A 55,668-nucleotide genomic window follows, 5' to 3' on the forward strand; every position below is an offset into this window, starting at 1 on the left:
AAAGCCTTGCAATGCATCGCCATCGCATAAGAGCAAAACAGTTTGTGTGCGCAGCAAATCCTGCATCGCTGCAAGGCTGTAAGTTGTTTGCACATGACGCGCGATGACGGGATAAATGCCTTTGTAAGCATAGGCTTCGAGAAAAACCTGGGTCGCCAGAACGCTCAGGCAAAAGGCGTCATCCGGCGCAGCGGGACGGATCTGAAAGGTCTTCATTGGCTTGGCCTTGTAATAAAAATTGCTGCATGGGGTGGCGGCTAAAGCCGGCCTCTGCGCAAGCCAGGCCGCCCAGGTCATCTCTTTGCAAGAGGCTGATGCGTGCGCTGTGTAGCGGGTAGTGTGCGCGCAAAAGCGTCAACAGGCGCGCCGCTGCCGCTTGCTGCGGGTCGTCTTGCAAGATGCTGAGCAAGAGCAGCTCTTGCCCCTGGCAGCGGAATACAATCTGGGCATGCTCCAGGCGCCAGGCCTGTAAGCCCTCTTGTTGCGGGCGCAGGCAGGCGGGCAGGGTTTGCAAAGGAATTCCGTCAAGACGGCGTTCCACTTGTTCCAGCCAGGCAAATGCCTCAGGCAGGGATGGGGACAGAATTTCAGGCGGCAGCCCGGCAGAAATCCCGCCAAGCGCTGGCGCATGCCAACCAGACAGGATGTGGCTTTGCCGCATGCCATGTTTTTGATACAGCGCCAGTGCGCGTTGATTCGCGCAGACCACTTCCAGCTCAATTGCTTGGCCCGCTTGTCTGGCGCGCGCTTGCCAATCTTGCAGCAGCGCCGCTGCCGCGCCATTTCCACGCGCAGCCGGCAGCGCGCCCATCATCGCCAAGCGCCAGCTGGCGCGCTGCTGACGCGGCGCGACCAGGGCAAAGGCGCAGGGCGCGCCGTTTTGCAAGGCAATGCGTGAATGTGCAAGATTAATCGCCTGGCGTGCGATAAAGCTTGGCCAATTCACATTCGCTAGCTGCAGTGGAATCAAGTAATCATCAAACGCGGCACACGCCAGCGCATGCAATTCGGCAGCGGGAATGCGGTCTGCAGCGAGCAGTTGGAATGACGTAAGGGACATATCAACCGGCTCCTTAGCGAAACGTGATAATCACAAAAGCCCCTGATTCAGCCACGAATGCCGGCTGTGCCAAGCGCAGCGCCAACCCGGCGTCCGGTTGCAAAATGCCGGATGCAGAATGAAGTTATTTTCCCTTATTCATAGGAGCTTGACAGCTGGAATCGGGGGCTTGCTGAATTGCTATCGCTTGTACCATGCTTTCTGCTGGATGCTGGGAAAAGTATAAATAGTTCATTAAATCTTTATCGACAAAGCCAATGCTTTCCGGTGGAATGTTGGCATTGTAGTCCGCAATCATGGCGCGGGCTTTTGCCAAATTGCTTGGGCTGGGTTGGCCCCATTTGGCGCAGTAAGCTTCTGCTTTTGCAATATTCTGTTGCAAGGTATAGCTTGCATCAAACAGCCTGACCAAAGTGTCATGCAATAAGCAGTTAACTATGTCCAGTGGAAAATCGGGCATGTCGCCGTCGCGCGGGTCGGCCAAAACCAAGGCTCCCAGTTCATCCGGATATTCAAGCAATTCATCATTTTCGATGCGAATCAGCATAGGGTGATCCTTATTTGTTTAGCCAATTCATGCTCAAGAAGGTGTAGTTGTCCGTATGTCTTGAGCTCCTTTTCAGTGTATACCCAGGCAACTCCACCTGAGACATCCATTTGCGACATGAAGCGGAACTTATCTTGAATCGCTAAATGAATATCATGCGCCCGGTTGCGATATACCCTGATTTTGGCTTTACGTGCAACCGGGCTGCGGGCATCCAGATCATCGGTCAACAGGTAAAATCCCAATACGGCGATTTGTGGCAAATCGGGCCTCAGCATCTGTACCGCTTTTTGTGCGATGGCAAATGAGATCCGAACCGCATATGCGGGTTTGGCGATAGCAGAGTCCATGCTGCCACTGGCGTCGGTGAACTTTAAACCAACAACATATCCATCAATACCTGCAACTTTGTTGTAGCTGAGCATGACCATATAAGGTGTTTCATCCACCACAATGGCCTCTTGTTTTGTGCGAACTTCATTGAGTAAGTGGTGTCCAGCCATGATTCAGTCCCTTAATCAAAGCATATTGTGATGAGACTGTTGCGCCGTTTCGGTGGAAGAACTGCTTGGGTTGAGTGCAACGCCAACAGAGCGCCAACATCGGTGGCGCAAGCAAGGCGCCAGAGTAATCTTAATCACGTGAAACATTCTCACGAAACAGCCATACGCAACATGGCATGCAGCAGCACATTCGCCCCAGCTTCCAAATGCGCGGCTTGCGCATCTTCGATTTCATTGTGGCTGATGCCATCTTTGCAGGGCACAAAAATCATGCCGGCGGGCGCTACGCGTGCGGCGTAAATTGCATCGTGTCCCGCGCCGGAAACCACATCCATGGTGCTGTAGCCGAGTTGCGCAGTGGCTTGCCGCACCGCATCCACACATTCCGGGTGGAAGGGGCAGGGCGGATAATACGACACGCGCTCCAGACTGATTGATAAACCGCTGTCCGCAGCGGTGGCGGCGACAAAGGAGGTGATTTCCTGATGCATCTTGTCCAGCAATTCTTCATTCACATTGCGCAAATCAATCGAGAATTTGACTTGTCCCGGAATCACATTGCGGCTGTTGGGAAACACTTGCACGTAGCCCACCGTGCCGCGCCCGTAAGGCGGATAGCGGTTCGCTATCGCCACCGTTTCCTGCATGATGCGGGTGGCGATTTGCAGTGCATCGCGGCGCAAATGCATGGGCGTCGGCCCGGCATGCGCCTCCATGCCCTGCACCACACAGTCATACCAGGAGAGACCCATCACCGCCGGCACCACGCCAATCACCTTATCGGCGTCTTCCAGCACCGGGCCTTGTTCGATATGCGCCTCAAAATAGGCGCGCATCGGGTGCTGTCCCGGAATTTCGTCGCCCAGATAGCCGATGCGGCGCAATTCATCCTCCACCCGCAAACCGGCCACATCTTTGGCGTCATAAGCATGCTGCAGCGAAAACGCGCCGCAAAACACGCCGGAACCCATCATCACCGGCACAAAGCGCGAACCCTCTTCATTGGTCCAGAACGCGACTTCAATCGGCGCTTCAGTCTCAATCCCATGCTGGTTCAAGGTGCGCACCACTTCCAGCGCCGCCAGCACCCCATAATTGCCGTCAAACTTGCCGCCGGTAGGCTGCGTGTCGATATGGCTGCCGGCCACCACCGGCGGCAGATCCGGATTGCGGCCGGGACGGCGCATAAAGACATTGCCGATCTGGTCGATGCTGATCTGCAAACCTTCCGCACGGCCCCAGGCCAGCACCAAGTCGCGTCCCTGTTTATCCAAATCGCTCAAAGCCAGGCGCTTCACGCCGCCTTTTTCAGTGGCGCCAATCTGCGCCAGATCCATCAGCGCTTGCCACAGGCGGGCGCCGTCAATTTTCAAGTTGGCGATATCCATGCATCTCTCCTTCAGCGTGGCACAGCCTGCGGCGCATGCAGCGCAGCATGGCGCGCCAGCGCCTGATGTTGTGCGCCGAAAGCCGGGCGCGTGGTGTAGCGGCCCTGGCCGGCTTCGACTTGCAATTGGCCCAGCTTGAAGGCGTGCCGGCCGCCGGCGAAGGTGTGTTGCGCCACGCCGCGCACGGTGCGTCCCTCAAACACATTAAAGCCGCCCTTGGCGAATTGGGTTTTGGTGGAAATGGTGCGCGTGGCTTGCGCGTCCCACAACACAATATCGGCATCGGCGCCGGGTGCGATCACGCCCTTGCGCGGGTAGAGATTGAAGATTTGCGCGCAATTGCTGGAGGTGATGCGCACAAACTCATTCGGCGTTAAGCGGCCTGTGTTGACGCCGGCGTCCCAAATCACCGCCATGCGGTCTTCGATGCCGCCGCAGCCATTCGGAATCTTGCTGAAATCGAGTTTGCCGGCGGCTTTTTGTTCCGCGCAGAAAGTGCAATGGTCGGTTGCGGTGGTGTGCAGATGGCCGGCTTGCAAGCCCTGCCACAGCGCGCTTTGATGTTCCTTGCTGCGGAATGGCGGACTCATCACATGGCCGGCGGCAAAATCAAAATCCGGGTTGCGGTACACACTGTCATCCACAATCAAATGCCCGGCCAGCACTTCGCCAAACACACGCTGTCCATTGCCGCGTGCGCGCGCAATCGCTTCCAGCGCTTCCTTGCAGGAAACGTGCACGATGTACAGCGGTGTATTCAGCACATTCGCAATCGCGATTGCGCGATTGGCGGCTTCCGCCTCGACAATCGGCGGACGTGACAGCGGATGCGCTTCCGGCCCGGTGATGCCTTGCTTGAGCAAGGCTTGCTGCAGGCTAAACACCAATTCGCCGTTTTCCGCATGCACCGTGGGCAGCGCGCCCAATTCGAGCGCACGCGTGAAGCTTTGCACCAGCACCTCATCGTCAGCCATGATGGCGTTTTTATACGCCATGAAATGCTTGAAGCTGTTCACCCCGTGTTGTGTCACCAGCTCGGCCATTTCAGCGCGCACCTGCTCACTCCACCAAGTGATGGCGACATGAAAGCCATAATCCGCCACCGATTTTTCGGCCCAGCCGCGCCAGGTGTGAAATGCTTCCAACAGGCTTTGCTGCGGATTCGGAATCACGAAATCAATAATGCTGGTGGTGCCGCCGCTCAAGCCGGCGGCGGTGCCGCTGAAAAAATCATCCGCCGTCACCGTGCCCATGAAAGGCAGTTGCATATGGGTGTGCGGGTCGATCCCGCCCGGCATCGCCAGCAGGCCGGCGGCCTCGATCACTTCACAGCCGGCTGGCGCATCCAGCTTGGCGCCGACAGCGGCGATTTTGTCGCCCACAATCAAAATCTCGGCATCCTGGCTGCAATCCGCATTCACCACCTGCGCGCCGCGTATCAAATACGACATATTGTCCCCCTTTATGCGGTGCGGCGCGGATTGCGCGGGTCTTGCTGCCAATTCATATACGGCTTGCCATTGTCTTGCGCCACCATAGTGATACAGCCGGTGACAGGACAAGTGATTTCACACAAATTACAGCCCACGCATTCCGCCTCAATCACCTGATAGCGGCGCTGATCATTCGCCAGTTTGATGACTTCAATCGACTGGTGCGACGTGTCTTCGCAGGCGATATAGCAGCGCCCGCATTGAATGCATTTATCCTGATCGATATGCGCAATCACTTGCGAATTCATATCCAGGTTTTTCCAATCGGTTTGGGCGGCAATCGCCTTGCCCTGGAAATCGGCAATCCGCGCGTAGCCATGCTGATCCATGAAATGCGCCAGGCCGGAAGTCATTTCATCAATGATGCGGAAGCCGTACAGCATGGCGGCGGTGCACACTTGCACACTGCCGGCGCCGAGCGCGATGAATTCCGCCGCGTCGCGCCAGCTGCCAATCCCGCCAATGCCGGACACCGGCAAGCCGCGCGTGGCCGGATCGCGCGTGATTTCCGCCAGCATATTCAGCGCAATCGGCTTCACCGCCGGGCCACAATAGCCGCCGTGCGTGCTTTGCTGGCCAACGATGGGGCGCGCAATCATGCGTTCCAGATCCACCGAGGTAATCGAATTAATCGTATTGATCAGCGACACTGCATCCGCACCGCCTGCCAGCGCAGCGCGCGCCGGCAGGCGGATATCGGTGATGTTGGGCGTCAGCTTCACAATCACCGGCAATTTGCTGTGCTGCTTGCACCAGCGCGTCACCATTTCCACATATTCCGGCACCTGTCCCACTGCCGAACCCATGCCGCGTTCAGACATACCATGCGGGCAGCCGAAATTGAGTTCGATGCCATCCGCCCCGGTTTGCTCCACCAGCGGCAAAATCGCAGCCCAGTTTTCTTCCACACAAGGCAGCATCAGCGACACAATGACGGCGCGATCCGGCCAGCGTTTTTTGACTTCGGTGATTTCCTGCAAATTGATTTGCAAACTGCGGTCAGTGATCAGCTCGATATTATTGAAACCCAGCACTTCGCGGTTTTTGCCATGCAGCGCGGAATAACGTGAAGAGACATTCACCGCCGGCGGATCTTCGCCCAGGGTTTTCCACACCACGCCGCCCCAGCCGGCGGCGAAAGCGCGCTCCACGTTATACGCTTTGTCAGTGGGCGGCGCCGAGGCCAGCCAAAACGGGTTGGGGCTGCGGATGCCGCAGAATTCTATGCTCAGATCGGCCATGTGATCGCCTCCTTGCTACGCAAATCCGAATCAATGGCGCGCGCGGCCAGCTTGCCGTCTTGCACCGCCTGTACTGTCAAGTCCTGTCCCGCAGTGCAATCGCCGCCGGCGTATACGCGCGGCAGGCTGCTGCGAAAATGCGCATCCACCGCCAGCTTGCCGCCGGCCAGACGCGCGCCGAGCTGTTGCGCGCCGGCGTCGAGTTGCTGCCCGACCGCTTTGAAGACGGCATCCGCATCCAGGGTGAAACTGCTGCCGGTATCCACCAGCTTGCCGTTTTCTTCCTTGGTGCGCGCAAACAGCATGCCGATGCACTTGCCATCTTGCAGCATGAGCGCTTCCGGGCGCGCCCAGGTGATGATCTGCACCTGATGCTGTTTCGCGATTTCCTGTTCATGCCAGGTCGCGCTCATCTGCGCCGCGCCGCGCCGATACACAATGCTGACCTGCTGCGCGCCCAGGCGCTTGAGTTGCACCGCGATATCAATCGCGGTATTGCCGGCCCCGATCACCAGCGCCTGTTTCGGCAAGGGCAGGCTGGATAAATCGCTGCTCTGGCGCAATTCGGCAATGTAATCAATCGCCGCCAACACCCCGCCGGCTTGCTCATCTTCCAAGCCCAGATTGCGGCTGTCGCCCAGACCTATGCCTAAAAACACGGCGTCATAATCGCGCTGCAAATCCGCCAGCTGCATATCGCGTCCCAATTCTTTGCCGCATTCCAGATCAATGCCGCCGATGCTCAAGACGAATTCGACTTCCCTGGCGGCGAAATCGCCCGGCACTTTGTATTTGGCGATGCCGTATTCATTCAAGCCGCCGGGTTTGGCGTGGCGCTCAAAAATGCGCACGCTGTGTCCCAGTCGCGCCAGCTCATGGGCGCAGGCGAGGCCAGCCGGGCCGGCCCCGACCACCGCCACTTTTTTGCCGCTGTCCGGCGCGCGCGTGAAGGGCGAAGCCGGCAGCGCAGCGGCATCCAGCGCATGGCGTTGCAATAAGCCGATTTTGATCGGCTCTTTTTCCTCGCCATGATTGCGCACGCACATGTCTTCACACAGCACTTCCGTGGGACAGACGCGGGCGCAACTGCCGCCCAGGATGTTTTGCTGCAAAATGGTGCGCGCCGCGCCATCCGCATTGCCATGCGCCAATTGGCGGATAAAACCGGGCACATCAATCCCGGTCGGGCAAATACGGGTACAGGGCGCGTCATAACAATACAGACAGCGTTCAGCTTCAAGCAGCGCCTGGCGCTTGGACAGCGGCGGGGTCAAATCGCCGAACTGTTGCGCGAGCTGCTGCCCGTCCTGACCGCTGGCGGCGGCGCTGGGCAGGTGTTGCAAGGGTGTGCTCATCCGGGTCTCCACGGGAAATAGGCCAGACCAGGACTTCGCTGGCGACACCCGCAAAGGGGCTGGGCTGGCAGGGGGATTGTGATGACAAAAGCGTTTGCGCAGCAATTTGCTGCACTGCGGAAAACGTTTGCGCAATCGTTTGCTGTTGATTCAGTGTAGCGGAAAAAAAGCGCCGGTTGCATTTTTGCGCCAATAGTGGCTACGCTTTTTTGATATAAGGCTGTTGAAGATGCAACAGTGCAGGCCGGTGCGGCGCGGGCTTGGGGTGGCGCTGCCGCTGCAGCCCCGGGCGGCGTTTTTTAGCGCGTGCTCCGCCCCAGCATCATGCGCAACACCGGGGCGGCTTCCAGATGCTGGTTTTGGATATGCGCATACAGGCTTTGCGCGGCGCGGCAGACCGCCTGCTTATCGGCGGGCAGATGCGGATTGCTCAGCATCTGAAATTGTTGCGGATGCGCATTCGCCCAGGGGCCGATAACGGCAAAGCGCAGAGCCTGCATGCGCTGATTGCTGAGCGCGGCTTGCGCTTGTTTGGCGGCATCGCGCAGGATTTGCGCCACGATGACGCTATTGCGTTCCGCCAGTGCGGACGGCAGCGGCGGCAAAGGCGCTTGCGCGGGCAGCGGGAAGAGGTAACGATGGCAACTGTCGTCATTGCGTTGCAGCAGAACGCGCAGTTCGTCCTGCAATAATTCCGTGTACGCCAAAATCGCCTTATCGCTGGTGACATGCAGCGCGCGCGCCAGCGCCTGCTGCATAGGGGCCGCCAGCACCGCTTCTTTTTGCGCCTCGCTGGCGTTGTGTGAGCTTCCCCTGAAATTTAGTCTGCCACAGGTGACGTAAAATAACGTTACTTGAGAAAGACAGGAAATGAAAAAAATACCGAAACAAGCATACACGACCGAGTTCAAAGAACTGGCGGTCAAACGCGTCCAAGATGGTGAATCGGTGGCGGTCGTGGTTAGGGAGCTGGGGCTGGGCGACCAGACGCTGCGAAATTGGATCAAGGCGGCAGCAGAAGGAAAACTCAAAGGCGCTGGCGGCAAAGTGGTGACGCCGGAAGCGATGGAACTTTCCAGACTGCGCGCAGAAAACGTCCGGTTGAAGCGGGAGAATGAAATCATAAAAAAAGCAGCGGCGTACTTCGCGAAGGATGTCCTGTGAAGTACGCCTGGATGGATGGACAAATCAAGAGCTATGCGCTGACAGAAATGTGCGCCGTTCTCGACGTCAGCATCAGCGGCTATCGGGCGTGGAAGCGTGGCGGCACGCCTGAGCGTAAGCGCTTGAAGGATGCACAAATGCTTGCAGTGATACGCGCCATTCATGCCGAACTCAAAGGGGCTTACGGCAGCCCGCGCATCGTGCGAGAACTGCGCAAACGAGGCTTCAGCGCTGGCAAAGAACGCGTCGAACGTCTCATGCGAAACAATGGTATCCGTGCCCGCCATAAGCGGCGCTACAAGGTCACCACGGATTCCAGGCATAGTTTGCCGGTTGCTGCCAACCTGTTGGCTCGCAATTTCACTCCGGCAGCCCCTAACCAGGTCTGGACGTCGGACATCACCTATTTGTGGACTGACGAAGGCTGGCTGTATCTGGCGATTGTGCTGGATCTGTTCAATCGGGAGGTGATCGGCTGGTCGCTCAAGCCGCGCATGACCAGCGACATTGTGACTGACGCTTTGACGATGGCGTGGTTTCGCCGTCGACCGGACGCGGGCGTTATGCATCATTCTGATCGCGGCAGCCAATACGCCAGCCAAGCCTTTCAGGACAAACTCAAGGAATACGGCATGACGTGCTCGATGAGTCGCAAAGGAAACTGCTGGGACAACGCACCGACCGAGAGCTGGTTTAACAGTTTCAAGAATGAGCGATACCATGGCGTGCGTTATGCCAGCCATGCTGAAATGAAGGCTGCCAGCTTTGAATATATTGAAGTCTTTTATAATCGAACCCGTCAGCATTCAACTCTGGGCTATCAATCGCCGTTTCAGTATCTTGACCGCTGGCAGCGTGAGCAAAATCAGGAAAAGCTGGCTGCATAAAATTCATCTGATGGCAGACGAAATATCGAGGGAACGTCATATACTCCTATGCCCGTTTGTACAGCCACCTTGCTGGCAATTACTTGTTCTACTACGGTATATAAATCAACACTATTTTGTTCGGTGCGTATTGAGATCACCAAGCTATAACGAGCCGGACTGTTATATTTTTCCAGCGCTGCTCTGCTGCGCCACCACCCCTTGGCGGGATATACTGCAATAAAACCACGATTGGCCAACTCGGCAGCAGTACCTGTCCACTCATCCTGATGGAGTGAGCCACGATAGCGTTGCCTATCCCCCAATAACCATCCAGGATCATTTGTGTCTATCACATTTTCGCCCTCCGCCCGGTTGGCAGCTGCATTGATCCGGGCAACAAGGTCTTTTGTCGTTTCTGTTGGTCGTTGAACCTCAAATCGCAATCGGTGTGATGGGTAATGAAATTTTGATGAGCTGCCACGCGCAGATGGATTTGGCTCAATAAAATACGACAGCGTTATCCGCAGTTGCACAATTTCTGCTCCCAATTCCATCAGTGCTTCTTTAGGCCAAGGCAGTGAATGCAAATTCATGTCCCGATCCGATGTGGGTTTTCCGTGGTCCTTTTTGTAAGGGTGGACAGTATCTTCTACCAGCAATGTAAGAGAATTCCCTGCGCTGTACAGCGCTCGCCCAATATCTGGCACGCCCCATCCGCAGTGGCGGATTAATCTGGCCCGATCAGCTTTATTGCTCCCTGGGTACATGTTACGCATGGCGGATGTCCAGTCGGCTGAATGCGTAATCAAAGCTCGTACGGTTTCCGGGCGCAGTTTCGGGTAGGCATACATGATTTGAGCTGCGAGACGTGCGCATAATGCACTCGCTGCACTGGTGGCATTCGTGGTTGTAAATAATCTTTTCGTTGGTGCATTATTCGTTGTCAGCAAACTTAAGCTTGCCTCTCCCCCTGCGGGAAAACCATCTGACGCAAGTGAGACATTTCCGCCTTCCATTACAACATCCGGTTTTAATGGCCATGCAGACTCCCATGCTGCAGAGGTGGTCGTAAATGGACTTAATTCGCCATATCCCGCAATCGCTGCCTGGTCATTTTCTCCTGTATCAATTTTTTCCGTGTATGCTCCAACCGTTATGGCATTCCATGCCTGTCCAGGATCATGAATTAAATTGGTGGTAAGGCTGCTCGGGTATTGCTTCCATGCATTGCCATCCACGATGTTGCCACCTGCCTGGATGAATAGCCTGGGGAATATTCCCTCTCCATCCACATCGGCGGCTAGTCGATCCACCATGGCAGACCATGACGAAGGTTGTCCCAAATCCCGGTAGTCGCTGGCTGTTATGGCGCTGCTGAAAACTCGCGGCGCATCTGGAGCGCTAATTTCTGGTTGACTGACTGCATCACCAAACAATGCAGCGTGGCTGTGCTCATCACCCTCATTTCCCCCACTACCAGTGATGACCTTAACCGATTCCAAGCGATGATCTACGACAATCGGTGTGTTGCTTGATAAGACTTCTGTCAGATCACCATAAAGCGCCACACCTGCCAATCCGGTGCCGTGGTTTGCGCGGTCATCTTTGCCAAATGCTGGATTGACAGTATATAAATCTTCGCTTCCAATGCATCTCACTAACAAGGGATGTCCACGGTTTACGCCGGAATCCAGCAGGCAAATGCGTGGTGCATCGCTTCGTTTGTTTACTTGTAAACGTCGAAGTGCATCATTCACCCAGTCAACTTGCTCAGGTGGACTTAGTCCATCAAAAAACTCTGCAGTCTCCTTGGCGCGACGCAGTTCTGCAACGCAATTTAATGCGGACACGGATTGCTGGAGTTGGGCTTGAGAGCCATACATCCAGACCACTGTGCGTTCGGGGAAATTGGCCTGCCGTGCCCCAACCTTGCACCCAACACACTCAATCAATTTGCGAAAATCGGCCAATACTGCAGCACGGTCATTGCGCACGGGTAGCCACACCTCCCACCAGAACGGTTGATTCTTATCAGCAGGTAATTGTGCAATATCATCCGTCCACAATGCGTTCAAAGTTGCAATGCCGATTGCCGCAATGGTATTGACCAGCGCTTTATGATCACGTCCGTTCCCATTGATATCTTTGTATTCATTTAGATATTTATTGAGTATTTTTTCAAAATGATCAAGCTTGCCATCTGGCACGAACACATTGGCGTGAGTTGTTTTGCCGACATGTCGAATGCTGAGTAATTCAATTTTTTGCTTTTCATTACTCAAACTTTCAAAAGCCAAAGCAACATCTGGGAATCCAGAAAATTCAATTTGCAAACCAATTCCACTTTGTAAATGTAGTTGCTGTTGCGCTTGTGCTGCATGCATCGCAGCAAGCTGCAAGGTACTGAGTTGTGCCTTTAAAGCTGCTCCGTGCTTTTGTCGGTCCCGTTCTGGCAAAGCGGCTCCTGCGCCACCGCCTTGTGGCGTCTTAAAAGGCATGGGGGCGGCCTTCTCGGCCAAAATGATATGTGGACGCTTATTGTGTTTCTGCATAAGGTGACATGCGCTTGTTTTCAGCGAGCTTTTTATTGATCATTCGCCGTTCTTCCAATGCTGTCGCCAATACTTCCACCTGGACTTTTGCCTGCTCGTGCATGACGGCATCTTTAATCGCATCATTGCAGGCGCGGCAGATTTCGGCGTGACTCAGGTCCTTTGCCTTGGCGGCAATCGATTTCCTGCTAAAAGGTTTTGGAACAAACGTGCCAAGCCGTGCCAAAATCAATTCGCTGGCCTGCTCTTCGGTTGGCAAATGGTATTCAATCACATCATCAAAACGCCGGAACAGGGCGTAATCGAGAATTTCAGGATGATTGGTGGCTGCAATGATCAGACTGTTGGAATGATCTTGCTCAATCATTTGCAAAAAACTGTTGAGTACGCGACGAATTTCCCCCACATCGTTTGCCATGCCGCGTTGCGAGCCAATCGCATCGAATTCATCAAAAAAATATACTCCGCGGATATCCGAAATTGCATCAAATACCTGTCGTAACTTGGCGGCGGTTTCTCCCATGAATTTGGTAATCAGCGAATCGAGTCGTACCACAAACAAGGGGATGCCCAATTCGCCTGCCAATGCTGAGGCTGTCATAGTCTTGCCACTTCCCGGAGGGCCGACCAATAACAACTTGCGACGGGGCGAAAGGCCGTATTCCTTGATGCGTGCCAATAGTTGCTGTTCTTTCAGTAAACGTAACAGTTGCCCTTCTGCCGTTGCATCCAGCACCATTTCTTTCAAACGGTTGGAGGGGGTGGTGACACTGAGTAAGTTGGCTAATTCTCCCCTTGGTTTGGCAATCGGGACCAGCTTTCCACTTGGTTCTTGTACAAGGCGGGTCTTGGCTGAATCAATAATTTCACGCAACTCCATTGCCAATTTACCATGACCAAGCTTGGCTTCATGAGCAGCCACTTGCATTGCGACCGAGTAAAACTGTTCGTCATCGCGACTTGCGTGCGATTTGAAAAGCGCTTTTAATTGGTCGGAACTGGCCACTTTGTTTCCTATTTATGATTGTACTTTTGGTTTTGTTGATGAGTGCCGGTAAGCTCTGCACTATGTGCATGCAATTCGCTTACCACGGACACACTAGAGATTATAGGGGCTAAACACCGTCCATGCAGCGTCAGAACAAGTTAGTCTGAACTGCTATCTGAAGAAAGGCAGTACATGGAATGCTTAAGCCGCCTTGCAAAAAAATTGAAATTTGGGGAGAGTAAAAACATGGCTACCATCTTGTCAAACAACACACTGTTGCATGCGATTCAATGCGTTGGCGCACTTGAGCGGTTTTTGACCGAGTTTGTACGGACTGATGCGAGCATTGAAGAAAAAGGCGAACTCGGGGAGTTGATCGCGGATTTTGATAGCGTGATTGATAACTTAAGCACGGTCTATGAAGAGCGTCGCCAGGAAAATCCCAATCTGCCCGACACCGATGCATTGTTGGAGGCATTTTCACAATATACGCTGAAGAGAAAAGCTGGCTAGGGCCAAGCGTTTCCTTCTGCTATTCAAAGGCGGCAAATCTTATCCCCCCTGCTGCCTTGTGCATAAAAACCACGCCACCCCTCCCGCCTGTGCTAGCCTGTCTATTCCGGGCCATGCGCAATAGCCGCCCCATTTCCCAGCGCTGACACATGAACCACACACCTGATTCCGCATTGGCCAATGTCTTGGACCGACCCAAACCCCGTTCCAAACGCGAGCTGTTTTTCGCTTTTTCGCGGGTGGCGGTGCAGGGCTTTGGCGGGGTGTTGGCGGTGGTGCAGCGGGAGGTGGTGGAGCGCAAGAAATGGCTCACGCCGCAAGAATTTATGGAAGAGTGGGCGGTGGCGCAAATTATGCCGGGGCCTTATGTGGTCAATCTGGCCTTTATCATTGGGCACCGCTATCACGGCCTGGGCGGCGCGCTGGCGGCGGCGGCGGGGATGTTTTGTTTGCCGCTCTTGATTTTGATTGCGCTGGCCAGTGTGTATGCGCATTTTGCCGCCTTCCCGCAGTTGGCCGGGGCGATTCGCGGCATGGGCGCGGCCAGCGCTGCCCTGATTATCGCCACCGGCTTGCGCTTGCTGCCCGCGCTTAAAAATCATCCTTTGGGCCTCAAGCAGGCGCTGCTCTGTTGCGGCGTGACGATTGTGGCGATGACGGTGTTTCATCTGCATATTGCGCTGGTCTTGTTCGGCTGGGGCGCGCTGGTTTGCTATGCCGTGTACAGGCGGCTGTGATGAGTGCGGATCATTTGCTCAATTTCAGCAGCGCCGAATGGCTGCAATTGTTTTGGCACTTCTTCCAACTTTCTTTGCTTTCAATTGGCGGCGCCATCACCATGGTGGCGCAGATGTATCATTTTCTGGTGTTGCAGCAGCATTGGCTGAGCGCGCAGCAGTTCAGCGCCTCAATCGCCATCGGTCAGGCTTCGCCGGGGCCGAATATTCTATTTGTCGCCCTGTTGGGCTGGCATGTCGGTTATAACGCCGGCAATGGCGCCACCGCCTTGCTCGGGCTGCTGTTGGCGTTGGGCGGGATTTTAATTCCCTGCATGACGCTCTGCTATTTTGCCGCTAGTTGGGGACATGCCAACCGCGAGCTGAAAAGCGTGCGCGCTTTCAAGCTTGGCATGTCGCCCATTTCACTGGGATTGATTTTGGCGGCGGGTTGGACCCTGGTCGCAAATAACAGCCACTCCTGGGGCGACTGGCCTTTGTGGCTGTTGACTGCGGTGTGCGCGCTGCTGGCCTGGCGCACCGATTTGCATGTGCTGTGGTTGCTCGCTATCGGCGCGCTGCTGGGCTGGTTTGGTTGGGTGTAAGCCTTGACGATAGCGCATTGCAAATTTCCGCACTGGCGGCAGAAATCATCCATGCTTCATTTAATATGTATGCTTTAAAATCTGCAGGGACGCCTGCCTTATAAAAGGAAAGAAAACATGATCATTGACGTTCCCAGCCCGATTGATTTGCGCAAGCTGGACGATGCGCGCGAGTGGGAAAGTAAGGCGATGGTGGTACGTCCCTGGCGTACCGAGTTTTTCGCTGAATTTCACAAGCAACTGGCGCGCATTTCCGCGCAACGCATTTTGGAGCTTGGCTCCGGCCCTGGTTTTCTGTGCGCCGCCTTGCTGGAAGCGAATCCCGCCTATGAATACAGCGCGCTGGATTTTTCCGCCGCGATGCATACGCTGGCGCGCAATCGTCTGGGCGCGCGTGCGGAACAGGTGCGTTTTATTGAGCGCAGTTTCAAGGAACCGGATTGGGCGCAAGGGCTGGGCGAATTTGACGCCGTGATCACCAATCAGGCGGTGCACGAATTGCGGCACAAGGCTTACGCCACCGGGCTGCATCGCCAGGTGCGGGCGGTTTTAAAACCCGGCGCGGCCTATCTGGTATGTGACCATTATGTGGGTGAAGACGGCATGAAGAATGATCAGCTGTATATGACCATTGAAGAACAGCGCAATGCTTTGCTGGAGGCCGGCTTTACCAGCGTTGCTGCGGTGCTGGTCAAGGGCGGGCTGGCGCTGCATTGCGCGTCTTGAGATTGCGTTAAGGCGCTTCCACCAAGCCCGATTGGTGCGCCTGCTGGTCGGCGTGATAGCTGGAACGCACCATGGCGCCGACCGCAGCATGCTCAAAGCCCATTTTGTAGGCTTCATCTTCAAACATGCGGAAGGTGTCCGGGTGCACATAGCGCCGCACCGGCAAATGGCTGTCAGACGGGGCCAGGTATTGGCCGATGGTCAGCATATCCACATTGTGGGCGCGCAAATCGCGCATCACGTCCAGGATTTCCTCATCCGTTTCGCCTAAGCCCACCATCAAGCCGGATTTGGTGATGGCGTTCGGGTAGCGCTGTTTGAAGTCGCGCAGCAATTGCAGCGAGTGCGCGTAATCGGCCCCGGGGCGCGCTTCTTTGTACAGGCGCGGCACGGTTTCCAGATTGTGGTTCATCACGTCCGGCAGGCCGTCGGCGAAAATGTCGAGCGCTTTGTCGAGGCGGCCACGGAAATCAGGCACCAGCACTTCGATTTTGGTGGCGGGCGACATGTCGCGGGTTTGATTGATGCAGGAAACAAAGTGGCCGGCGCCGCCGTCGCGCAAGTCGTCGCGGTCAACTGAGGTGATCACCACATAGCTGAGCTTGAGCGCGGCGATGGTTTTGGCCAGATTGTGCGGTTCCTGCTCATCCAGCGGATCGGGGCGGCCATGGCCAACGTCGCAAAACGGGCAGCGGCGCGTGCATTTATCGCCCATGATCATGAAGGTGGCGGTGCCTTTGCCAAAGCATTCGCCGATATTCGGGCAGCTGGCTTCTTCGCATACCGTGACCAGTTTATTGGCGCGCAAAATCTCTTTGATTTCATAAAAGCGCGAGGAAGAAGCGGCGGCTTTAACGCGAATCCATTCCGGTTTTTTCAGTTTTTCCGCCGGCACGATTTTGATCGGGATGCGGGAAGTTTTGCTGGCGCCTTTTTGCTTGGCGCTGGGATCGTAGGCGGCGGGTGTGCTGCTGTTGCTGGAGTCAGAACTCATGACGGGTGGCCTTTACAGAAAACGGGCGGGTATTGCTGGCAAGCCGCTATCTTACAGCAGGCGCAACAATTCTTCAGCCAGGGCGCGCCGCACCGCCGGCATGTCGGCTTGGATGCCGCAGCTTTGCATATCGGTGGTGACGAGTCCGGCATAGCCGCAGGGGTTGATCTGGAAAAAGGGTTGCAAATCCATCGCCACATTCAACGATACGCCGTGATAAGTGCAGCCGGAACCTTTGATTTTCAGACCGAGGGCGGCGATTTTGGCGCCGGCGGGCGCGCTGCCATGCGCGGCGCTCAGGTAAATGCCGGGCGCGCCGGCTTTGCGTTCGCCGGCGATGCCGTATCGCTGCAAAAGATTGATCACGGCCTGTTCGATGTGCTGCACCAGGCTGCGCGCAAACAGTTTGCCGCTGCGGTGTTGGCGGCGCAGATCCAGCAGCAAATACACCACCGCCTGGCCCGGGCCGTGATAGGTGATTTCGCCGCCGCGATCGGTTTGCACCAGCGGAATCTTGCTGTCTGCGGCGAGCAGGTGGGCGTGGTCTGCGCCCAGGCCCAGGGTGTACACCGGCGCATGCTCGACCAGCCAGATTTCATCTTGCGTCTCAGGCGTGCGCGCGGCGGTGAAGGCTTGCATGGCGGCGTAGCAGGCGGCGTAATCTTGTACGCCGAGTTCGCGCAGCAGGATGGCGTGCCCGGCTTTGCTGTTTACAGCGTCCACTTGGCGTCCGGGTGGCTGGTGACGGCCAGATAAATCGCGTCCAGTTGCGCGCGGTCGGTGGCGTGCACGGTTAAGGTCAGGCTTTGGTATGTGCCTTTGGAAGACAGGCGGATGGCGATCTTATCTTGCGTGAATTGCGGATCGTGTTGTTGCACCCGCTGCAGGATGTCAGTGACAAATTCAGGGCGGTTCGGGCCCATGACTTTCAGCGGAAAATCACAGGGAAATTCAATCAGGCTTTCTTCTTGCTGGCTCATACGGCTTCCATCGTGCATTGCGCGCAGCCCATGCTGCGCGCTGGATGCATATTATACGGCCAGCTTACGCACCCGGTCTCCCCCCCGGGTGGATGCGCAAGACTTGGCGCCGCTTATTTGGCGTTGGGGCCGATATGTTTATCGAGGAATTTTTCTGCCCGGCTCCAGAAGTCCACATTGGTGTCGAGGAAATACCAGCCGTGCCCTTCGTCTTTGTATTCCAGCCATTCGACTTGCGGGTTGTGTTCTTTCACGCTGTGATAGAACTTTGTGCCGTGTACGATGGGGACGCGGAGATCCAGGCCGCCATACGCCAGGATCAGCGGTTTTTTCAGCTTTTGCGCATGGTGCAGCGGCGATACTGCTTTCAAGCGCCCGGCATCTTTTTCCAGGTCGCCAATGTATTCCGGGGCGTAATATTTGCTGCCTTCCTCGTTGATATCACTCCAGCTGATGTTGAACATTAAATTGATATCGGATACGCCAACCCAACTGATGCCGCATTGGAATAAATCCGGATCGCGGATCAAGCCCCACAGCACGGCATAGCCGCCATAACTGGCGCCGGCAATGCAAATCCGTTTCGGGTCGGCATAGCCCTGGCTGACGGCCCATTTGACCGCATCCACCAGGTCGTCTTGCATCTTGTAGCCCCATTCTTTTTTCCCCGACTCGTAGAGTTTGGCGCCATAACCGGCGCTGCCGCGAAACTCCGGCTCCAACACTGCATAGCCGCGCGAGGCCAGGAACTGGGAAGTTGCTTCCCATCGCCAATGCACGCCGCGCACAAAGGGGCCGCCGTGCACCATTAAGACCATGGGCAGATTTTTCTTACCGTTGCGCGGCAAGGTCAGATAGCCCGGAATCTCCAGGCCATCGCGCGCTTTGTAACGGATGAAGTCTTTTTGCGCCATTTGCGCTGGATCAATTTGCGGCATGGTTTTGGCGACCGGACTTAAGTTGCCGCTGGCGATTTCATATAACCAGACTGAGCCGGGATCAGTGTCAGAAGAGGATTGCACCAGGACGCGCGGGCTGTCGTGCGGAATTTGCAGGCGATTGGCTTTGCCTGGCAATAACTGGTCAACTTTATCTTGTATGGCGCGCATTTTTTCATCGAACCAGACCGTGCCGGGCGCATCGGTTTCAAGGTGTGCGCCAAGCAGGCGGCCATTTTTATCAAACACCAGGCGGCCATTGAAGTCAAAGCCATCCACATCAATCAGCGGGGTCTTTTCCAGGGCGTTTTTTTGTAAATTAAAACGATACAGTGCTTTGTTGCCGTTTTGCTTGGGCGCTTTCACATACAGTGCGCCATCGGCGCCAAGCTGGAGTGGCGTGAAGTCTGCTTTCATGCTGTCCCAGGATGCGAGCTTGCGCCATGCGCTGTCCTCGCCCTCCCGGTAGTAGGCGCTTTGCTGGCCGTCGTCATAGGTGATGGCGATGCGTGGTTGGCCTGCGTTATCCAGCACCCAGTCGGTGGTTTGTCCCGGTTTTTGCACGGGTGTGGCTTTGCCATCGACCGTATTTAAACGCACCAGATTGTAGGTCGAGCGTTTGATGCTTTTTTCATTCCTGACTTGGGTGACGTAAATGTCATCCGTGCCTGCCTGGGGAATGGCAGAGAAAAAATCATGGTCCACATCAAGTGTGCGGGATGCGATCTTGCGCTCCATTATGCCGCGCCAACGACGATAAATTAATTGTCGCTCATTTGTACCGTCCCGGTCCACGGCATATAAGCCGCCGCCCTGGTAGATGGTTTCAGATTTTTCGTTTTGCTCTGTTACCGAATACACCAGGCGTTTGTTATTCACCCAGCGTGGACGAAACACTTGGGCATCATTGAAGTGCGCCACGATTTTGGCTTGCATATTATTCAAATCAATCACCGCCAGCATGCGTTTGCCGGTTTTGTCCGGGGCTAAGGCGGCTAAAAATTGCCCGTCCGGTGAAAGCTGGATTTCTGAATAACGCGGATAAGCGAAGAAATCTTCGATTTTCTGCAAACCTGCTCCAGGTGTGGAGGGTTTGTCAGCCGGGTTTTGCGCTTGCGCAGCGCTCAAGGCCAGCAGGCTGGCGCACAGTAACAGGGCAATTTTTTTCATAGCATGAAGAGTTGGGCGCCGGCGGAGGGGCAGGCCGCCGGCTGATCTGTGTTTATGGCTTGACTGCCTTTGCCCCTATGTGTTGATCCAAAAACTTCTCGGCGCGGGTCCAGAAGTCAATATTGTTTTGCAAGAAGCGTCAGCCGTGACCTTCGTTTTTGTACACGATCCATTCTACATTCGGATTGTGGTCTTTGAGCGCATTGTAAAAACGGGTGCCGTGCACGATCGGCACGCGCACGTCTTGCGCGCCATAGGCTAATATCAGCGGCAGCTTGAGTTTGTGCGCATGCGCCAGCGGTGAGGTGGCTTTGAATTGCTCGGCGTCTTTTTTCGGATCGCCGATGCGCAGCGGCATCCAGTGTTTTTCGGTTTCTTCCATCGAGTCGCTCCAGGACACGCTGAACAGCAAATCAAGGTCGGATACGCCTACCCAGCTGATGCCGCATTTGTATAAATCGGCGTCGCGGATCAAGCCCCACAAGGCGGCATAGCCGCCATGGCTGGCGCCGGCGACACACTCCCGTTTCGGATCAACATAGCCCTTGGCGACGGCCCATTTCACGCCGTCCACCAGATCGTCTTGCATGCTCAAGTCCCATTGCTTCCAGCCGGCCCGCTCCAGTTTTTTGCCGTAGCCTGTGCTGCCACGGAATTCCGGTTCCAGCACGGCATAGCCGCGCGAGGCCAGGAATTGCACTTCGGGGCGCCAGAACCAGCCGCCGCCGCGCACATTCGGGCCGCCGTGCACCATCAGCACCAGGGGCAGATTTTTCGCTTCTTTGCCGCGCGGCAAGGTCAGCCAGGCGGGAATTTCCAGGCCGTCGCGAGCCGGGTATTTAATGAAATCTTTGTTCGACATCAGCGCCGGGTCAATGTCCGGCTTGACCCGGCCCAGCAAAACCAGTTTGTCATTTTCCGGCTGGTATAAATAAAACATGCCTGGATTGACATCTGAATATGCGCGCACCAAGACATGTTTGGCGCCTTCGCGCAGATTGATGCGGTTGATGGTGGCGGGCAGCAGTTTGTCGATTTTCTTTTGCAGTTCCTGCGCTGCCTTATCCAGCCAGACTGTGCCGGCAGCGTCGGATTCGTAGTGAATCCCGAGCAGCTTGCCTTGTTTGTTTTGCACCAGGTTGCCGGAGAAGTCAAAGCCGTCCAGCGTGAGGAGCGGGGTTGGATCCAATTGGCGCTTTTGCAGGTCGTAGCGGTACAGGGAGAGGTGATTTTTACCCTGGTCATCACGCACATACAGGGCGGTGTCGCTCAAGCCCACCACTTGGTGATGGCTGTTCCAATGGTCGTAGCTGTACAGCTTGCTCCATTCGTTGCTGCCGGGCGCTTTGTAGTGCACCGTGCTGCTGGTTTCTTCTGTGGTGACGGCAATGCGCGGTTCGCCATTGTGGTCAATTTCCCATTCCATGGTCAGCCCCGGGCGTTGCATCACGCTGGTTTGGCCGGTGCGGGTGTTGAGGCGCAATAAATTGAAAATCGAACGTTTGATGCTGGAGGCGCCTTCGGCTTGCATCACAAAAATATCATCGCTTTGCGCATTGGCGATGACGGAATGGAATTGGGTGTTCGGCGGCAACAGGCGGCGTTGCACTGCGCTGCCGGCATTGCTGATGTAGTCGCGGCTGACCAATTGACGCGGGTCTTTACCGTCGCGATCCACGGCAAACAGGCCGGGCGCATAGCGCGCGTCGTCCGGCTTGTCTTTCTTTTCTTCCAGGCTGAACACCAGACGCTGGCTGTTGACCCATTGCGGGTTTCTGACATTGGCGTCGTTGTAATGGGCGACGACGGTCGGGGCCATGGTCGATAAGTCTATCGTCACCAGCATGTGACGGCCCTCGGCGTCGGGGGCCAGGGCGGATAAGAACTTGCCATCCGGCGACAGTTGCACTGAGGCGTAGCGCGGATCAGCAAAGAAGGCGCCAACCTTGATTTGCGCCGCGCTGGCGGCGGGCGCCTGATTGGCGGCGATGGCTGGGGTAAATGAACTGATCAGACTGGCGCTGCTGAAAAGCAGGGCGGCGCTGACTTGGTAAAGTGGTAAACGCATACGCGATATTCTCAGGTTGGCGCCGCCGCCCACTGCGGGTGGGCGGCGTTGAAAAAAGACAGCCGGCTATTGTTTCATAATGTTACCGGTGCTGGCCAATATTTCGCTCGGCGGCGCCACTGCTTACTTCTTGCCGCCGATATGCTTGCCGAGGAAGTTTTCGACCCGGGTCCAGAAGTCGATATTGTTTTCCAGTTTGAACCAGCCATGTCCTTCGTCTTCATATTCAACCCATTCCACTTGCGGGTTGTGGGCTTTGACAGCGTCATGCATTTTGCGCCCATGTTCGCGCGGTACGCGGCGATCTTTGCCGCCATACGCCATCAGCAGCGGCTTTTTCAATTTGTCGGCCTGGTACAGCGGGGAATTTGCTTTGAGTTTGTCGGCGTCTGTCTGCGGGTCGCCAATCGCAATCGGAACCCAGTATTGCAGGCTGATATCACGCATGTCGCCATAGCGCTGGTCGAACATCAGATTGATATCGCTCACCCCCACCCAGTTCACGCCGCATTGGAACAATTCAGGATCGCGGATCAAGCCCATCATGGTGGCGTAGCCGCCATAGCTGGCGCCGGCGATGCACACACGTTTGGGATCGGTCATGCCGTTTTTCACCATGTACTGCACGGCATCGACTAAATCGTCCTGCATTTTCAAGCCCCATTGCCGGTAGCCTGCGCTTTTGTGTTTCTCGCCAAAACCGTCACTGCCACGGAACAGCGGTTCGGCCACCATATAGCCGCGCGAAGCCAGGAATTGGCTCGTGGCTTCCCACTCCCAATGCACGCCGCGCACATTCGGGCCGCCATGCACCAGCAGCACCAGCGGCAGGTTTTTCGGCTGCGCCCCGCGCGGCGTGGTGATATACATCGGAATGCTCATGCCGTCGCGCGCGGTGTAGCGGACAAAATCCTTTTGCGCCATTTGCTTGGGATTGATGCCGGGCTTGCTGCTGCCGACCAAGTCCAGCTTATCGGCTTCCATATCGTAGGTGAACCAGATTGGCGGGGTCATGTCAGCACTGGCGCGCACCAGCAGATGGCGGCTGCCTTGCGGCGCCGGATACAGCATATTATTGGTGTCGCCCAGCTTGGCGTCGATTTTTTTTTGCGCGGCTTTCAATTTTTCATCCAGCCAGATGCTGTCGCGGCCATCGGTTTCAAAGCGCGCGCCAGCCAGCTTGCCTTGCACAAACACCAGGCTGCCGTAAAAATCATTGTCTTTCAGTGCGATCAGGGCTGGCTCCACCAGCTTGCCCTGTTGCAAGTCAAAACGGTGCACGCGCGCATGTCCGCCTTCTGCGGTATGGCTGACATAGAGCTGGCCGGCAGCGTCAAAACCGAGCGGCGTGAGCGGGTTTTTGACCACATCCATGCGCATGACTTCTTTCCAGCTTTCGCTGCCTGGCGGCAGGTAGTACATGATGCGCTGGCCGCCTTGATTGCCGAGCATGAGGCGCAATTCGCCTTGTTGATCTTGCAGCCAGACGTCAATATGGCTGCCCGGGCGGTGAATTTCGCGCGTGCTCATGGTGCGCGAGTTGGCGCGCAGCAGATTGTATTGCTTGAATTTGTCGATCCGGTTGTAGGTTTGGCGGATCAGATACACATCTTCTGAGTTGGGAATCACGTCAGCCAGACTGCTGAAGGCGTCATGCACCCGGTTTTTGATGTTGCTGGCTTCGCCAAATTCAATGAAATTGCCCGCTTGCGTGACGCCACCGATCAGGGCTTTATTACTGACCAGATTGCGTTCATTTTCTCCATTCGGATCAATCGCCAGCAAGCCGGGGTTGAAGTGTTGCTTGCTGCCTTCCACGCTGAAATCCGCCAGGCTGTACAGCAAGCGTTTGCTGCCAGCCCAGTGCAAATTCGTGATGTCTGCGTCTTTGTACAGCTTGATCATTTTGCGTTCACGGCTGTTCAAGTCCATCACCACCAGGCCGACCCGGCCCGAAGTGGCCGGTGTCAGCCAGGCCAGGCGCTGCCCATCCGGCGCAAGCGCCGCTTCCAATACTGCGCCCTGACGGCAGCAGTCGAAGAAATCGGCAACTCGCAAGGTATGGGCCGCTGCCGGCGCGCTTTGCGCATGGGCGGCAGGGGTGGTGCTGAGGAAGGCGCTGCAGACGGCGGCGCAAAGCAGGGCGGTCAGTTTTGTTTTCATCGTTATCGTCTTGGATGCGTTGAGGCGAAGATTTGGCGAAATCTTAATATGTGAAAAGTAAAATTTTTGTAAAAATGGCGCAGTAGGCTCAGGCGCATTCTGCATGCGCCTGAAGCGTGCGGACTCAGTTTGCGCTTGCCGCTGGCTGCGGGCCGATGTGCTTATTCAGGAATTGCTCAGTCCTGTCCCAAAAATCAATTTTGTTTTTGAGCAGCGTCCAGCCATGGCCTTCGTTGTCGTATTCAATCCATTCAACCAGGCCCTTGGGGTTGGGGATGGCGTTATAAAACTTGCGGCCATGCAAGATCGGCACACGTTGATCCAGGGCGCCATACGCCAGCAACAGCGGTTTCTTCAAGTTGGCGGCATGCGTCAGCGGCGAGGTGGCGCGTAATCGCTCGGCATCGGCTTTTGGATCGCCAATCGTCAGCGGAACCCAATACGCCAGTGCGCTGTCGCTGATATCGCTCCAGATCGGGTGAAACAGCAGTTGCATGTCAGTGACGCCGGCCCAGGCCACGCCGCAGCGGAACAAGTCAGGGTCGCGCAGCAGTCCCATCATCGCAGCGTAACCGCCATAGCTGCCGCCAGCGATGCAAACCCGTTTCGGGTCGGCAATCCCTTGTTTCACCAGCCATTGCACGCTGTCAACCAGATCATCTTGCATTTTCAGACCCCATTGTTTGAAGCCTGCGCTCAAATGGGCCTGGCCAAAGCCATTGCTGCCACGGAACAGCGGTTCCGCCACGGCGTATCCGCGTGCCGCCAGGAACTGGCTTTCGGCATCCCATTCCCAATGCACCCCGCGCACATTCGGCCCGCCATGCACCAGCAAGACCAGCGGCAGATTTTTACCTTTGCTGTCTTTCGGCAGGGTGATGTACATCGGAATGCTCAGGCCGTCGCGTGCTTGAAAGCGCACAAAATCTTTTTGCGCCATGTGCTGCGGTTTGATCTGCGGAAAATGATTGCCCAGCAATTCAAGCGCATCCGTGGCCTGGTTGTACAGCAGCCAATTCACAGGCATGGTGTCCGCGCTGGCGCGCACCAGCACGTAGGGGCCGCCTTGCGCTGCCGGGTAGAGCAGATTATTGCTGGCGCTGAGTTTGGCGTCGATCTTCTTTTGCAAGCTTTGCATGGCCGGATCAAACCAGATGCTGTCGCGGCCATCGGTTTCAAAATGTGCGCCGGCCAGCTTGCCTTTGATGAACAGCAATTCACCATGAAAATCATTGTCTTTCAGCGCCAACAGCGGCGGTTCAATCACTTTTTTCGCTGCCGTGTCAAAGCGATAGACTTGATTGCGCGCGCCGGGCGCGGCATAGCTGACATATAGCTTGCCGTCGGCATCAAAACCCAGCGGATGCATGGTGTTGCTGGCGGCGGCCTGGCGCCAGATTTGTTGCCATTCCTGCTGCGCGGAGGCGCGGTAATAAAAATTGCGCTGGCCATCGGTTTCGCCGGCAAGCAGTCGGACTTCGCCGCTTTGATCGAGCAGCCATTGATCAATTTTGCCGGGGCGCGGAATCACATCTTTGCTCAGGGTTTTGCTGTTGACCCGGCTCAGGCTGAGTTTCTCGTAGCGGTCAAAGCCTTGCCCCGAGATATATGTGACGACGTAGATATCATCGCTTTCATGATTGGGCAGCACGGCGGCCAGATAGGAATTGGGGTCAAAGGTGCGGACTTTGAAGCGGCTGGTTCCGGTATCGTAGCTTTCGCTGTTCCAGGAGTGGCTGATGATTTGTTTTTCGTCTGAGCCATCCAGGTTGATGGCCCATAAACCCGGATTGAAACTGATGCCGGCGTTCGACTTGTCGCGCAGGCTGTATACCAGTCGCTTGTTATTCACCCAGTGCAAATTGGTGATATCGGAATCGCCGAATTGTTTGATCATCTTGGCCTGTTTCTGCGCGTTATCGACGATGATCAGTGCAAAGCGCCCGCTGCTGCCCGGGGTCAGATAGGCGGTGTGTTTGCCGTCCGGGGCCAGGGTCGCACCGCGCACGGCGCCTTCTTCATGGCTGGCGAAAAAGTGTCCGGTTGGAATCTGCGTGGCCTTGGCCGGCGTGGCGGCTGGGCTGTTTTGTGCGTATGCGGCAGGCAATATTGACAGCAGTACGCAGCAAACTGCGCTGCAAAGCAGTGTGGGTCGGGTAGTTTTCATCATGTGTTTGTGATGTTACGGAGAGGAGGGTAATGAAAGTATGAATGATAATTTGTGTCTTTGTGTTTTTGTGAAAAATGGGGGTGATTTTCAACTATGCAGGGTGGGTGCGCTACTGCCGCGCCCACCCCGGACCATTCCCCGCCTTGATATGAGGGGGGGGGCTTACTCGGTTTTTGCTGGCGTCGCTGCGACTGGCGGCTTGTCTGTTGCGTCAAGCTTGCTTTCTGCCAGATGGGTCTTTAAGAAGTTTTCAACGCGCGACCAAAAATCAAGCTCAACCTGCATGCTGGTCCAGCCGTGTCCCTGCTTGGGGTAGCTGACCCATTCCACCGGCGCATCCTGGGCTTTGAGGGCGCGATACAGTTTTTGGCTGTGCCGGATTGGCACACGCCAATCATTTTCGCCGTGCGCCAACAGCAGTGGTTTGCGCAGCTTATCGACCAGATTGATGGGGGAGTGGGCGGCCAGCATGGCGGCATCTTTTTCCGGGTGCCCTAACATTTCCGGAGCGATAAAGCGCAGTGCTTTATCTGACATATCGCCCCAGATCGGATCAAATAAGAGCTGCAGATCAGTCACGCTGGCCCAGGCTATGCCACAACGATAGAGTTGCGGGTCGCGGATCAAGCCCATTAAGGTAGCGTAGCCGCCATAGCTGGCGCCGGCGATGCAAATGCGTTTTCCATCCGCATAGCCTTGTTGCGTCATCCATTGCACGGTGTCGTTCAGGTCATCTTGCATGGCCTGTCCCCATTGCCGGTAGCCGGCGCGAAGGTGCTGCACGCCAAAACCGCTGCTGCCGCGAAATTGCGGTTCCACCACCAGATAGCCGCGCGAAGCCAGGAATTGGCTTTCGGTATCCCAGCTCATGCTGGCGCCGCGCACATGCGGGCCGCCATGCACCAGTAAGACTGCCGGCAGGCGCTGTCCCTGGCTGTGCGGCGGACGGGTCAGATATACCGGGATGTTTAAGCCGTCGCGCGCCTTGAAGTGCCGCAACTCTTTGCTTGCCATGCGCGCCGGGTCGATTTCCGGGCGGCTGCTGCCGAGGTCTTCGAGTTTGCCGTTATCGTAGAGCCACCAGTGCCCGGGGGCGTGTGGCCGGCTTTGCAGCACCACGGCTTTTTTGTTTCCTTTATGTGCGGGATATAAAATTTTGCGGCCCTGTGGCAGCAGGGCGTCCACTTCGCTTTGCAATTGCCTTAAGCCGGCGTCAAACCAAATGGTGTTGATTTCATCTGCATTGAAAGTCGCACCGGCCAGCTTGCCTTGCATAAAGCGCAGGGAGCCGTCGAAGTCGTAGTTTGGAATCTCAAACAGCGCGGGTTCCAGCAATTTTCCTTGCGTCAGATCAAAGCGGTATAACCGTTCATAGCCGCTTTTGCCGCTGAGGACATACATGTGTTGATCATTTTCCAGCGCCAGCGGATATATATCCTGTTCTGTTCCATATGGGCCGCGCCAGATGACCTTCCATTCTTTGGCTCCCGGCGCCTTGTAATGGATGCGGCTTTCCAGGCCGTCGTTATCACGCACGATGCGCAGTTCCTGATGTTGATCCAGCACCCATTGATCGGCAACCCGCACCCCATGTTCAAGATAGCTTTCCTCAGCCGTGAAAGGATCCACTTTAATCAGAAAATTACGCGCCATGCTTTCCACGCGAGAGACCAGAAGCTGGCGACCCAGTACTAATGCGCCATCGTTTTCATTGCCGGTATCGACCCGCCAAAAGCTGTTGAACCCTCTAAAAGAGTCACTCTTTATGAGTCCCAGCACGATCTTTTTGCTTTGGTTGCCGCCATCGGCGTCCAACATAAAGAGAAAGGCGTTGGCGGAGCCATCTACTAAGCGCTGCCGCATGGTGAGCGCGAGGCGCTGTTCGTTGATCCATTTCAGATTGGACATCATGAGGGCGAATTCCTGCCCGATGCGGCGCACTGTGCCGTTTTGCAAGTCGCGGATTTCCAACAGGTCGCTGCCTTCGTTGTCGCGCGTGAGCAGCGCCAGATAACGCCCCTCAGGTGAAATGCGGGCGGAGTATACGGCGCGTGCGCGGCTGATGCCAAAAAAGGCGCGGATATCCACCGGCGCAGGCTTGGCGGCGGGCGGGGCCGGGTTTTCTGCTTTGGCGCTGGAGGTGTTCTGCGCTTGTGCGGCGCTCAGCAGCGGGCTGCAGAAGGCGCCGCATATAAGCAGTAATTTGAACAATCTCATGATAGTTGGATGGGCGCAGGCTGAATGAAAGCGTATATGATAATCGCAGTTGCTGGCGTGGCGCAAAATGGTGCAATGCATTTTCCGGCATTGTTGGTAAAGCGAAACCCGGCGCATGGCAGAAATTGTCGCTGCATGTGCGGCTTGTGCTTACCCGCATTGCGCTGCACAAAATCTGCGCAATTTCCTTGACGGACCTGGCAGGTGAGGATAGAATCGCGAGTTCCCAAAAATCGGCTTGCTGCATTGATTCTGTCTACGGGTTACTGGCAGAACTGTCGCGCAGCAGGCGGGTGTGCGGGATTTGAATCTCAGCCCCCGGCTATCGTGCCGGGTTCACGCTATCCGTTTTGTTGGAAATAACGATGCCAACCATCAATCAATTGATTCGTCAACCGCGCGTTTCCGCGCGTGTGAAGAGCAAATCGCCGGCGCTGGAAAACAGCCCGCAAAAACGCGGCGTTTGCACCCGTGTTTACACCACCACTCCGAAGAAGCCGAACTCGGCATTGCGTAAAGTCGCCAAAGTGCGTCTGACCAATGGCTTCGAAGTGATTTCGTACATCGGCGGTGAAGGCCACAACCTGCAAGAACACAGCGTTGTGCTGATCCGCGGCGGCCGTGTGAAAGACTTGCCGGGTGTGCGTTACCACATGGTGCGCGGCTCTCTGGATACCCAGGGCGTCAAAGACCGTAAGCAAGCACGCTCCAAGTACGGCGCAAAACGCGCCAAGCCGGGCGCAGCAGCTAAGAAGAAGTAATCATTTTCACCAGGTTGTCATGCTGGTGATGTGTAATCGGCCGGAAACGGGTCGAGTAAGTGGGGGCTATGAGGGCTGCCCGCGAGCATGTGCCAAAACTGCTCAACTGAAGATCGAAAGGAATTGAAATGCCACGTCGTCGTGAAGTACCCAAGCGCGAGATCCTGCCGGATCCGAAATTCGGCAATGTCGAAGTCGCTAAATTTGTGAATGTGTTGATGTTGTCCGGTAAGAAGTCGGTTGCTGAAAACATCATTTATGGCGCGTTTGATCACATCCAGGCCAAATCTGGCAAGGACCCGCTGGAAGTGTTCTCCGCTGCTATCAACAACTGCAAACCGCTGGTGGAAGTGAAATCCCGCCGCGTCGGCGGCGCCAACTATCAGGTGCCGGTCGAAGTGCGTCCGGTGCGCCGTATGGCTCTGTCGATGCGCTGGTTGCGTGAAGCTGCTAACAAACGCAGCGAAAAATCGATGCCGCTGCGTCTGGCTGGCGAGCTGATGGATGCCTCGGAAAACCGTGGTGGCGCGATGAAGAAGCGCGATGAGGTGCATCGCATGGCTGAAGCGAACAAGGCGTTCTCGCACTTCCGCTTCTGATGGATTGCCGCGCCGCATGCCGGCGCGGCCTGACTGTCGTTCAAGGCCGGGCTCACTTTGTAATAAAGCTGCCCGGTTTTTGTACATTTAAAGAAATTAGGACTGATTATGGCCCGCAAGACTCCCATCGAGCGCTACCGCAACATTGGTATTTCCGCTCACATTGACGCTGGCAAGACCACGACGACCGAACGCATTTTGTTTTACACCGGTGTGAACCACAAAATCGGTGAAGTGCATGATGGCGCCGCCACCATGGACTGGATGGAACAGGAACAGGAACGTGGCATCACCATTACTTCCGCAGCAACCACTTGCTTCTGGAAGGGCATGGCGAACAATTTCCAATCGCATCACATCAACATCATCGACACCCCGGGCCACGTTGACTTCACGATTGAAGTGGAACGTTCGATGCGCGTGCTGGACGGCGCTTGCATGGTGTATTGCGCAGTGGGTGGCGTGCAGCCGCAGTCTGAAACTGTGTGGCGTCAGGCTAACAAGTACAAAGTGCCGCGTCTGGCCTTCGTGAATAAGATGGACCGTACCGGCGCCAACTTCTTCAAAGTGTACGAGCAAATGCGCAGCCGCCTGAAAGCCAACCCGGTGCCGATCCAGGTGCCGATCGGCGCGGAAGAAAACTTCCTGGGCGTGATCGATCTGGTCAAGATGAAAGCCATCATTTGGGATGACGCTTCCCAAGGCATGAAGTTCGACTACCGCGATATCCCGGCTGAGCTGCAAGGTCTGGCTGATGAATGGCGCGAAAAAATGGTGGAAGCCGCTGCTGAAGCCAATGAAGAGCTGATGAACAAGTACCTGGAAGAAGGCGGCTTGTCGGAAGAAGAAATCAAGACCGCGCTGCGTCAACGCACCATCGGCGGCGAAATCGTGCCGATGCTGTGCGGCACCGCGTTCAAGAACAAGGGCGTGCAAGCGATGTTGGACGCTGTGATTGAATACCTGCCGTCGCCGATCGACATTCCGCCGGTGTCCGGCACGAATGAAGACGAAGAGCCGGCTTCGCGTGAAGCACGTGACGACGAGAAATTCTCGGCGCTGGCGTTCAAGATCATGACCGATCCGTTCGTTGGTCAATTGATCTTCTTCCGCGTGTATTCAGGCATGGTTTCCTCGGGCGACACCGTGTTCAACCCGGTGAAGAACAAGAAGGAGCGCCTGGGCCGTATTCTGCAGATGCATGCGAATCAGCGCGAAGAAATCAAGGAAGTGCGCGCTGGCGACATCGCAGCGGCGGTGGGTCTGAAAGACGCCACCACTGGCGACACCCTGTGCGACCCGGCTTCGATCATCACTCTGGAACGCATGGTGTTCCCGGAGCCTGTGATTTCTCAGGCGGTTGAGCCGAAGACCAAGGCTGACCAGGAGAAGATGGGTATTGCACTGAACCGTTTGGCGCAGGAAGATCCGTCTTTCCGCGTGCGCAGCGATGAAGAATCCGGCCAAACCATTATTTCCGGCATGGGCGAGCTGCATCTGGAAATTCTGGTGGATCGTATGCGCCGTGAATTCAACGTCGAAGCGACCGTCGGCAAGCCGCAGGTGGCTTATCGTGAAACCATCCGCAAGGCATGCGACGAAGTGGAAGGCAAGTTCGTCAAGCAGTCCGGCGGTAAAGGTCAATATGGTCACGTGGTGCTGAAGATCGAACCGCAAGAGCCGGGCAAGGGCTTTGAATTTGTGGACGCGATCAAGGGTGGCGTGGTGCCGCGCGAATTTATCCCGGCGGTGGAAAAAGGCGTGCGCGAAACCCTGACCTCGGGTGTGATGGCGGGTTATCCGGTGGTGGACGTGAAAGTCACCCTGTTCTTCGGTTCTTACCATGACGTGGACTCGAACGAAAACGCGTTCCGCATGGCCGGCTCGATGGCGTTCAAAGAAGGTTGCCGTCGCGCTTCGCCGGTGATTCTGGAGCCGATGATGGCGGTGGAAGTTGAAACCCCGGAAGACTACGCCGGTACGGTGATGGGCGATCTGTCGTCCCGTCGCGGTATGGTGCAGGGCATGGATGAAATCTCGGGCGGCGGCGGCAAGATCATCAAAGCCGAAGTGCCTTTGTCCGAAATGTTCGGTTACTCGACCTCGCTGCGTTCCGCAACCCAGGGTCGTGCAACCTACACCATGGAATTCAAGCACTACGCTGAAGCGCCGAAGAACGTGATCGACGCAATCGTCAGCGCACGCGCCAAGTAATGCATACGCCCCGGCCTGAGATCCAGGCCGGGGCATCATAAAATCTGATACAAACTGATTGAGGAAATCAAAATGGCAAAAGAGAAATTTGAGCGGAATAAACCGCACGTCAATGTCGGCACGATTGGCCACGTCGATCATGGTAAAACCACGCTGACCGCGGCAATCTCCGCTGTGCTGGCCAAGACCTATGGCGGCACTGCAACCGAGTTTGACAAGATTGACGCAGCGCCGGAAGAAAAAGCGCGCGGCATCACCATCAACACCGCTCACATCGAATACGAAACCGCTGGCCGTCACTACGCTCACGTTGACTGCCCGGGCCACGCCGACTACATCAAGAACATGATTACCGGCGCTGCGCAGATGGACGGCGCAATCCTGGTGGTGGCTGCTACTGACGGCCCGATGCCGCAAACCCGTGAGCACATCCTGCTGGCCCGTCAGGTGGGCGTGCCTTACATCATCGTGTTCCTGAACAAGTGCGATCTGGTTGATGATGAAGAGCTGCTGGAACTGGTCGAAATGGAAGTGCGCGAGTTGCTGTCCAAGTACGACTTCCCGGGCGACGATCTGCCGGTGATCCGTGGCGCGGCGCGTCCGGCTCTGGAAGGTGATGCCAAGTGGGAAGCCAAGATCATCGAACTGGGCAACGCTCTGGACTCCTACATTCCGCAACCGGAACGTGCTGTTGACGGCGCATTCCTGATGCCGGTTGAAGACGTGTTCTCGATCTCTGGCCGTGGCACCGTGGTGACCGGTCGTGTGGAGCGCGGCATCATCAAAGTCGGCGAAGAAATCGAAATCGTGGGTATCCGCGACACCGCCAAAACCACTTGCACCGGCGTGGAAATGTTCCGCAAGCTGCTGGATCAAGGTCAAGCTGGCGACAACGTTGGTCTGCTGCTGCGCGGCACCAAGCGTGAAGACGTGGAGCGTGGTCAAGTGCTGGCCAAGCCGGGTTCGATCACTCCGCACACCAAGTTCACCAGCGAAGTGTACGTGCTGTCGAAAGACGAAGGTGGTCGTCACACCCCGTTCTTCTCGAACTACCGTCCGCAGTTCTATTTCCGCACCACCGACGTGACTGGCGCCATCCAGTTGCCGGAAGGTAAAGAAATGGTGATGCCGGGTGACAACGTGGGTATCACTGTTACCCTGATCAACCCGATCGCGATGGAAGAGGGTCTGCGTTTCGCAATCCGTGAAGGCGGCCGTACCGTTGGCGCCGGCGTGGTTGCCAAGATCATCGAGTAATATCGTTGCTGCGCCTATGCGGGCGCAGAAACTGAAAAAGGCTGCTTGCGGGCAGCCTTTTTTCATTGTAGAATTGCGGGCTTATCTGAAAAAATGCTGCAGCGCCCGCTGCAGTTCGTTCTTTGAGGAAAATCATGTCTGCACCGAATCAAAAAATCCGCATTCGCCTGAAGGCTTTTGACTACAAACTGATCGACCAATCCGCTCTGGAAATCGTCGATACCGCCAAGCGCACCGGTGCTGTGGTTAAAGGCCCGGTTCCGCTGCCGACCCGCATTCAGCGCTATGACGTGCTGCGTTCCCCGCACGTTAACAAAACCTCCCGTGATCAATTTGAAATCCGTACGCATCAGCGTCTGATGGATATCGTCGATCCGACCGATAAAACGGTTGACGCGCTGATGAAGCTGGATCTGCCGGCTGGCGTGGACGTGGAAATCAAGCTGCAGTAATTCTCATGCCGGCGCCGGCTTTTGCCTGCGCCGTTTCGTTGTGCCGTTTTTCCGGATTTTGGAAGACATCCGGCAGGATGTCGCCCGGAAAATGATGGGCTGCATCTTGCGGTTCGTCTTTTTCTGCGATACAATTTCCGGCTTGTGTGCGCGCTAATCCTGGCGCGCATTGTATTCACAGTCAGCCCGCCCAATCGCAGGTGGGAATGGAGATAATATGAGCCTGGGCCTTCTTGGTCGCAAGGTTGGTATGATGCGTATCTTCACCGATGACGGGGACGCGATCCCAGTCACCGTGTTGGACGTATCGAACAACCGTGTTGCGCAAATCAAAACGCCTGAAGTGGATAAGTATTCCGCTGTGCAGGTTGCATTCGGTCAACGCCGTGCTTCCCGTGTTAACAAGGCTGCTGCCGGTCACTACGCAAAAGCGGGTGTCGAGGCAGGCAGTTTCCTCAAAGAATTCCGTGTCGATGCCGCCAAGGCTGCCGAACTGAAAGCTGGCGATGTGCTGCCGGTGAGCATGTTCGAAGCTGGTCAAAAGGTGGACGTGCAGGGCGTTTCTATTGGTAAAGGCTACGCCGGCACCATCAAACGTTACAACTTTTCTTCTGGCCGTGCTACCCATGGTAACTCCCGTTCGCACAATGTGCCGGGTTCCATCGGTATGGCGCAAGATCCGGGTCGTGTGTTCCCGGGCAAGCGCATGACTGGTCATATGGGTGATGTCACCACTACTACGCAAAATCTGGAAATCGCACGCGTTGACGCGGATCGCCAGTTGCTGTTGGTGAAAGGTGCTGTGCCTGGTGCGAAGAACGGTCACGTGATCGTCAAGCACGCTGTCAAAGCCAAAGCTAAGAAAGGGGCCTGATAGATGGAACTGAAGCTCCTGAATGAACAGGGTCAATCCGCAGCGAATGTGAGCGCGGCTGATACCGTGTTTGCACGCGAATACAATGAAGCGCTGATTCACCAGCTCGTGGTGGCTTATCAAGCCAATGCCCGCAGCGGCAACCGCAAGCAAAAAGATCGTGAAGAAGTCAGTCACACCACCAAGAAGCCCTGGCGTCAAAAGGGCACCGGCCGCGCTCGCGCCGGTATGTCGTCCTCGCCTTTGTGGCGTGGCGGTGGCCGTATCTTCCCGAACAGCCCGGAAGAAAATTTCTCGCACAAAGTCAACCGCAAGATGTATCGCGCAGGCATCTGCTCGATCTTCTCGCAACTGGTGCGCGAAGACCGTCTGTCCGTGATCGAAAACCTGAACCTGGAAGCGCCGAAGACCAAACTGCTGGCGCAGAAGCTGCAAGGCATGGGTTTGGATTCGGTGCTGATCATTGTTGACGGCTTCGACGAAAACCTGGCTCTGGCCTCGCGCAATCTGCCGAATGTGCTGGTGGTTGAGCCGCGTCACGCTGATCCTCTGTCCCTGGTGTTCTACAAGAAAGTGCTGGTGACCAAGGCTGCGTTGGCAAAGATTGAGGAGATGTTGGCATGAGCGCGACTGTAAAGCATAGCGAAGAGCGCTTGATGAAGGTGCTGCTGGCGCCGGTCATCTCGGAAAAAGCCACGATGGTAGCTGACAAGCACGAACAAGTGATGTTCCGTGTGTTGCCGGATGCAAGCAAGCCGGAAATCAAGGCTGCTGTTGAAATGTTGTTTAAAGTTGAGGTTCTGTCGGTGCAGACCGTCAACCGTGAAGGCAAGCAAAAGCGTTCTGGCCGTTTTGTCGGTCGCCGCAACCACGTGAAGCATGCTTACGTGTGCCTGAAGCCGGGTCAGGAAATCAACTTCTCTGAGGAGGCTGCATAATGGCGCTCGTTAAGATGAAACCGACTTCCCCTGGTCGTCGTGGCATGGTCAAGGTCGTTAATCCCGACCTGTACAAAGGCCGCCCGCTGGCTTCCCTGGTGGAAAAGAAAAGCAAGACCGCTGGTCGTAACAACAACGGTCACATCACCACCCGTCATATCGGTGGTGGTCACAAGCATCATTATCGCGTCGTCGATTTCAAACGCAACAAGGACGGTATTCCGGCCAAAGTTGAGCGTATTGAATACGATCCGAACCGTACCGCGCATATCGCACTGTTGTGCTATGCCGACGGCGAGCGTCGCTACATCATCGCCTCCAAAGGCATGGCTGTGGGCGATCAAGTGATGAGCGGCTCTGAAGCCCCGATCAAACCGGGTAACTGCCTGCCTATCCGCAATATTCCTGTTGGCTCCACCATGCACTGCGTGGAAATGCTGCCGGGTAAAGGCGCGCAAATGGCGCGTACTGCTGGCGCCGGTGTGGTGCTGATGGCGCGTGAAGGCACTTACGCTCAAGTGCGTCTGCGTTCCGGTGAAGTGCGTCGTGTGCATATCGAATGCCGCGCCACCATCGGTGAAGTGGGCAATGGTGAACACAATCTGCGTAAGATCGGTAAAGCCGGTGCTATGCGTTGGCGCGGTGTGCGTCCGACCGTTCGCGGCGTGGTCATGAACCCGATCGACCACCCGCATGGCGGTGGTGAAGGTCGTACCTCGGCTGGCCGTCATCCGGTGTCGCCGTGGGGTCAACAGACCAAGGGTAAGAAGACGCGCAGCAACAAGCGTACGACTTCGATGATCGTTTCGCGCCGCGGCAAGAAATAAGGGGTAACTCATGACTCGTTCATTGAAAAAAGGGCCGTTTTGTGACGCCCACCTGATCAAGAAAGTCGAGGCGGCGCAAGCTTCCAAAGACAAGAAGCCGATCAAGACTTGGTCGCGTCGTTCGACCATCATGCCTGATTTCATCGGCTTGACGATTGCTGTGCACAATGGCCGTCAACACGTGCCTGTGTACGTATCCGAAAACATGGTCGGCCACAAGCTCGGCGAATTCGCGTTGACCCGCACTTTCAAGGGCCACGCCGCTGACAAGAAAGCCAAGAAATAAGGTCTGATGATGGAAACTAAAGCTACTCTGCGCGGCGTGCGCCTGTCGGCCCAAAAAGGCCGTCTGGTTGCCGACCTGATCCGCGGCAAGAAAGTTGATAACGCTATCAACATCCTGACCTTCTGCCCGAAAAAGGGTGCTGGCATCATCAAGAAAGTGCTGGAATCGGCAATCGCCAATGCTGAGCACAACGATGGCGCTGACATCGACGAGCTGAAGGTAAAAACGATCTACGTCGAAAAGGGTGCGGTTCTCAAGCGCTTTACCGCACGCGCCAAAGGCCGTGGTGATCGTATCTCGAAACAAACCTGTCACATTTACGTGACTGTCGGAAACTAAGGGGTCGCGATGGGACAGAAGATTCATCCTACCGGGTTCCGCCTTGCAGTTACCCGTAACTGGGCTTCACGCTGGTACGCCAGCAACAACAACTTCGCTACGATGTTGAATGAAGACCTGAAGGCGCGCACCTATTTGAAGAAGAAGTTGAAGAACGCTTCCGTTGGCCGCATCGTGATCGAGCGTCCGGCTAAGAACGCGCGCTTCACCGTGTACAGCTCGCGTCCTGGCGTCGTGATTGGTAAGAAGGGTGAGGACATCGAAGTTCTGAAGTCCGAACTGACCAAGATCATGGGCGTGCCGGTGCATGTGAACATCGAAGAAATCCGCAAGCCGGAACTCGATGCGCAACTGATCGCCGATTCCATCTCGCAACAGCTGGAAAAGCGCATCATGTTCCGCCGCGCCATGAAACGTGCGATGCAGAACGCAATGCGTCTGGGCGCACAGGGCATCAAGATCATGTCCGCAGGCCGTCTGAATGGTATCGAAATCGCTCGCAGCGAATGGTACCGCGAAGGCCGTGTGCCGCTGCACACGCTGCGCGCTGACATCGACTATGGCACCAGCGAAGCGCTGACCACCTACGGCATCATCGGTGTCAAAGTGTGGGTGTATAAGGGCGACCGTCTGGCCAATGGCGAAGCGCCGGTAATCGAAGTGGCTGCTGAAGACGACAAGAAGCGTCGTGGTCCGCGCCGTGAAGATGGCAAAGCTCCGGGTGGCCGTAATCGTCCGAAGCGCGCTGACGGCGCCAATGCTGGCCCTGCTCAGCCTGGCCAAAAGCGCGGGCGTGGTCGTGATGGCGCAGACAAGGCAGGAGAATAATCATGCTGCAACCAAAACGCAGAAAGTATCGCAAAGAGCATAAAGGCCGCAATACCGGCATTTCGCACGAGCGCGGCACCGCCGTTTCGTTCGGCGAATACGGTTTGAAGGCGACTGAACGTGGCCGTATCACCGCACGTCAGATCGAAGCTGCACGTCGCGCCATGACCCGTCATATTAAGCGTGGCGGCCGTATCTGGATCCGTATCTTCCCGGACAAGCCAATTTCGCAAAAGCCGGCTGAAGTGCGTATGGGTAACGGTAAAGGTAATCCTGAGTACTACGTCGCTGAGATCCATCCGGGCAAAGTGCTGTACGAAATGGATGGTGTGAACGTTGATCTGGCGCGTGAGGCGTTCCGTCTGGCGGCCGCCAAGTTGCCGCTCAGCACCACCTTTGTTCTGCGCCAAGTCGGCCAATAATAGGAGTTGGATATGAAAGCAAGTGAACTCCGCGGCAAGGATCAGGAAGCGCTGGGCAAGGAACTGAAGGAGCTGTTGAAGGCGCAATTCGGTCTGCGTATGCAGAAGGCGACCCAGCAGTTATCCAATACCGCGCAACTGAAGAAGGTGCGTCGCGACATCGCACGCGTCAAGACCGTCATCAATGAGAAGGGCGCCAAATGAACGATCAAGTGAAAACCTCTCTGAAGCGCACGCTGATCGGCAAGGTGGTGTCTGACAAGATGAATAAGACTGTCACCGTGTTGATTGAGCGTCACGTGAAGCATCCGCTGTATGGCAAGATCATCACGCGCTCCAAAAAATATCACGCACACGATGAGACCAACCAGGTCAAAGAAGGTGATGTGGTAGAAATTCAGGAAGGCCGTCCGGTTTCCAAGACCAAGGCCTGGACTGTGACCCGGGTTGTACAAGCCGCTCAAACGGTTTAAAAAAACCTCTTGCAAGCCCAGCATATGCATGGCATAATGCTGGGCTTCGTTCATCTGAAAGTTTGTTTGAGCAAGATTGCCGAAATCAAGCTCTGCAAACTAAGTGGAAATGACGGAATCAGCGTTGTGCGTTGCAGTTCGGCGCGCAACTCTGCAGATGTTGTTTCTGTTTGGTAAGAAGTTTTGGAAGTCATCCACCCAATCAGCGCAGTCCATGCCAATGGGCGGCTCTGGCGGGACCAAGACTGACCGCAACAGGCCCGCGAAAGCGGATTTTTGGCGGCTTAAGTTGGGAAAGAAAATACTATGATTCAAACTGAAAGCCGGCTCGAAGTAGCCGACAACACCGGTGCGAAAGAAGTAATGTGCATCAAGGTGTTAGGTGGTTCCAAGCGCCGTTATGCTGGCATTGGCGACGTGATCAAGGTCACTGTGAAAGTGGCTGCGCCGCGTGGTCGTGTCAAAAAGGGCGAGATTTACAACGCAGTCGTGGTGCGTACCGCTAAAGGTGTGCGCCGCCAGGACGGCTCCCTGGTGAAATTCGACGGCAATGCCGCCGTTTTGTTGAACAACAAGCTGGAGCCAATTGGCACCCGTATTTTCGGGCCGGTAACGCGCGAACTGCGCGGCGAACGGTTCATGAAAATCGTGTCACTCGCGCCTGAAGTTCTGTGAGGAATCCCTATGAATAAAATTCGTAAAAATGACGAAGTCATCGTCCTGACAGGCAAGGACAAGGGTAAGCGTGGTGTGGTGCAGCAACGTATCGATGCTGACTACATCATCGTTGAAGGCGTGAATGTGGCCAAGAAAGCCGTCAAGCCGAACCCGATGACTGGCGTAACCGGTGGCATCATCGAAAAATTGATGCCGATTCATCAGTCCAATGTCGCGCTGTTCAATGCGGCTACTGGCAAGGCAGATCGCGTTGGATTCAAGGATGTGGACGGCAAGAAGGTCCGCGTGTACAAGTCCACTGGCGAAGTCGTTAAGGTTTGAACATCATGGCCCGTCTCCAGCAATTCTATAAAGAGAAAGTCGTCGCCGACCTGACCACCAAGTTTGGTTACAAGTCGTCGATGGAAGTGCCGCGTCTGCTGAAGATCACCCTGAACATGGGTTTGTCTGAAGCTGTGGCTGACAAGAAAATCATCGAACACGCAGTGGGCGATTTGACCAAGATCGCAGGCCAAAAGCCGGTGGTGACCAAGGCCCGTAAGGCTATTGCAGGCTTCAAGATCCGTGAAAACTATCCGATCGGCTGCATGGTGACCTTGCGTGGCGCCCGTATGTATGAATTCCTCGATCGTCTGATCACTGTGGCTCTGCCGCGCGTGCGTGACTTCCGCGGCGTGTCCGGTCGTGCTTTCGATGGCCGTGGCAACTACAACATCGGCATCAAAGAGCAGATCATCTTCCCGGAAATCGATTATGACAAGATCGACGCACTGCGCGGGATGAATATCAGCATCACGACCACCGCAAAGACCGACGACGAAGCGAAAGCTCTGCTCGCCGCATTTAAATTCCCGTTCAGGAACTGAGATCGTCATGGCAAAACTGGCACTGATTAATCGTGAACAAAAGCGCGCAGACCTGGTGAAGAAGTATGCCGGCAAGCGGGCAGCTTTGAAGGCCATCATCGATGACCAATCAAAGACGGAAGAAGAGCGTTACGAAGCGCGCCTGAAGCTGCAAACCCTGCCGCGCAACGCTAACCCGACCCGCCAGCGCAATCGTTGCGCCGTCACCGGTCGTCCGCGTGGGACTTTCCGCAAGTTCGGTCTGGCCCGCAATAAACTCCGTGAATTCGCCATGCGTGGTGAAATTCCCGGTCTGACCAAAGCAAGCTGGTAATAGGAGAATATGCAATGAGTATGAGCGATCCTATCGCCGATATGCTGACCCGTATCCGTAATGCACAAAGCGTGAAGAAGGCTTCGGTTTCCATGCCGTCGTCCAAACTGAAGGTTGCAATTGCCAAAGTCCTGAAGGACGAGGGTTACATCGAAGATTTCGCCGTGGCTGTTGATGGCGGTAAATCCGAGTTGAAAATCGGTTTGAAATACTATGTTGGCCGTGCTGTCATCGAACGCCTTGAGCGCGTGTCCCGTCCGGGGCTGCGTATCTACAAGGGCAAAGATGAGATCCCGACCGTTTTGAATGGCTTGGGCGTGGCTATCGTTTCCACTCCGAAGGGCGTGATGACTGACCGCAAGGCGCGCGCTACCGGGGTTGGTGGCGAAGTGATTTGCTACGTCGCTTGATGAGGAGTGCAAGATGTCTCGTGTAGCTAAAATGCCGATTGCACTGCCAGCGGGCGCCGAAGTGGCCATCACTGACCAGGCAATCACTGTGAAGGGCCCTCTGGGCTCTCTGACTCAGACCTTGAACGGTCTGGTCAAGGTGCAAAACACCAATGGCACGTTGACTTTCGACGTCGCCAATGACAGCCGTGAAGCAAACGCCATGTCCGGCACCATCCGTGCGCTGGTGAACAACATGGTGATTGGCGTCACCAAAGGCTTCGAGCGCAAGCTGACGCTGGTAGGCGTGGGTTATCGTGCCCAAGCTCAAGGCGACAAGCTGAACCTGTCCCTGGGCTTCTCGCATCCGATCGCGTATGCGCTGCCGGCAGGTATCAAGGCTGAAACCCCGACGCAGACCGAAATCCTGATCAAGGGTATCGACAAGCAGCGCGTGGGCCAAGTTGCTGCTGAAGTTCGTGCTTACCGCAGTCCTGAGCCGTATAAGGGCAAGGGCGTCCGCTATGTGGATGAAGTGGTCAAGCTGAAAGAAACGAAGAAGAAGTAATTAAGGGCTGACCATGGATAAGAAAGAATCACGCCTGCGTCGCGGACGTCAAACCCGTCTGAAAATCGCAGAATTAAAGGTGAATCGCCTGTCGGTGCATCGTACCAATCTGCATATCTATGCAAACCTGATCGCTCCTGACGCCCGCGTGCTGGTGTCGGCTTCCACACTGGAAGCTGAAGTGCGCGCAGAGCTGGCCGGCAAGTCCGGCGCAGGCGGCAACGTAGCTGCAGCCGCACTGGTTGGCAAGCGCGTCGCTGAAAAAGCGCTGAAGGCAGGGATTACCGAGGTCGCATTTGACCGTTCCGGTTTCCGTTATCACGGTCGTGTCAAAGCATTGGCAGATGCTGCGCGCGAAGCCGGTCTGAAGTTCTAAGGAAGAGATCATCATGGCAAAAATGCAGGCAAAAATGCAAGGCGACAAGCCCGATGATGGCATGCGCGAAAAGATGATCGCGATCAACCGCGTGACCAAAGTGGTCAAGGGTGGTCGTATCATGGGTTTCGCTGCTTTGACCGTGGTAGGCGATGGCGATGGCCGTATCGGCATGGGCAAAGGCAAGTCGAAAGAAGTGCCGGTGGCTGTGCAAAAGGCGATGGAAGAAGCCCGCCGCAATCTGAAAAAGGTGCCGCTCAAAAACGGTACGCTGCAACACTCTGTGACCGGTCACCATGGCGCTTCGCGCGTGATGATCAGCCCGGCAAAGGCTGGTACCGGCGTGATCGCGGGCGGTGCAATGCGCGCGATCTTTGAAGTGATGGGCGTGACTGACGTGGTGGCGAAGTCTATCGGTTCCTCCAATCCGTACAACATGGTGCGCGCAACCCTGAATGGTTTGCTGCAAATGAGTACGCCGGCTGAAATCGCTGCCAAGCGCGGCAAATCGGTCGAAGAAATTCTGGGCTGAGGCGAACATCATGGCAAATACTATCAAGGTTAAATTGGTCAAGGGTCTGATCGGCACGCAGCAATCGCATCGCGCTACCGTTCGTGGTCTGGGTTTGCGTCGTCTGAATTCGGTTTCCGAGCTGGAAGACACTCCCGCAGTGCGCGGCATGATCAATAAAGTGTCCTATCTGGTCAAGGTTGTTGCTTAAGCCTTGCGAACGGAGATAAAGATGGAATTGAATACTATCAAACCCGCCGACGGCGCCAAGCACGCTAAGCGTCGCGTTGGTCGTGGCATCGGCTCCGGTCTGGGCAAGACCGCTGGCCGTGGTCACAAAGGTCAAAAATCGCGTTCCGGCGGCTTCCACAAAGTCGGCTTTGAAGGCGGTCAAATGCCTTTGCAACGCCGTCTGCCGAAGCGTGGCTTCAAATCGCTGGCTGCGGATTTCAAAGCCGAAGTGCGTCTGGGCGACCTGAACGCGCTGCCGGTTGAGGAAATCGATCTGTTGGCGCTGAAGCAAGCTGGCCTGGTTGGCGTGCTGGCGCGCAACGTGCGTGTGATCAACACCGGCGAATTGAGCAAGAAAGTTGTGCTCAAAGGTCTGGCGGCGACCGCAGGCGCGAAAGCAGCCATCGAAGCCCTCGGCGGCTCGGTCGCCTGATTTAGCGCGATCTGAACGGAGCGCAAATTGGCGACCAACCCGCAGCTTGCAAAAAGCGCAGCCAGCGGATTCCCCTGGGGCCGTTTATGGTTCCTGCTGGGAGCGCTGGTGGTGTACCGGATCGGGACTCACATCCCGGTTCCGGGCATCAACACCGACGTGATGGCAAGTCTTCTGCAACAGAATCAAGGCGGGTTTTTGGGCATGTTCAACATGTTCTCGGGTGGCGCGCTGTCGCGCGCCTCCGTGTTCACGCTGGGCATCATGCCTTATATCTCGGCCTCGATCATCATGCAATTGATGTCCATCGTGTCGCCGCAGCTCGAAGCCTTGAAAAAGGAAGGCGAAACTGGACGTCGCAAGATCACCCAGTACACCCGTTACGGCACCTTGTTGCTGGCCCTGATTCAGGGTATGGGTGCAGCTTTCTCGCTTGAGGCGCAAACCGGTCTGGTGCTTGATCCCGGTATGGGATTCCGCCTGACCACCATGATTTCCCTGGTGACAGGCACGATGTTCCTGATGTGGCTCGGTGAGCAAATCACAGAACGCGGTCTGGGCAATGGCATCTCGATTCTGATTTTCGCAGGTATTGCAGCCGGCATGCCGGGCGCAATTGCGCAACTCGGTTCTTCGGCAGCCAACAATGCCATGGACAAAGGCGTGGTGCTGTTGATCGCAGTGATCGCAGTGCTGGTGACTTTCCTGGTTGTGGTGGTGGAGCGTGGTCAGCGCAAGATCCTGGTGAACTATGCCAAGCGTCAAGTCGGCAACAAGGTTTATCAGGGGCAAAGCAGTCATGTGCCGTTGAAGTTGAATATGGCCGGTGTGATTCCGCCGATTTTTGCTTCAACCATTTTGCTGTTCCCTGCCACGATTTCGAGCTGGATGACCAGCCAGAATGCCGAATCCAGCGCCGCAGTCCGTTTCTTCAAGGACTTTGCAGCGTCAATCGGCCCGGGTGAACCGATTCATGCCTTGTTGTATGCTGCAGCAATCATTTTCTTCTGTTTCTTCTATACCGCACTGGTATTTAACAGCAAGGAAGTGGCTGACAATCTGAAGAAGAGCGGCGCCTTGGTGCCAGGGATCCGTCCCGGCGAGCAGACTGCGCGTTATATCGACAAGATTTTGATGCGTTTGACGTTGGCTGGTTCGATCTACATTACGCTGGTCTGTTTGTTGCCGGAGTTTCTGGTGGCCAAGTGGAATGTATCGTTTCAGTTAGGTGGGACTTCGCTGCTGATTGTGGTGGTGGTGACAATGGACTTTATGGCCCAGGTCAACAACTATGTCATGTCACAGCAATATGAGTCCTTGCTTCGTAAGGCTAATTTCAAGGGCGGCATTCCAACGCGTTAAGCATTGGAAGCCCAAGCGGATCGAATGGCAAAAGACGACGTTATTCAAATGCAGGGGGAGATTCTGGAGAATCTCCCGAATGCAACATTCCGGGTTAAGTTGGAAAACGGACATGTTGTGCTCGGCCATATCTCCGGCAAGATGCGGATGAACTATATCCGCATCCTGCCTGGCGACAAGGTTACGGTGGAACTGACACCATACGACCTCTCAAGGGCGCGTATTGTGTTCCGTAGCAAGTAAATTTCTGAAACAGTAGTATAGAAAGAGGGCAGCGATGAAAGTTCTCGCATCAGTAAAGCGGATTTGCCGCAACTGCAAAATCATCAAGCGCAAAGGCGTGGTGCGTGTTATTTGCACCGAGCCGCGTCATAAGCAGCGCCAAGGTTGATATTTACCAATTGAGGAATAACGCATGGCACGTATTGCAGGGGTCAATATCCCCAATCATCAGCACACCGTCATTGGCTTGACCGCTATTTACGGTATTGGCCGTCCGCGCGCGGAAGACATCTGCGCCGCGACTGGTGTTCCGACCACCAAGAAGATCAAAGATCTGACCGACAGCGATCTGGAAAAGCTGCGTGATGAAATCGCCAAGTTCACCGTGGAAGGCGATCTGCGCCGTGAACTGTCGATGAGCATCAAGCGCTTGATGGATCTGGGCTGCTATCGCGGCTTGCGTCATCGCAAAGGTTTGCCAGTGCGCGGTCAACGCACCCGCACCAACGCACGCACCCGTAAAGGTCCGCGCAAGGCTGCTCAAGCGCTGAAGAAATAATCCATCCGGTTTGATTTCAAGGAATTTTTGATATGGCAAAAGCCCAAAGCAGCGCAGCAGCAGCACGTGTGCGCAAAAAAGTGAAAAAGAATGTGGCCGAAGGCATCGCGCACGTCCACGCTTCTTTCAATAACACCATCGTGACCATCACCGACCGTCAAGGCAATGCCTTGTCGTGGGCCACCTCCGGCGGCGCTGGTTTTAAAGGTTCGCGTAAATCCACTCCGTTTGCAGCCCAGGTGGCCGCAGAAGCAGCCGGCAAGGTTGCCCAGGAATGTGGCGTGAAGAACCTGGAAGTGCGTATCAAGGGCCCGGGTCCTGGTCGTGAGTCCGCTGTTCGCGCGCTGAACAGCCTGGGCATCAAGATCACCCAGATCCAGGACGTGACGCCGGTTCCGCACAACGGTTGCCGCCCGCCCAAGCGTCGTCGCATCTGATCGCACATTGCGATTGCTGCCCCGGGCACGGGGAGCTGTAAGACCACTGTCTGGCGTTCAGCGCACAGACTAGCGCCCGCAGCCGGGGCGTCATTCAATATTTAGAGGATTACTACTGTGGCACGTTATATCGGACCAAAAGCAAAACTTTCCCGCCGCGAAGGCACAGACCTGTTTCTGAAAAGTTCGCGTCGTTCCCTCGAATCCAAGTGCAAACTGGACATCAAGCCGGGTCAGCACGGTGTGAAATCGGGCGCGCGCACTTCGGATTACGGTAATCAATTACGTGAAAAGCAAAAAGTAAAGCGCATCTACGGCATTCTGGAGCGTCAATTCCGTCGCTACTTTGCCGAAGCTGAACGCCGCAAAGGCAACACCGGTGAAACCCTGTTGAAATTGCTGGAATCGCGTCTGGACAACGTGGCCTATCGTATGGGCTTCGGTTCCACCCGCGCTGAAAGCCGTCAGCTGGTCAGCCACAAAGCCTTCACCGTGAATGGCCAGGTAGTGAATATCGCCTCCTACCAAGTCAAGCCGGGCGACGTGATCGCAGTGCGCGAAAAAGCAAAGAAACAAGCCCGTATTCTGGAAGCGCTGTCTTTGGCTGAACAGTCCGGCATGCCGAGCTGGGTCAGCGTTGACGCGAAGAAGATGGAAGGCACCTTCAAGTCCATGCCGGACCGCAGCGAAATCGCCCACGACGTGAACGAATCGCTGATCGTTGAATTGTATTCGCGTTAATCAAGCCAAGCCGGTGCGAGCCGGCTTTGCTGGAATCCTGCCCGATTCCAAATTGTTGTACAATCCGATGCCCGCATTGCACCCAATGCGGGCATTTCCCATTGGGGACGTTCTCAAGATATGCTTGGGGACTCTCCTTAATGCCATCAGCCTTATCGGTGTAACGAGCCGAGGGTATTGAAAAGGACATTATTTCCATGCAAAACAGTCTGCTGAAACCCCGCATTATCGACGTTGAAACCTTAGGCCCCGGCCACGCCAAAGTGGTGATGGAGCCGTTTGAACGCGGCTATGGCCACACCCTGGGCAATGCCCTGCGCCGTGTGCTGCTGTCCTCCATGATCGGTTTTGCGCCGACCGAAGTGACAATCGCCGGCGTGGTGCATGAATATTCCACTCTGGACGGCGTGCAGGAAGACGTGGTTGACCTGCTGCTGAACCTGAAGGGCGTGGTGTTCAAGGTGCACAATCGCGAGTCCGTCACCCTGACCCTGAAGAAAGAAGGCGAAGGCGCGGTGCTGGCTTCCGACATCGATCTGCCGCACGACGTGGAACTGATCAATCCGGAACACGTGATTGCCCACCTGACCACCGGCGGCAAGCTGGACATGACCATCAAGGTCGAAAAAGGTCGCGGCTATGTGCCGGGCAATGTGCGCCGTCTGTCTGAAGACGCCAACAAAACCATTGGCCGCATTATCCTGGATGCATCCTACTCGCCGGTGCGCCGCGTATCCTACGCTGTCGAATCCGCCCGTGTGGAACAGCGCACCGATCTGGACAAGCTGATCATCGACATTGAAACCAATGGCGTGATTTCGCCGGAAGAAGCAATTCGCCAATCCGCGCGCGTGCTGGTCGATCAGCTGACCGTGTTTGCAGCGCTGGAAGGCACGGAAACCACCACCGAAGCGCCGTCCCGCGCGCCGATGGTTGATCCTATCCTGCTGCGTCCGGTGGACGATCTGGAACTCACCGTGCGTTCGGCCAACTGCCTCAAAGCCGAAAATATTTACTACATCGGCGATTTGATCCAGCGCACCGAAAACGAACTGCTGAAGACCCCGAATCTGGGCCGCAAGTCCTTGAACGAAATCAAGGAAGTGTTGGCTTCGCGCGGTCTGACGCTGGGCATGAAGCTGGAAAACTGGCCGCCCGCAGGTCTGGAAAAATAATTCAGGCTGCGTTATAATCATGGGCTTTGCTGTGTGGCAAAGCCCTTTTTTCTGTGCTGCCGCACATTTGTCAACCCGCTCACCGGCCCGCAATGCTCTGTCATTGATAGAAGAGCTGGATGAAAACTCAAATCGAAAGGAAGTATCATGCGTCACCGTCATGGCCTGCGTAAATTAAACCGCACCTCCGCTCATCGTCTCGCGATGCTGCGCAATATGACCGTTTCCCTGCTGCGTCACGAAGCAATCAAAACCACTCTGCCGAAGGCAAAAGAACTGCGCCGCGTGATCGAGCCGATCCTGACCCTGGGCAAGACCGACACCCTGGCCAACAAGCGTCTGGCCTTCAACCGTCTGCGCGACCGCGAAATGGTGGTTAAGCTGTTCGGCGTGCTGGGCCCGCGTTACGCTAACCGCAATGGCGGCTATATCCGTATTTTGAAGATGGGTTTCCGCGTTGGCGACAATGCGCCGATGGCCTATGTTGAGCTGGTGGATCGTCCGGAAATCGCTGATGGCGAAACCGTGATCGCCGCTGAATAAGCTGCCCCATCGAAGAAAAAGCCAGGTTCGCCTGGCTTTTTTTCTATCTGGAACCAGTCATGGTTCCGCTTGTCTGATGCCGACTGAACCTTTCTGCGAGCCCAGCATGTCCTCACTCCGCCGCTTTCCAGTTTTCTTCGCCTGTCTGCTGATGTTGTGGCTGTCCTGCATCAACAGCGTGCGCGCCGAAGAATCATTTCTCGAACCGCAGCGGGCCTTCCGCTTTTCCGCCGCCGTGCAAGACGGCAAGCACATACTCGTCACCTACCAGATTGCGCCTGGCTATTACCTGTACCGCGAGCGCCTGAAATTTGTGGCCAGCGGCGCCAAGCTGGGCGAAGCGCAAATTCCGGCAGGCAAAGTCAAATTTGATGAAACCTTTCAAAAAGAAGTCGAAGTTTATTACGACCGTTTGCAAGTCAAAATTCCGGTGGAAGGCAATGGCCCCTTCACCTTGACCGCCACCAGCCAGGGGTGCGCCGAAGCCGGTCTGTGCTATTCGCCGATGGATTCAGTCGCCAATCTGCATATCAAAGCGGAAGCCAAGAGCGATGCCAAAAGCGCGCCGGCTGACAGTAAAAGCAGCGCCCCGGAAAGCGCCAAATCAGCCAGCGCCAGCGCAGTCGCACAGGCCAGCACAGTTGCACAAGCCAGCGCCGCTGCTCTGAGCAGCGCCAGTGCGCCGGCTGAACAAGCGCCAGCAGTGCCCGCCTCATCAGCCGTCGCCGCCAGTGCTGCAGCTTCAAGCGCAGCTTCTGCAGTCCCTGCCGCAGCGCCCAAAGCCGCTGCCGTCAACCAAAATCAGGAAGAAAGCAACCGCATCCGTGATGCTTTAAAAAGCGGCCAATTGTGGCTGATCATGCCCTTGTTCTGGGTCTTGGGCCTGATGCTGGCGCTCACCCCCTGTGTCTTGCCGATGGTGCCGATTCTTTCCTTCATCATCGTTGGCGAAGGCGCGCATGTGACACGTTTGCGCGGTTTTGTTTTGGCCTTGACCTACGTCATGGGCATGTCCCTGATCTACACCCTGGTCGGGGTCGCTTCCGGCATGGCTGGCGATAATCTCAGCCTGATGTTGCAAAACCCCTGGGTGCTGGGCGGCTTTGCGCTGATGCTGGCGGCCTTGTCGCTGGCCATGTTTGACGTCTATCAATTGCAGATGCCGTCATTTATCCAGGAAAAATTGATTAACGCCTCGGAACAGCAAAAACGCGGCAAATTATTCGGCGTCTTCATCATGGGCGCCTTGTCCGCTCTGGTGGTCGGCCCCTGTGTCACCGCGCCGCTGGTCGGGGTCTTGTTGTACATCAGCCAGACAGGCAACGCCGGTCTCGGGGGCGCTGCGTTGTTCGCCCTGGCCTTGGGCATGGGCACACCCTTGATGTTGTTTGGCGCCTCCGCCGGCGTGTTGCTGCCGAAAGCCGGCAAATGGATGAATGACATCAAACACTTCTTCGGCGTGATGTTGCTCGGCGTCGCATTGTGGTTGGCCGGCCCGGTGATGCCAGCCGCTTTGGAAATGCTGTTATGGGGTCTGTTATGTGCAGTGTATGGCGGCTATTTGCTGATCAAGAGCCAAAACATTGGCCGCGTGGTCGCCCTGGCGCCGCTTGGCTTTGCCGCGCTGCTGAGCTATTCCTACGCCACTGGCGGGCGCAGCACCTTTGAACCGCTGCGCCATTTATCAGCCGAAAAGAGCGATGCGCCGCATTTCAAGCGCATTAAAACCGAAGCGGATCTGGAGCGCGAACTGAAAGACGCGCGCGGCAAAGTGGTGATGCTGGATTTCTATGCAGACTGGTGTGTCGCCTGTATTGAAATGGAAAAATTCACCTTCCCGCACCCAGATGTGAAGCGGCGCATGTCGCAAATGGTCTTGCTGCAAGTCGATGTCACAGCCAACGATGCGCATGACAAAGCGATGTTGAAGCGCTTCAAACTGTTCGGCCCGCCCGGCATTATTTTCTTCGACAAACTCGGGCGTGAAGTTGATAGCGCGCGCGTGATCGGCTATCAAAAAGCGGAGCGCTTTACCACGTCTTTAGATGCAGTATTGTGATTTTGCGGGTATCTAATACGCAAAATCGATTTTCGATCTGGCTATTCTCCACTGCGCGCCGCCATACGCGCGCAGTGGATGGCGGCTTAAGCAAGAAGCGCATCATGCGGATTGACTGCATTCCTGGGCAAAACGCACTGGGCTGAGGCGTTCAACCCGGGTTTTGGCATTTCATCTGCCCTGGCTGACGCGCCGGCGCATTTTTCAGGCCGGGGCTGTTGTTTAGCGGATATGACTGGCGCCATGCCGTGTGAAGATCTATATGTGATTTCACACAATTCGATACAAAATCATGTGCTGTAAAGCGTGAATGATGTACTTTGGCTGCAATAATAGCAAAGCGGCCGCGCTTGCAATGCGTCCCGCCTGTGTTCTCTGACAGGGAAGCGCGCAAAACACTGGTCATTGCCGCGCTTTTGCTGTGTAATAGCAATCAAGGCCGGGCGCGCCTGAAAAGCGCAAACGGGATGATCAGCGGGAATGCTTCGCTTCCCATATCTTGAAAATGACAGAATATGATTCAACACGAGATAGAAATCATCAATAAGCTTGGCCTGCATGCAAGAGCGTCTGCAAAATTGACGCAACTGGCCGCCAAGTACACCAGCTGCGAAGTGTTTATTTCGCGCAATGCGCGCCGCGTCAACGCCAAATCCATCATGGGCGTGATGATGCTGGCCGCCGGCAAAGGGGCTAAAGTTTTGCTGGAAGTCAATGGCCCGCAGGAAGAAGAGTGCCTGAATGCATTGGTCGCACTGATCAATGATAAATTCGGCGAAGGCGAGTAAGCGTTATGGGCGCTGCCTTCACGCTGCACGGGATACCGGTGTCGCGCGGCATTGCGATAGGCCGCGCGCACCTGTTCGCCCCGGCAGCGCTGGATGTGCGCCATTATCTGGTTGAGACGGAAGAAGTCGAGCGCGAAGTCAAACGCCTGCAAGACGCCATCGAGGCGGTGCACAAGGAATTGCAAACCTTGTGGATGGATTTGCCCAAGGATGCGCCGACCGAGCTGGGCGCCTTCATTGACGTGCATGCCTTGATTCTGTCCGACCCCATGATTTCCGAAGCGCCACTGGATATCATCCGCAGCCGGCATTACAACGCCGAATGGGCGCTGGTGACACAGATCGACGAGTTATCGGCCCAGTTTGACGATATCGAAGATGAATACCTGCGTGAGCGCAAAGCCGACATCCAGCAAGTCGCCGAGCGTGTCTTAAAGGTGCTGACCGGCACCGCACAGCAACAACCCGTCACCAGCCTGGCGCAAAGCAACAGCGCGCAAATGATCGTGGTGGCGCACGATATTTCTCCGGCGGATATGCTGCAATTCCGCGACCGCGCCTTCGTCGGCTTCGTTACCGCCATCGGCGGGCAAAACTCGCATACCGCGATTGTCGCGCGCAGCCTGGATATTCCGGCGGCGGTCGGCATGTCTTTTGGCGCCACCCTGATTCAGCAAGACGACTGGCTGGTGATCGATGGCGACGCCGGGGTGGTGGTGGTCAACCCCGACGCCCTGGTGCTGGGACAGTACCGCGAGCAACAGGCGGACATGCAGCGCCTGAAGAAAAAGCTCTCCAAACTCAAAAAAACCCAGGCCATGACGCGCGATGGCGTGCAAATCGATGTGTTGGCGAATATCGAATTGCCGGAAGATTGCGCCGCCGCGATGGACGCCGGGGCTAACGGGGTCGGCCTGTTCCGCTCAGAATTTTTATTCATGGGACGCACCGGCTACGGCCAGAAGCTGCCCACCGAAGAAGAGCAATTCGAGCAATACCGCAAAGCCGTGCTGGCCATGAAAGGCCGCCCGGTGACGATTCGCACGATTGACGTGGGGGCCGACAAGCCGCTGGACGACACTGAACATTTCGCGCGCAATCCGGCGCTGGGAAGGCGCGCCATCCGCCTCTGCCTGGCCGATCCGCTCTTATTCCTGACCCAGTTGCGCGCAATTTTGCGCGTCTCGGCCTTTGGCCCGGTCAAGATGTTGATTCCGATGCTGGCGCACGCCTTTGAAATTGATCAAACCCTGGGCTTGATCGAACAGGCCAAGCAGCAGTTGCGCGATGCGCGCCAGAAATTTGATGAAAACATCGAAGTCGGCGCCATGATCGAGATCCCGGCCGCCGCCCTGGCCCTGCCGCTGTTCTTGAAACGCCTGGATTTTCTCTCCATCGGCACCAATGACCTGATCCAATACACCCTGGCGATTGACCGCGTGGATCATGAGGTGGCGCATTTATACAACCCGCTGCACCCGGCGGTGTTGCAAATGATCGCGCAGACCATCAAAGCCGGCGCGCGCGCCGGCAAGCCGGTCTCGGTATGCGGCGAAATGGCGGGCGATTTGAAACACATCCGCCTTTTGCTCGGCATGGGCTTGCGCCAGTTTTCCATGCACCCGGCGCAGATTTTGGCGGTCAAACACGAAATCCTGAACAGCGATCTGAGCGTCTTGCAAGCCAAGACGCGCAAGATTCTGACCGCCATGGAACCGGCCAAAATCGCGCAAAGCGTGCGCGAATTGCGCAATCTGTAAGCTTGCATTGTCGTAAAGCGGCACAAGTTGCGAAAAAAACTGCTTTTATCCCGCATTAAATTGGATTGCCCGCGCTGCCGCCCTGTTAGGATATAGCGAATAGCATTGGGCTTTGGCGCGCACATGGCGCGCCAGCGGAAAAGGGATGCGGGAATGATAGACGTACTGATCTTGCGCCGGGCAGCGGATATCCCTGCGGCTCTGGCAATCTTGCCCGGTTTGGCCCCGGGCTGGCGCGCTTTATGTTTTGATCCGCTGGTGGTGGATCACGCCTTTTTCGCCGGCATCCACAATATTGAATTCTTTTCCTGGCCCGACTGTCCCAGCCTTGAGCTGCTCGATGGCAACAGCCACGGCCTGGCGCGCGCCTTTGAAGCCAAATTGGCCAAGCTGTGTGAACCCTATTTCCCGGATTGCGATTTACGCGGCTGGCAGCATCTCAATCTCTACTATTTATTGATCAGCCTGCAATGGTATGACGGCCTGTGGCAACGCGTATTGTCGATGTTGCAAGGCTGTCGCGTGCATCTGTTTGTCTGCGATGCGCCGCTGCACTATTACTTCAACGCCGGTTTGCCGGTGTTGCAATTGGAGCAGCGCCTGCAAGACTTGCCCGACACCGTCACCGAATTGCATGCCTACCAGGATGACAAACTTGATCTGCGCCAGCTTGTGCCGAATTTTCCGGGCCGCCTGGAGCAAAGCACCCGTCCCTTTGTTCTGAGTCACTTGCCAACCTGCATGTATGATCTGCTGTATATCAACCAGCAATTGCAAGCCAGCGGACTGGCGGTGGTGAATGTCAAAGCGCGTCACTTTGATATGCCGGTATGGGCAAATCAGCATGTGGAGCTGGAAGAATTTGATGTGCTGCTGGCGCAAATGACGCCGGAAGTGGCCACGCCGCTGCAGCGCATCGAAGGCGTGTTGCAAGCCGAATTGGAAAGATTGCTGGGCATCTGGTTGCCAGAGGGCGAACTGCGCCAGCGCCAGGCGCAATACATGGCGCGCACCTATCAGGCGCAATTGCTGACCTGGGTCTTGTTCACCATGTATTTGCTGCAAACCAAGCCCATCTGCCTGCTGCTGTCAGACCATAACGCCGATTTTCATGGCCCTTTGATGAGTGTGGCGCGCAATAAGCAAGTGCCGGTCCTGGTTTTGCCGCACGCCAAAACCGTGGCGCGCACCGATTTTGACTGGCCGCAACAAATCGCGCTGCCGCATCCGCTGCAAGGCGGCCCCAGTCTCGATTTGCAGCAGGAAGCCCTGCCGCAGCAATGTTTGAATTACCCTGAAACCCGGCAATTGCGCCCGGTGCGCCAAGTGCGCACAGTCGGACTCCTGCTTAACAGCCACAGCTTGAACGGGGTGTATTGCTGTCCCTACAGCCAATACATGGAAGACATGCGCCGCATCATGCAATGGTGCCAGGAACAGGGACTGAGCTTGCGCGTGCGCGGCAAACCCAGCTATTCCCTGGTGCGCCTGATGGGCATGCATGCCGGACTGGATTTGACCGGACAAATCAATGCGCTGCAAGGCACGATTCAGGACTTTGTCGAACAAACCGATGTTTGCCTGATGTATGACACGCCAACCTCGGGCTGCATTGAATTTCTGCGACGCGGCGCGCCTATCTTCAATCCGGTTTCGCGCGCACTGACTGCGACTGAGGCCACCTTCGCCAGCGCGGAGCTGATTCCGCGCGCCGATCTGGAAACCATCCTGTCCCAAGTGGCGGCGCTGCTGCAGCAGCCGGATGAGCTGGAGCGTTTCCGCCAGCGCCAATTTGCGCGTTACGATGCCCGTTTCACAGGCCGGCCCGAATTGGCCGACTGCCTGCGCAAGCTGGCGCCATGAAGGAGAAAGAAATGCAAGACACAGGCAGACAGGCGGCGGATCTGATTTTTCTGAGCGGGCAAAAACTTGATTTGCGCCTGCTTACGCCAGCGGATGCGGATGGCGATTACCCGCTTTGGTTGAACCAGGCCGAAGTCTGCTTCGGCAATTCGCATCATGTCTATCCCTATGCGCGTGAAGCCGCGCGCGAATACATTGCGCAAGCGAATAAAAGCCGTGACAGCCTGACCCTGGCGATTGTGAATAAAGCCGGAGTGCATGTCGGCAATGTGGCCTTGAGCAGCATCCATGCGGTCAACCGCAGCGCTGAATTTTCCATTCTGCTGGGCGCGCGCAGTTGCTGGGGACAGGGATTTGGCCGCGAAGCGGCATTGTTGATGTTTACGCACGGCTTTGATCAATTGAATTTGCGCCGCATCGCCTGCGGCACTTTCAGCAATAACATCGGCATGCAAAAAATCGCCCACAGCCTGGGCATGCGGCAAGAAGGTTTGCGGCGCCAGGCGGTGTACAAAGACGGGCGTTATCTGGACGTGCTGGAATACGGTATCTTGGATGAAGAATTCCGCGCGCATCACCAAGCCGCGCAACAGGAGGGAACATGAGTAAGCCGATTTTTGAGGGCGTGCATTACTGCACCCGTTGCTGTATTCCTGAAACCCAGGAAGGCGTGGTGTTTGATGAAATGGGGATTTGTCAGGCCTGCCAATCCTCAGAACAGAAAATCCACATCGACTGGGTTGAGCGGCGCCGCCAATTGGAAGAGATTCTGAACAATGCGAAAGCCAAGGCCGGCAATAATTATGATTGTATTGTCCCCATCAGCGGCGGCAAGGACAGCACCTTCCAATTGCATGTGCTGACCAAGGTGTACAACATGAAGCCGCTGGCGGTCACGTTCAGTCATAACTGGTACAGCGAAACCGGCTGGTATAACTTGCAAAACGCGCTGGAAGAATTTGAAGTCGATCACATCATGTTCACGCCCAACCGCAAGCTGATCAACCGCATTGCGCGGCGCTCGCTGGGCGGCATCGGCGATGCCTGCTGGCACTGCCACGCCGGCGTCGGCGCGTTTCCTTTGAACGTCGCCGTGCGCTTCAA

Annotated in this window: 63 protein-coding genes (2 of these 63 cut by a window edge); 44 read left to right on the forward strand and 19 right to left on the reverse strand. The window is 55.9% G+C overall.

Annotation, left to right across the window (positions count from 1 at the left end; all coding sequences use genetic code 11):
• The 9 genes from V8J88_RS24650 to V8J88_RS24690 all read right to left on the reverse strand — a co-directional run.
• Positions 1–216: the beginning of a GNAT family N-acetyltransferase gene (locus V8J88_RS24650; RefSeq protein WP_338846943.1), read on the reverse strand. It extends 312 nt beyond the left edge of the window; only the first 216 of its 528 coding nucleotides appear in the window; its start codon is at positions 214–216; the stop codon falls past the left edge of the window.
• The gene (locus tag V8J88_RS24655) at positions 179–1,060 is read right to left on the reverse strand and encodes a GNAT family N-acetyltransferase (protein WP_338846944.1); all 882 of its coding nucleotides are present in this window, start codon (positions 1,058–1,060) and stop codon (positions 179–181) included. The genes V8J88_RS24650 and V8J88_RS24655 overlap by 38 nt, the downstream gene beginning before the upstream one ends.
• A 124-nt stretch (positions 1,061–1,184) precedes the next feature.
• Positions 1,185–1,607 (reverse strand): hypothetical protein, encoded by a 423-nt coding sequence (locus tag V8J88_RS24660; RefSeq protein WP_338846945.1) that lies wholly within the window; start codon positions 1,605–1,607, stop codon positions 1,185–1,187.
• Positions 1,601–2,110 carry a hypothetical protein gene (locus tag V8J88_RS24665; RefSeq protein ID WP_338846946.1) on the reverse strand — a complete coding sequence of 170 codons (510 nt, stop codon included), beginning with the start codon at positions 2,108–2,110 and terminating at the stop codon, positions 1,601–1,603. The genes V8J88_RS24660 and V8J88_RS24665 overlap by 7 nt, the downstream gene beginning before the upstream one ends.
• A gap of 149 nt (positions 2,111–2,259) precedes the next feature.
• Complete coding sequence (locus tag V8J88_RS24670; protein WP_338846947.1) at positions 2,260–3,498, reverse strand: Zn-dependent hydrolase; 1,239 nt, start codon at positions 3,496–3,498, stop codon at positions 2,260–2,262.
• 11 nt (positions 3,499–3,509) lie between these two features.
• Positions 3,510–4,949 carry a dihydropyrimidinase gene (gene hydA / locus V8J88_RS24675; protein WP_338846948.1) on the reverse strand — a complete coding sequence of 480 codons (1,440 nt, stop codon included), beginning with the start codon at positions 4,947–4,949 and terminating at the stop codon, positions 3,510–3,512.
• Between the two features lie 11 nt (positions 4,950–4,960).
• Positions 4,961–6,232: an NAD-dependent dihydropyrimidine dehydrogenase subunit PreA gene (gene preA, locus V8J88_RS24680; RefSeq protein ID WP_338846949.1), complete on the reverse strand. Its 1,272-nt coding sequence runs from the start codon at positions 6,230–6,232 to the stop codon at positions 4,961–4,963.
• Positions 6,220–7,587 (reverse strand): NAD(P)-dependent oxidoreductase, encoded by a 1,368-nt coding sequence (locus V8J88_RS24685; protein ID WP_338846950.1) that lies wholly within the window; start codon positions 7,585–7,587, stop codon positions 6,220–6,222. The genes preA and V8J88_RS24685 overlap by 13 nt, the downstream gene beginning before the upstream one ends.
• A 299-nt stretch (positions 7,588–7,886) precedes the next feature.
• Complete coding sequence (locus tag V8J88_RS24690) at positions 7,887–8,345, reverse strand: hypothetical protein (RefSeq protein ID WP_338846951.1); 459 nt, start codon at positions 8,343–8,345, stop codon at positions 7,887–7,889.
• Between the two features lie 112 nt (positions 8,346–8,457).
• Between V8J88_RS24690 and V8J88_RS24695 the strand changes: the two genes are divergently transcribed.
• Positions 8,458–9,638 (forward strand): IS3 family transposase gene (locus tag V8J88_RS24695; RefSeq protein ID WP_338846235.1). Its coding sequence is split into 2 segments (ribosomal slippage): positions 8,458–8,710 and positions 8,710–9,638, totalling 1,182 coding nucleotides; the frame shifts between segments, so codons are not numbered across the junction.
• Here the strand turns inward: V8J88_RS24695 and V8J88_RS24700 are convergent.
• Both V8J88_RS24700 and V8J88_RS24705 read right to left on the reverse strand, forming a co-directional pair.
• Positions 9,617–12,172 (reverse strand): S8 family peptidase, encoded by a 2,556-nt coding sequence (locus V8J88_RS24700; RefSeq protein ID WP_338846952.1) that lies wholly within the window; start codon positions 12,170–12,172, stop codon positions 9,617–9,619. The genes V8J88_RS24695 and V8J88_RS24700 overlap by 22 nt on opposite strands.
• Entirely contained in the window at positions 12,156–13,178 is a 1,023-nt protein-coding gene (locus V8J88_RS24705) for an ATP-binding protein (protein ID WP_338846953.1), read from the reverse strand. Before V8J88_RS24705 ends, V8J88_RS24700 begins: the two co-directional genes overlap by 17 nt.
• 228 nt (positions 13,179–13,406) lie before the next feature.
• Between V8J88_RS24705 and V8J88_RS24710 the strand changes: the two genes are divergently transcribed.
• The 4 genes from V8J88_RS24710 (at position 13,407) to V8J88_RS24725 (ending at position 15,720) form a co-directional block, all read left to right on the forward strand.
• Complete coding sequence (locus tag V8J88_RS24710) at positions 13,407–13,673, forward strand: hypothetical protein (protein WP_338846954.1); 267 nt, start codon at positions 13,407–13,409, stop codon at positions 13,671–13,673.
• A gap of 149 nt (positions 13,674–13,822) precedes the next feature.
• Positions 13,823–14,410, forward strand: coding sequence for a chromate transporter (locus tag V8J88_RS24715; RefSeq protein ID WP_338846955.1), 588 nt, complete (start codon positions 13,823–13,825; stop codon positions 14,408–14,410).
• On the forward strand, positions 14,410–14,994 hold the full coding sequence (locus V8J88_RS24720; RefSeq protein ID WP_338846956.1) for a chromate transporter: 585 nt from the start codon (positions 14,410–14,412) through the stop codon (positions 14,992–14,994). The genes V8J88_RS24715 and V8J88_RS24720 overlap by 1 nt, the downstream gene beginning before the upstream one ends.
• Positions 14,995–15,111: 117 nt before the next feature.
• A complete protein-coding gene (locus tag V8J88_RS24725) occupies positions 15,112–15,720 on the forward strand; it encodes a class I SAM-dependent methyltransferase (RefSeq protein ID WP_338846957.1) in 609 nt (202 codons plus the stop codon).
• Between the two features lie 7 nt (positions 15,721–15,727).
• Here the strand turns inward: V8J88_RS24725 and lipA are convergent, their stop codons facing one another.
• The 8 genes from lipA to V8J88_RS24765 form a co-directional block, all read right to left on the reverse strand.
• The gene (gene lipA / locus V8J88_RS24730) at positions 15,728–16,714 is read right to left on the reverse strand and encodes a lipoyl synthase (protein ID WP_338846958.1); all 987 of its coding nucleotides are present in this window, start codon (positions 16,712–16,714) and stop codon (positions 15,728–15,730) included.
• Positions 16,715–16,765: 51 nt separating this feature from the next.
• Positions 16,766–17,437 (reverse strand): lipoyl(octanoyl) transferase LipB, encoded by a 672-nt coding sequence (gene lipB / locus V8J88_RS24735; RefSeq protein WP_338846959.1) that lies wholly within the window; start codon positions 17,435–17,437, stop codon positions 16,766–16,768.
• Positions 17,425–17,694, reverse strand: coding sequence for a DUF493 domain-containing protein (locus V8J88_RS24740; protein ID WP_338846960.1), 270 nt, complete (start codon positions 17,692–17,694; stop codon positions 17,425–17,427). Before V8J88_RS24740 ends, lipB begins: the two co-directional genes overlap by 13 nt.
• A gap of 113 nt (positions 17,695–17,807) precedes the next feature.
• Positions 17,808–19,802, reverse strand: coding sequence for a S9 family peptidase (locus V8J88_RS24745; protein ID WP_338846961.1), 1,995 nt, complete (start codon positions 19,800–19,802; stop codon positions 17,808–17,810).
• Between the two features lie 139 nt (positions 19,803–19,941).
• Complete coding sequence (locus V8J88_RS24750; RefSeq protein WP_338846962.1) at positions 19,942–21,870, reverse strand: prolyl oligopeptidase family serine peptidase; 1,929 nt, start codon at positions 21,868–21,870, stop codon at positions 19,942–19,944.
• Positions 21,871–21,993: 123 nt separating this feature from the next.
• A complete protein-coding gene (locus V8J88_RS24755; protein ID WP_338846963.1) occupies positions 21,994–24,033 on the reverse strand; it encodes a prolyl oligopeptidase family serine peptidase in 2,040 nt (679 codons plus the stop codon).
• A gap of 124 nt (positions 24,034–24,157) precedes the next feature.
• On the reverse strand, positions 24,158–26,140 hold the full coding sequence (locus V8J88_RS24760; protein ID WP_338846964.1) for an alpha/beta fold hydrolase: 1,983 nt from the start codon (positions 26,138–26,140) through the stop codon (positions 24,158–24,160).
• 225 nt (positions 26,141–26,365) lie between these two features.
• Positions 26,366–28,420: an alpha/beta fold hydrolase gene (locus V8J88_RS24765; protein ID WP_338846965.1), complete on the reverse strand. Its 2,055-nt coding sequence runs from the start codon at positions 28,418–28,420 to the stop codon at positions 26,366–26,368.
• A gap of 365 nt (positions 28,421–28,785) precedes the next feature.
• On the opposite strand from V8J88_RS24765, the gene rpsL reads away from it, so the two are divergent.
• The 39 genes from rpsL to V8J88_RS24960 all read left to right on the forward strand — a co-directional run.
• Positions 28,786–29,181 (forward strand): 30S ribosomal protein S12, encoded by a 396-nt coding sequence (rpsL, locus tag V8J88_RS24770; protein WP_338846966.1) that lies wholly within the window; start codon positions 28,786–28,788, stop codon positions 29,179–29,181.
• Positions 29,182–29,309: 128 nt separating this feature from the next.
• Positions 29,310–29,780: a 30S ribosomal protein S7 gene (gene rpsG, locus V8J88_RS24775; RefSeq protein ID WP_338846967.1), complete on the forward strand. Its 471-nt coding sequence runs from the start codon at positions 29,310–29,312 to the stop codon at positions 29,778–29,780.
• A gap of 108 nt (positions 29,781–29,888) precedes the next feature.
• On the forward strand, positions 29,889–31,994 hold the full coding sequence (fusA, locus tag V8J88_RS24780; RefSeq protein WP_338846968.1) for an elongation factor G: 2,106 nt from the start codon (positions 29,889–29,891) through the stop codon (positions 31,992–31,994).
• 72 nt (positions 31,995–32,066) lie between these two features.
• The gene (gene tuf, locus V8J88_RS24785; protein ID WP_338846969.1) at positions 32,067–33,251 is read left to right on the forward strand and encodes an elongation factor Tu; all 1,185 of its coding nucleotides are present in this window, start codon (positions 32,067–32,069) and stop codon (positions 33,249–33,251) included.
• A gap of 134 nt (positions 33,252–33,385) precedes the next feature.
• Positions 33,386–33,703, forward strand: coding sequence for a 30S ribosomal protein S10 (rpsJ, locus tag V8J88_RS24790; RefSeq protein WP_028101676.1), 318 nt, complete (start codon positions 33,386–33,388; stop codon positions 33,701–33,703).
• A 217-nt stretch (positions 33,704–33,920) separates the two neighbouring features.
• The gene (gene rplC / locus V8J88_RS24795) at positions 33,921–34,577 is read left to right on the forward strand and encodes a 50S ribosomal protein L3 (RefSeq protein WP_338846970.1); all 657 of its coding nucleotides are present in this window, start codon (positions 33,921–33,923) and stop codon (positions 34,575–34,577) included.
• A gap of 3 nt (positions 34,578–34,580) precedes the next feature.
• Positions 34,581–35,201: a 50S ribosomal protein L4 gene (rplD, locus tag V8J88_RS24800; RefSeq protein ID WP_338846971.1), complete on the forward strand. Its 621-nt coding sequence runs from the start codon at positions 34,581–34,583 to the stop codon at positions 35,199–35,201.
• A complete protein-coding gene (rplW, locus tag V8J88_RS24805; protein ID WP_338846972.1) occupies positions 35,198–35,515 on the forward strand; it encodes a 50S ribosomal protein L23 in 318 nt (105 codons plus the stop codon). Before rplD ends, rplW begins: the two co-directional genes overlap by 4 nt.
• Positions 35,515–36,342 (forward strand): 50S ribosomal protein L2, encoded by an 828-nt coding sequence (gene rplB, locus V8J88_RS24810; protein WP_338846973.1) that lies wholly within the window; start codon positions 35,515–35,517, stop codon positions 36,340–36,342. Before rplW ends, rplB begins: the two co-directional genes overlap by 1 nt.
• A 10-nt stretch (positions 36,343–36,352) precedes the next feature.
• On the forward strand, positions 36,353–36,628 hold the full coding sequence (gene rpsS, locus V8J88_RS24815; RefSeq protein ID WP_338846974.1) for a 30S ribosomal protein S19: 276 nt from the start codon (positions 36,353–36,355) through the stop codon (positions 36,626–36,628).
• A gap of 6 nt (positions 36,629–36,634) precedes the next feature.
• On the forward strand, positions 36,635–36,967 hold the full coding sequence (rplV, locus tag V8J88_RS24820; protein ID WP_338846975.1) for a 50S ribosomal protein L22: 333 nt from the start codon (positions 36,635–36,637) through the stop codon (positions 36,965–36,967).
• Between the two features lie 9 nt (positions 36,968–36,976).
• The gene (gene rpsC, locus V8J88_RS24825) at positions 36,977–37,795 is read left to right on the forward strand and encodes a 30S ribosomal protein S3 (RefSeq protein ID WP_338846976.1); all 819 of its coding nucleotides are present in this window, start codon (positions 36,977–36,979) and stop codon (positions 37,793–37,795) included.
• A 2-nt stretch (positions 37,796–37,797) separates the two neighbouring features.
• Entirely contained in the window at positions 37,798–38,217 is a 420-nt protein-coding gene (gene rplP / locus V8J88_RS24830) for a 50S ribosomal protein L16 (RefSeq protein ID WP_338846977.1), read from the forward strand.
• Between the two features lie 12 nt (positions 38,218–38,229).
• Positions 38,230–38,421 (forward strand): 50S ribosomal protein L29, encoded by a 192-nt coding sequence (gene rpmC / locus V8J88_RS24835; protein WP_338846978.1) that lies wholly within the window; start codon positions 38,230–38,232, stop codon positions 38,419–38,421.
• On the forward strand, positions 38,418–38,690 hold the full coding sequence (gene rpsQ / locus V8J88_RS24840) for a 30S ribosomal protein S17 (protein WP_338846979.1): 273 nt from the start codon (positions 38,418–38,420) through the stop codon (positions 38,688–38,690). Before rpmC ends, rpsQ begins: the two co-directional genes overlap by 4 nt.
• Before the next feature lie 306 nt (positions 38,691–38,996).
• Positions 38,997–39,365 carry a 50S ribosomal protein L14 gene (gene rplN / locus V8J88_RS24845; protein WP_338846980.1) on the forward strand — a complete coding sequence of 123 codons (369 nt, stop codon included), beginning with the start codon at positions 38,997–38,999 and terminating at the stop codon, positions 39,363–39,365.
• A 9-nt stretch (positions 39,366–39,374) separates the two neighbouring features.
• The gene (rplX, locus tag V8J88_RS24850) at positions 39,375–39,689 is read left to right on the forward strand and encodes a 50S ribosomal protein L24 (RefSeq protein WP_338846981.1); all 315 of its coding nucleotides are present in this window, start codon (positions 39,375–39,377) and stop codon (positions 39,687–39,689) included.
• Positions 39,690–39,694: 5 nt separating this feature from the next.
• Entirely contained in the window at positions 39,695–40,234 is a 540-nt protein-coding gene (gene rplE, locus V8J88_RS24855) for a 50S ribosomal protein L5 (protein ID WP_338846982.1), read from the forward strand.
• A gap of 7 nt (positions 40,235–40,241) precedes the next feature.
• Positions 40,242–40,547, forward strand: coding sequence for a 30S ribosomal protein S14 (gene rpsN / locus V8J88_RS24860; protein ID WP_338846983.1), 306 nt, complete (start codon positions 40,242–40,244; stop codon positions 40,545–40,547).
• 14 nt (positions 40,548–40,561) lie between these two features.
• On the forward strand, positions 40,562–40,957 hold the full coding sequence (gene rpsH / locus V8J88_RS24865) for a 30S ribosomal protein S8 (protein ID WP_338846984.1): 396 nt from the start codon (positions 40,562–40,564) through the stop codon (positions 40,955–40,957).
• A gap of 13 nt (positions 40,958–40,970) precedes the next feature.
• Positions 40,971–41,504 carry a 50S ribosomal protein L6 gene (gene rplF, locus V8J88_RS24870; RefSeq protein WP_338846985.1) on the forward strand — a complete coding sequence of 178 codons (534 nt, stop codon included), beginning with the start codon at positions 40,971–40,973 and terminating at the stop codon, positions 41,502–41,504.
• 13 nt (positions 41,505–41,517) lie between these two features.
• Positions 41,518–41,880, forward strand: a complete 363-nt coding sequence (gene rplR / locus V8J88_RS24875) for a 50S ribosomal protein L18 (protein WP_338846986.1) — start codon at positions 41,518–41,520, stop codon at positions 41,878–41,880.
• A 13-nt stretch (positions 41,881–41,893) separates the two neighbouring features.
• On the forward strand, positions 41,894–42,412 hold the full coding sequence (gene rpsE, locus V8J88_RS24880) for a 30S ribosomal protein S5 (RefSeq protein WP_338846987.1): 519 nt from the start codon (positions 41,894–41,896) through the stop codon (positions 42,410–42,412).
• A 10-nt stretch (positions 42,413–42,422) separates the two neighbouring features.
• A complete protein-coding gene (gene rpmD, locus V8J88_RS24885) occupies positions 42,423–42,602 on the forward strand; it encodes a 50S ribosomal protein L30 (protein WP_338846988.1) in 180 nt (59 codons plus the stop codon).
• 21 nt (positions 42,603–42,623) lie between these two features.
• Positions 42,624–43,055 (forward strand): 50S ribosomal protein L15, encoded by a 432-nt coding sequence (rplO, locus tag V8J88_RS24890; RefSeq protein ID WP_338846989.1) that lies wholly within the window; start codon positions 42,624–42,626, stop codon positions 43,053–43,055.
• Between the two features lie 27 nt (positions 43,056–43,082).
• Positions 43,083–44,417, forward strand: a complete 1,335-nt coding sequence (gene secY, locus V8J88_RS24895) for a preprotein translocase subunit SecY (RefSeq protein ID WP_338846990.1) — start codon at positions 43,083–43,085, stop codon at positions 44,415–44,417.
• 24 nt (positions 44,418–44,441) lie between these two features.
• Positions 44,442–44,660 carry a translation initiation factor IF-1 gene (infA, locus tag V8J88_RS24900; RefSeq protein ID WP_338846991.1) on the forward strand — a complete coding sequence of 73 codons (219 nt, stop codon included), beginning with the start codon at positions 44,442–44,444 and terminating at the stop codon, positions 44,658–44,660.
• Positions 44,661–44,694: 34 nt separating this feature from the next.
• The gene (rpmJ, locus tag V8J88_RS24905) at positions 44,695–44,808 is read left to right on the forward strand and encodes a 50S ribosomal protein L36 (RefSeq protein WP_014004415.1); all 114 of its coding nucleotides are present in this window, start codon (positions 44,695–44,697) and stop codon (positions 44,806–44,808) included.
• Between the two features lie 24 nt (positions 44,809–44,832).
• On the forward strand, positions 44,833–45,198 hold the full coding sequence (gene rpsM, locus V8J88_RS24910) for a 30S ribosomal protein S13 (protein WP_338846992.1): 366 nt from the start codon (positions 44,833–44,835) through the stop codon (positions 45,196–45,198).
• A 32-nt stretch (positions 45,199–45,230) separates the two neighbouring features.
• Entirely contained in the window at positions 45,231–45,635 is a 405-nt protein-coding gene (rpsK, locus tag V8J88_RS24915) for a 30S ribosomal protein S11 (RefSeq protein ID WP_338846993.1), read from the forward strand.
• Between the two features lie 117 nt (positions 45,636–45,752).
• The gene (rpsD, locus tag V8J88_RS24920; RefSeq protein WP_338846994.1) at positions 45,753–46,376 is read left to right on the forward strand and encodes a 30S ribosomal protein S4; all 624 of its coding nucleotides are present in this window, start codon (positions 45,753–45,755) and stop codon (positions 46,374–46,376) included.
• A 197-nt stretch (positions 46,377–46,573) separates the two neighbouring features.
• Positions 46,574–47,551: a DNA-directed RNA polymerase subunit alpha gene (rpoA, locus tag V8J88_RS24925; protein WP_338846995.1), complete on the forward strand. Its 978-nt coding sequence runs from the start codon at positions 46,574–46,576 to the stop codon at positions 47,549–47,551.
• Between the two features lie 147 nt (positions 47,552–47,698).
• Positions 47,699–48,094, forward strand: a complete 396-nt coding sequence (rplQ, locus tag V8J88_RS24930) for a 50S ribosomal protein L17 (RefSeq protein ID WP_338846996.1) — start codon at positions 47,699–47,701, stop codon at positions 48,092–48,094.
• 106 nt (positions 48,095–48,200) lie between these two features.
• A complete protein-coding gene (dsbD, locus tag V8J88_RS24935; protein WP_338846997.1) occupies positions 48,201–50,153 on the forward strand; it encodes a protein-disulfide reductase DsbD in 1,953 nt (650 codons plus the stop codon).
• 515 nt (positions 50,154–50,668) lie between these two features.
• Positions 50,669–50,941, forward strand: a complete 273-nt coding sequence (locus V8J88_RS24940) for an HPr family phosphocarrier protein (RefSeq protein ID WP_338846998.1) — start codon at positions 50,669–50,671, stop codon at positions 50,939–50,941.
• Between the two features lie 5 nt (positions 50,942–50,946).
• Positions 50,947–52,701, forward strand: coding sequence for a phosphoenolpyruvate--protein phosphotransferase (ptsP, locus tag V8J88_RS24945; RefSeq protein ID WP_338846999.1), 1,755 nt, complete (start codon positions 50,947–50,949; stop codon positions 52,699–52,701).
• Between the two features lie 153 nt (positions 52,702–52,854).
• On the forward strand, positions 52,855–54,564 hold the full coding sequence (locus V8J88_RS24950; RefSeq protein ID WP_338847000.1) for a hypothetical protein: 1,710 nt from the start codon (positions 52,855–52,857) through the stop codon (positions 54,562–54,564).
• 11 nt (positions 54,565–54,575) lie between these two features.
• A complete protein-coding gene (locus tag V8J88_RS24955; protein WP_338847001.1) occupies positions 54,576–55,169 on the forward strand; it encodes a GNAT family protein in 594 nt (197 codons plus the stop codon).
• Positions 55,166–55,668: the 5' end (the start) of an N-acetyl sugar amidotransferase gene (locus V8J88_RS24960; RefSeq protein WP_338847002.1), read on the forward strand. The gene runs 679 nt beyond the window's last position; the window shows 503 of its 1,182 coding nt (coding positions 1–503); the start codon lies at positions 55,166–55,168; its stop codon lies beyond the right edge, outside the window. The genes V8J88_RS24955 and V8J88_RS24960 overlap by 4 nt, the downstream gene beginning before the upstream one ends.

It is taken from the genome of Massilia sp. W12 (assembly GCF_037300705.1).
Lineage (GTDB): Bacteria > Pseudomonadota > Gammaproteobacteria > Burkholderiales > Burkholderiaceae_D > JACPVY01.

Bases quoted from the DNA above. Each gene is read 5' to 3' on its own strand.
- V8J88_RS24655 (WP_338846944.1), bottom strand. From the start codon at position 1,060: ATGTCCCTTACGTCATTCCAACTGCTCGCTGCAGACCGCATTCCCGCT.
- V8J88_RS24660 (WP_338846945.1), bottom strand. From the start codon at position 1,607: ATGCTGATTCGCATCGAAAATGATGAATTGCTTGAATATCCGGATGAA.
- V8J88_RS24665 (WP_338846946.1), bottom strand. From the start codon at position 2,110: ATGGCTGGACACCACTTACTCAATGAAGTTCGCACAAAACAAGAGGCC.
- V8J88_RS24670 (WP_338846947.1), bottom strand. From the start codon at position 3,498: ATGGATATCGCCAACTTGAAAATTGACGGCGCCCGCCTGTGGCAAGCG.
- hydA (WP_338846948.1), bottom strand. From the start codon at position 4,949: ATGTCGTATTTGATACGCGGCGCGCAGGTGGTGAATGCGGATTGCAGC.
- preA (WP_338846949.1), bottom strand. From the start codon at position 6,232: ATGGCCGATCTGAGCATAGAATTCTGCGGCATCCGCAGCCCCAACCCG.
- V8J88_RS24685 (WP_338846950.1), bottom strand. From the start codon at position 7,587: ATGAGCACACCCTTGCAACACCTGCCCAGCGCCGCCGCCAGCGGTCAG.
- V8J88_RS24690 (WP_338846951.1), bottom strand. From the start codon at position 8,345: ATGCAGCAGGCGCTGGCGCGCGCGCTGCATGTCACCAGCGATAAGGCG.
- V8J88_RS24700 (WP_338846952.1), bottom strand. From the start codon at position 12,172: ATGCAGAAACACAATAAGCGTCCACATATCATTTTGGCCGAGAAGGCC.
- V8J88_RS24710 (WP_338846954.1), top strand. From the start codon at position 13,407: ATGGCTACCATCTTGTCAAACAACACACTGTTGCATGCGATTCAATGC.
- V8J88_RS24715 (WP_338846955.1), top strand. From the start codon at position 13,823: ATGAACCACACACCTGATTCCGCATTGGCCAATGTCTTGGACCGACCC.
- V8J88_RS24720 (WP_338846956.1), top strand. From the start codon at position 14,410: ATGAGTGCGGATCATTTGCTCAATTTCAGCAGCGCCGAATGGCTGCAA.
- V8J88_RS24725 (WP_338846957.1), top strand. From the start codon at position 15,112: ATGATCATTGACGTTCCCAGCCCGATTGATTTGCGCAAGCTGGACGAT.
- lipA (WP_338846958.1), bottom strand. From the start codon at position 16,714: ATGAGTTCTGACTCCAGCAACAGCAGCACACCCGCCGCCTACGATCCC.
- V8J88_RS24740 (WP_338846960.1), bottom strand. From the start codon at position 17,694: ATGAGCCAGCAAGAAGAAAGCCTGATTGAATTTCCCTGTGATTTTCCG.
- V8J88_RS24745 (WP_338846961.1), bottom strand. From the start codon at position 19,802: ATGAAAAAAATTGCCCTGTTACTGTGCGCCAGCCTGCTGGCCTTGAGC.
- V8J88_RS24750 (WP_338846962.1), bottom strand. From the start codon at position 21,870: ATGCGTTTACCACTTTACCAAGTCAGCGCCGCCCTGCTTTTCAGCAGC.
- V8J88_RS24755 (WP_338846963.1), bottom strand. From the start codon at position 24,033: ATGAAAACAAAACTGACCGCCCTGCTTTGCGCCGCCGTCTGCAGCGCC.
- V8J88_RS24765 (WP_338846965.1), bottom strand. From the start codon at position 28,420: ATGAGATTGTTCAAATTACTGCTTATATGCGGCGCCTTCTGCAGCCCG.
- rpsL (WP_338846966.1), top strand. From the start codon at position 28,786: ATGCCAACCATCAATCAATTGATTCGTCAACCGCGCGTTTCCGCGCGT.
- rpsG (WP_338846967.1), top strand. From the start codon at position 29,310: ATGCCACGTCGTCGTGAAGTACCCAAGCGCGAGATCCTGCCGGATCCG.
- fusA (WP_338846968.1), top strand. From the start codon at position 29,889: ATGGCCCGCAAGACTCCCATCGAGCGCTACCGCAACATTGGTATTTCC.
- tuf (WP_338846969.1), top strand. From the start codon at position 32,067: ATGGCAAAAGAGAAATTTGAGCGGAATAAACCGCACGTCAATGTCGGC.
- rpsJ (WP_028101676.1), top strand. From the start codon at position 33,386: ATGTCTGCACCGAATCAAAAAATCCGCATTCGCCTGAAGGCTTTTGAC.
- rplC (WP_338846970.1), top strand. From the start codon at position 33,921: ATGAGCCTGGGCCTTCTTGGTCGCAAGGTTGGTATGATGCGTATCTTC.
- rplD (WP_338846971.1), top strand. From the start codon at position 34,581: ATGGAACTGAAGCTCCTGAATGAACAGGGTCAATCCGCAGCGAATGTG.
- rplW (WP_338846972.1), top strand. From the start codon at position 35,198: ATGAGCGCGACTGTAAAGCATAGCGAAGAGCGCTTGATGAAGGTGCTG.
- rplB (WP_338846973.1), top strand. From the start codon at position 35,515: ATGGCGCTCGTTAAGATGAAACCGACTTCCCCTGGTCGTCGTGGCATG.
- rpsS (WP_338846974.1), top strand. From the start codon at position 36,353: ATGACTCGTTCATTGAAAAAAGGGCCGTTTTGTGACGCCCACCTGATC.
- rplV (WP_338846975.1), top strand. From the start codon at position 36,635: ATGATGGAAACTAAAGCTACTCTGCGCGGCGTGCGCCTGTCGGCCCAA.
- rpsC (WP_338846976.1), top strand. From the start codon at position 36,977: ATGGGACAGAAGATTCATCCTACCGGGTTCCGCCTTGCAGTTACCCGT.
- rplP (WP_338846977.1), top strand. From the start codon at position 37,798: ATGCTGCAACCAAAACGCAGAAAGTATCGCAAAGAGCATAAAGGCCGC.
- rpmC (WP_338846978.1), top strand. From the start codon at position 38,230: ATGAAAGCAAGTGAACTCCGCGGCAAGGATCAGGAAGCGCTGGGCAAG.
- rpsQ (WP_338846979.1), top strand. From the start codon at position 38,418: ATGAACGATCAAGTGAAAACCTCTCTGAAGCGCACGCTGATCGGCAAG.
- rplN (WP_338846980.1), top strand. From the start codon at position 38,997: ATGATTCAAACTGAAAGCCGGCTCGAAGTAGCCGACAACACCGGTGCG.
- rplX (WP_338846981.1), top strand. From the start codon at position 39,375: ATGAATAAAATTCGTAAAAATGACGAAGTCATCGTCCTGACAGGCAAG.
- rplE (WP_338846982.1), top strand. From the start codon at position 39,695: ATGGCCCGTCTCCAGCAATTCTATAAAGAGAAAGTCGTCGCCGACCTG.
- rpsN (WP_338846983.1), top strand. From the start codon at position 40,242: ATGGCAAAACTGGCACTGATTAATCGTGAACAAAAGCGCGCAGACCTG.
- rpsH (WP_338846984.1), top strand. From the start codon at position 40,562: ATGAGTATGAGCGATCCTATCGCCGATATGCTGACCCGTATCCGTAAT.
- rplF (WP_338846985.1), top strand. From the start codon at position 40,971: ATGTCTCGTGTAGCTAAAATGCCGATTGCACTGCCAGCGGGCGCCGAA.
- rplR (WP_338846986.1), top strand. From the start codon at position 41,518: ATGGATAAGAAAGAATCACGCCTGCGTCGCGGACGTCAAACCCGTCTG.
- rpsE (WP_338846987.1), top strand. From the start codon at position 41,894: ATGGCAAAAATGCAGGCAAAAATGCAAGGCGACAAGCCCGATGATGGC.
- rpmD (WP_338846988.1), top strand. From the start codon at position 42,423: ATGGCAAATACTATCAAGGTTAAATTGGTCAAGGGTCTGATCGGCACG.
- rplO (WP_338846989.1), top strand. From the start codon at position 42,624: ATGGAATTGAATACTATCAAACCCGCCGACGGCGCCAAGCACGCTAAG.
- infA (WP_338846991.1), top strand. From the start codon at position 44,442: ATGGCAAAAGACGACGTTATTCAAATGCAGGGGGAGATTCTGGAGAAT.
- rpmJ (WP_014004415.1), top strand. From the start codon at position 44,695: ATGAAAGTTCTCGCATCAGTAAAGCGGATTTGCCGCAACTGCAAAATC.
- rpsM (WP_338846992.1), top strand. From the start codon at position 44,833: ATGGCACGTATTGCAGGGGTCAATATCCCCAATCATCAGCACACCGTC.
- rpsK (WP_338846993.1), top strand. From the start codon at position 45,231: ATGGCAAAAGCCCAAAGCAGCGCAGCAGCAGCACGTGTGCGCAAAAAA.
- rpoA (WP_338846995.1), top strand. From the start codon at position 46,574: ATGCAAAACAGTCTGCTGAAACCCCGCATTATCGACGTTGAAACCTTA.
- rplQ (WP_338846996.1), top strand. From the start codon at position 47,699: ATGCGTCACCGTCATGGCCTGCGTAAATTAAACCGCACCTCCGCTCAT.
- dsbD (WP_338846997.1), top strand. From the start codon at position 48,201: ATGTCCTCACTCCGCCGCTTTCCAGTTTTCTTCGCCTGTCTGCTGATG.
- V8J88_RS24940 (WP_338846998.1), top strand. From the start codon at position 50,669: ATGATTCAACACGAGATAGAAATCATCAATAAGCTTGGCCTGCATGCA.
- ptsP (WP_338846999.1), top strand. From the start codon at position 50,947: ATGGGCGCTGCCTTCACGCTGCACGGGATACCGGTGTCGCGCGGCATT.
- V8J88_RS24950 (WP_338847000.1), top strand. From the start codon at position 52,855: ATGATAGACGTACTGATCTTGCGCCGGGCAGCGGATATCCCTGCGGCT.
- V8J88_RS24955 (WP_338847001.1), top strand. From the start codon at position 54,576: ATGCAAGACACAGGCAGACAGGCGGCGGATCTGATTTTTCTGAGCGGG.